The following is a 40,373-nucleotide window of genomic DNA, read 5'->3' on the forward strand; positions in this document are numbered from 1 at the left end:
GCCGACGGGTACCTCCTCGACAACCGGCGGAGCGAGGCGGGGGAACGCTTCGACGCTTTCGCCGACCTCTTCGACCCCACGACGTTCCGCCATCTCGAAGGACTCGGGGTCGGACCCGGCTGGCGCTGCTGGGAGGTCGGCGCGGGCGGCACCTCAGTGGTGTCCTGGCTGGCGAAGAAGGTCGGACCGACCGGCAGGATCGTCGCGACCGACATCGACATCTCGCGGCTGACCCCGGCCGCCCGCCAGCCGGTGCAGGTTCGCGTGCACGACGTGGGTGTCGACGAGCCGCCGGGGGAGGGCTTCGACCTGGTGCACGCCCGGCTCGTGCTGGTTCACGTGCCGGACCGGGACCGGGCCCTGCAATCGATGGTCAGGGCCCTGCGCCCCGGCGGACGGCTCCTGGTCGAGGACGCGGACCCCGCCCTGCAGCCCCTGCTCTGCCCCGACGAACACGGTCCCGAACAGCAACTGGCGAACCGGCTGCGGCGGACGGCTTCCGCAAGCTCCTCGCCGAGCGGGGCGCCGACCTCTCCTACGGCCGCAGACTCCCGCGCCTGCTGCGCGAGGCCGGACTGCGCCGGGTCGAGGCCGACGCCTACTTCCCGGTCACCTCACCTGCCTGCGCCGCCCTGGAGTCCGCGACGGTCCGTCAGGTCCGCGCCGACCTCGTCGCCGCCGGCCTCGCGACCGACGAGGAGATCGACCGGCACCTGGCCGACGTCGCCGCCGGGACCATGGATCTGGCGACCGCGCCGATGATCTCGGCATGGGGGAGGAAGGGGTAGGCGGCCGGCATCGCCACAGGCCTCACGGCCGATGCCCTCAGCCGGCGGGAGTGGTTTCCGCCCGCGCTCCCGCGTCATCGATCACGCCACCACCCGTGGCCCCCTGTGTCGTCGTCGCGCCGCCCGCCTTGCGCGGTGCGGAAAGTTCTGCCGGAAGCCCTGCCGGGAGACTTGTCGGAGGGACTGGCGAAAGCTCTGTCGGAAGCCCTGTCGGAGGGCCTGTCGGATGACCTGTGGCCGAGCCGGGTTCGCCGCCGCGCGCCGGCGGTCTGCCGCCCACCCGCTCCACCGCACGCGCGCCCGCCCGGCACCCCTCGGCCGCCGCGGCACCCGGCTCGGCGCCCACGAGCAGGGCGGCGAGAAACGCGCCGGTGAAGGCATCACCGGCTCCCGTGGTGTCCCGGGCTGTCGCGGGGACGGCGGGGACGCGGGCGGTGACGGCGCCGTCGCGGGCGACCAGTGCGCCGTCAGCCCCTTGCTTGGCCACCACCAGGGGCACGTGACGGCTCAGTTCGGCCGCGGCGTCCGCCCCGTCGGGCCACCCGGTGAGCAGACACGCCTCGTCACGGCTGGGCAGCAGCACGTCCACCCCCCGGACGAGTCCGAGGAAGCGTTCCGCACCCAGCTCCGTCAGGAACCCCGCCGACGCCGGGTCGAGACTCACCGGCACCCCACGCGCGCGTGCCGAGGCCGTCGCCGTCCGCACCAGCGCGCGCCCGGACGCGGAGAACAGCAGGTAACCCGACAGATGCAGTCGGCCCACCCCGTCGAGCAGGGAGTCCGACCAGTCGTCGGGACCGAGCCGCAGGGACGCGCCGCTGTCGGTGAGGAACGTCCGTTCGGCCGCGGCCCCCGTGTCGACCAGGCAGATCACCGTGCCGGTCGACGCCTCGGGGTCGACGACGAGCCGGGGCCGCACCCCGCAGCCGACCAGCTCCCGTTCGTGCCAGTCCACCGCGTCGGCACCCACCCGCCCGAGCAGTCGTACGTCCGCGCATCCCCAATGCGCGGCCCAGCAGGCCACATTGGCCCCCGCCCCGCCGGGCAGCCTCCGGATCACCGCCGCCGTGTCCGTCCCCGACGCCAGCGGCCCCCGGTGCCGCGCCACGACGTCCGTCACCACGTCCCCGACGACCAGCAACGCCCCTCTCCGCACCCCCGGGCCCACCGCGCGGGCAGCCTCGGTCACGCCCCGGCCCACGCGGTGGCGATCCGCCCCGCCAGCCGTACGTTGCCGCGTACCGCTGCCAGATTGGCACTCAGGGACGCGCCGTCGGTGTGCCGGACCAGGTAGTCGAGCAGGAACGGCGTCACGGCCTGACCGGTCACGCCCTCCTCCTCGCACGCCTGCAGCGCGGCGGCGAGCACACGCGCGTGCAGATCGGGATCCAACTGCTCCTCCTGCGGGACCGGGTTGGCGACGATCAGTGCCGCATCCGGTGCCGCCAGCGCATCCTGAGCACGCATCACCTGTGCCACCTGCTGCGGGCTGTGCAGCGTCCAGTCCACGGGGTGGCCCGAGTCGCGGAGGTAGAAGCCGGGGAAGCGGTCCGTGCCGTACCCGGCGACGGCGACGCCCAGTGTCTCCAGCCGCTGCAGGGTCGCCGGAACGTCGAGGATCGACTTCACGCCGGCACACACCACGGTGATCCGCGTGCGCGCCAGCAACCCCAGGTCGGCCGACTCGTCCTGGGTCGTCGTCCACTCCCGGTGCACCCCGCCGAGCCCGCCCGTGGCGAACACCCGTACACCCGCCGACGCCGCCAGCAGCGCGGTAGCCGACACCGTGGTCGCTCCGCTCGCCCCCGAGGCGACCGCGAGCGGCAGATCGCGGTGGCCCAGCTTGCGGATCCCGTCCTCGTTGGCGACCCGTTCCAGCTGCTGCTTGTCCAGGCCGACATGGGGCCGCCCGTCCAGTACGGCGATCGTCGCCGGTACGGCGCCCTCCGCGCGTACGACCGCCTCCAGCTCCAGCGCCACTTGCAGATTGCGCGGACGGGGCAGCCCATGGGCGATGATCGTGGACTCCAGGGCCACCACGGGTCGACGCGCGTCGACCGCCTCCCGTACCTCTTCCGACACCACCAGCACCACGTGCCCGCCTCCTGTCCGTCGGTCTTCCCTCATTCCTGGCGGGCGGCGCACCCGGCCAAACCCTTGCGCCCGGTGGGGGACGACACGAGCCTGAAGGCATGACGGAGAACACGACACGCCTCGACCACGTCGTCCTGTGGGTGCGCGACCCGCTCGCGTCAGCCGACTTCTACGACAGGACCGTCGGCCTGGAACCCGTGCGCGTCGCCGAGTTCTCGAAGGGCGAGGTGCCGTTCCCGTCCGTCCGTGTCAACGACGAGGCGCTCCTCGATCTCATGCCCCTGACGTCGGCGGAACGCATGACCATGCTCCCCGGGTCCGCGGACAGTGCCGGACACCCCGTGAACCACATCTGCCTCGCCCTGCCCCGGGCGGCCTTCGACGCGCTCGGCACCCGCCTGGCCGACCACGCCGTGCCGGTGTCGGAGGTCTCGCACGGCTCCTTCGGCGCCCGGGGCGACGCCACCCGCAGCTTCTACTTCCGTGATCCGGACGGCAATGTCATCGAGGCACGGCACTACGACTGACACCCCCGGTGCCCTGCCCGCCACCTGTACTGCCCCACCACCTGCACTGCCGTGCGGCCGGTCCGCCGGGCGCAGCACGCCAGCTCCCCGCACGACCGGGCCGTCCGCCGGAGCGCGGGCCGACCGTCGGAGACCGGGCCGGCCGTCGGGGCCGTCACCCGGCCGTCAGCGGCCGCCGGAGCGCCTGCTGGACCGGACCGCCGGCTCCGCCCGGATCAGAAGAGGGGCTCCGGCAGTACGCCTTCCAGGGCGAGCAGCTTCCGCTTCGCCTCCAGACCGCCCCCGAAGCCCCCGATCCCGCCGTCGCTCTCCACGACCCGATGGCAGGGCACGACCACCGGCAGGGGGTTGGCGCCCATCGCCGTCCCCACCGCCTGCGCGGCCCCAGGCCGGCCCACCCGCTTCGCCAGCTCGCCGTAGCCGACGACCGCCCCGTACGGGACGCCGGAGGCGAGCTCGTGCAGGATCTGCCGGTTGAAGCCGGAGATCAGCGACCAGTCCAGGGGCAGCTGGAAGGCGCGCCGGGAACCCGCGAAGTAGTCCTCGACCTGACGTATCGCCTCGGCCAGCAAGGGGGAGCCGGGCGCCTCGGCCGGCTCGGTGCCCAGCCGGGCCGCGAGGCGGCCGAGTGCCTTGTCGCGCACCGCCTCGGTGGCGTGGAACACGACGTTGACCAGGCCCTCGCGGGTCGCGGCCAGCAGCAGCGGACCGATGTCGGTACCGACGACGGCCCACACGACCCGCGGCTCGTACTGCCCATGGCTGTCCATGCCCCCACCGTACGACCCGCCACTGACAACGCCCCCCGGACGGCCGCACCGGACCGGAGGGCGGCAGGGGACGGCCCGGCGGGCGAGGGGGACGTCAGGGGCGCGGCAGTGCCTGCCGCACCACGTCGGGCCGGTTCGTGATGATGCCGTCGACGCCGTACCCGGCCACGACCCGGGCGGCGGAGGCGTCGTCGACGGTCCATACGAAGATCCGCAGCGGCTTGCCGTGCGGACCCGTGACCGCGTGCACGGCGGACACATAGTCCTGGGAGAGAGACGTGTACGAGGGGTTGATCAGGTCGGCGAATCGTGCGTGGCCGGGCAGGTCCGCCACCGGGGGGCGGCCCAGCAGCGCGGTGATGACCGCCGGCTTCAGATCATGGAGGGTCTGCAGGCTCCCGGTGCTGAAGCTCTGCACGACCAGCCGGCCGTCCAGGTGCCGCTGGTCGAGCCACCCCTCGTTGCCCAGCACCTTGAGGGTGTCCCGCTCGATCCCCGGATACAGCTGGGGGTTCTTGATCTCCAGAAGCAGGCTCTGACGGTGATGCTCGACGCGGCGGACGAACTCCCTCAGTGTCGGCACGCGCGCGCCCGCGTACGCGGAACCGAACCAGCTGCCCGCGTCGAGCCGCGCGATCTCGGCCGCGGTGAAATCCCTCACCTGCCAGGGAGCGCGCTCCGGGAAGACCTCCTCGACATCGGTCGTCCTGCGGAGGCTGTCGTCGTGGACCACCACGAGTTCGCCGTCCTTTGTGCGCTGGACGTCGTTCTCCACCCAGCGGACGCCCAGACCGGCCGCCGCGTCGACGGCGGCCAGGGTGTTCTCGGGAGCCGCGGCGGACGCCCCCCGGTGGGCGATCACCTCCGGCCGGCCGCCGGCGCCCCGCGCGTCGTGGACGGACAGCAGCAGGACCACGACGCCCACCAACACGGTCGTCGTGGCGGCAACTACGCGCGCGTACATGCGCACTCCTCGCGTTCGGGCGATCACGTACAGCTCCACTCTCGCAGCAGACGCTCCACGGCGGAGCAGTGCACGACGGCCCCGCGAACGACAGGAGAAGTCCGGGCCCCTCACTTCTGCCGCACATGTGGGGCAGGGGCGTGTTTCTTTGCCGGAAAATCGTTCGACCATTCCGGTGGCAGTCATACTCTCTGCGTCACCTCTGGCCACTCGCGCCGTCCGGGGAGGGGTGCGCGTCACAGGGACATCCAGCAACAGGGCGGAAGGGCAACCGCGCATGTACGGCACGGTCGACGGATTCAGCTACGGAATCGTCACACCGTTGGTGGCCTACGTCATGGCCTGCCTCGGTGGCGCACTCGGCCTGCGGTGCACCACCAGAGCCCTGCTCGTCGCCGACTCCTGGCGCCCGGGATGGCTCGCCCTGGCCTCCGCGGCGATCGGTTCCGGCATCTGGACCATGCACTTCATCGCGATGATGGGCTTCACGGTCGCGGACGCACCGATCCACTACGACAAGCCGATCACCTACGCCAGCCTGGCCGTGGCCATCGTCATGGTCGGAGTCGGGATCTTCATCGTCGGTTACCGGGGAGCCACCGGGACCGCCCTGTTCACCGGGGGCACGATCACCGGTCTGGGCATCGCCTCGATGCACTACCTGGGCATGGCCGGCCTTCAGCTCGACGGCAACCTGGAGTACGACACGCTCACCGTCGCCGCCTCCGTCGCCATAGCCATGGCCGCCGCCACGGCCGCCCTGTGGGCCGCGGGCCAGGTCAGGGGCCTCCTGTGGAGCGTGGGTGCCGGCCTCGTCATGGGGCTGGCAGTCTCCGGCATGCACTACACGGGCATGGCCGCCGTCAGCGTCCATCTGCACACCACCGGTGCGCCGATCCAGGGCGACGCACCCGCCGGCCTGCTCGCACCGATGCTGATCGGCCCCCTCTCCTTCCTCTGCCTCGCGGGCGCCGTCGTCCTGTTCGACCCGCTGATGGTCATGGGCAAGCCCGACTGGGCCCCCGTCGAGCACAAGCCCGGCGTCCCCGCCCACGGCCAGATCCCTCACCCCGTCCGCCGGACCCCGCTGCGCACCCGCCGCAAGGTGTCCTCGCACGAGCCCCGGACCCCGCAGAACCGCTGACCGGACCCCGTTGTCAGTGGGGGGTCGTACGGTGGATGGCATGCGGCCCGTTTCCCAGATCGAACGCACGGTGGCGCCCTTCGAGGTCGTCAGCCCCTACCAGCCCAGCGGCGACCAGCCGGCGGCCATCGCCGAGCTGGCCAAGCGCGTGGAGGCCGGCGAGAAGGACGTCGTCCTCCTGGGCGCGACCGGCACCGGCAAGTCCGCCACCACCGCGTGGATGATCGAGAAGCTCCAGCGCCCCACGCTCGTGATGGCGCCGAACAAGACGCTGGCCGCCCAGCTGGCGAACGAGTTCCGCGAGCTGCTGCCGAACAACGCCGTCGAATACTTCGTCTCGTACTACGACTACTACCAGCCCGAGGCGTACGTTCCGCAGTCGGACACCTACATCGAGAAGGACTCCTCGATCAACGAGGAGGTCGAGCGCCTGCGTCACTCCGCGACCAACTCGCTGCTCACCCGGCGGGACGTCATCGTGGTCGCCTCGGTCTCCTGCATCTACGGCCTCGGTACTCCGCAGGAGTACGTGGACCGCATGGTCCCCCTCAAGGTCGGCGAGGAGATCGACCGGGACGAGCTGCTGCGCCGCTTCGTGGACATCCAGTACACGCGCAACGACATGGCCTTCACCCGCGGCACCTTCCGGGTGCGCGGCGACACCATCGAGATCTTCCCGGTCTACGAGGAGCTCGCCGTCCGCATCGAGATGTTCGGCGACGAGATCGAGGCCCTGTCCACGCTCCACCCGGTCACCGGCGAGATCATCAGCGACGACGAGCAGCTCTATGTCTTCCCGGCCTCCCACTACGTCGCCGGGCCCGAGCGCCTGGAGCGGGCCGTCAACGACATCGAGAAGGAGCTGGGCGAGCGCCTGGCGGAGCTGGAGAAGCAGGGCAAGCTCCTGGAGGCCCAGCGGCTGCGCATGCGCACCACCTACGACATCGAGATGCTCCGCCAGATCGGCTCCTGCTCCGGCGTGGAGAACTACTCGATGCACTTCGACGGCCGCTCGCCCGGCTCCCCGCCGAACACCCTGCTCGACTACTTCCCGGACGACTTCCTGCTCGTCATCGACGAGTCCCACGTCACCGTCCCGCAGATCGGCGCCATGTACGAAGGCGACGCCTCCCGCAAGCGCACCCTCGTCGACCACGGTTTCCGCCTGCCCTCCGCCCTCGACAACCGACCCTTGAAGTGGGAAGAGTTCCAGGAGCGCATCGGACAGACCGTCTACCTGTCGGCGACGCCCGGAAAGTACGAGCTGTCGCGCGGTGACGGCGTCGTCGAGCAGATCATCCGCCCCACCGGGCTCGTCGACCCCGAGGTCGTCGTCAAGCCCACCGAGGGGCAGATCGACGACCTGGTGCACGAGATCCGGACACGTGTCGACCAGGACGAGCGCGTCCTGGTCACCACCCTCACCAAGAAGATGGCCGAGGACCTCACCGACTACTTCCTGGAACTCGGCATCCAGGTGCGCTACCTCCACAGCGATGTCGACACCCTGCGCCGCATCGAGCTGCTGCGCGAGCTGCGCGCCGGTGAGTTCGACGTCCTGGTCGGCATCAACCTCCTGCGGGAGGGTCTCGACCTCCCCGAGGTGTCCCTGGTGGCGATCCTCGATGCCGACAAGGAGGGCTTCCTGCGGTCCGGCACCTCGCTGATCCAGACGATCGGCCGCGCGGCGCGCAACGTCTCCGGCCAGGTCCACATGTACGCCGACAAGATCACCCCCGGCATGGAGCGGGCGATCGAGGAGACCAACCGCCGCCGGGAGAAGCAGATCGCCTACAACAAGGCGAACGGCATCGACCCGCAGCCCCTCCGCAAGAAGATCAACGACATCGTGGCCCAGATCGCCCGCGAGGAGGTCGACACCGAGCAGCTGCTCGGCTCGGGCTACCGGGCGCAGAAGGACGGCCGCGCCACCAAGGCGCCCGTGCCCGCCCTCGGCGACAAGGCGGCCAAGGGAGCGAAGTCCGCCAAGCCCGCCAAGGGTTCGGCCGCGCGGAGCGTCCCGACCGACCGCCCCGCGGCCGAGCTCGCCGAGCAGATCGAGCAGATGACGGAGCGCATGCGGGCTGCCGCGGCCGACCTCCAGTTCGAGGTCGCCGCCCGGCTCCGCGACGAGGTCTCCGAGATGAAGAAGGAACTGCGCCAGATGAAGGAGGCCGGCCTGGCCTGACGGACCAGGAGCGCTCGGGCGCCGTACGCACTGTGTTGCAAGAACGACACAAAGTGCGGTCTCGGGTACGGCGCTGTCAGTGCCCTTGCGTAGGGTTTCGTCAACCGCGGGTCCGCGGCAACAGGGGACAGTTCGAGAGGGGAATCAGCGCGTGACCGTCAACATGACCAAGGGTCAGGCCATCAGTCTGCAGAAGAACGACGGGGGCAGCCTGACCGCGGTGCGCATGGGTCTCGGCTGGCAGGCGGCCCCCCGGCGTGGCCTGTTCGGCTCCCGCACCCGGGAGATCGACCTCGACGCCTCCGCCGTCCTGTTCGCGGACAAGCAGCCGGTCGACGTCGTCTTCTTCCGCCACCTGGTGAGCGACGACGGCTCCGTCCGCCACACCGGTGACAACCTCGTCGGCGGTGTCGGCCAGGGCGGCGACGACGAGGCGATCCTCGTCGACCTGGCCCGCGTCCCGGTCCACATCGACCAGATCGTCTTCACCGTCAACTCCTTCACGGGCCAGACGTTCCAGGAGGTGCAGAACGCGTTCTGCCGTCTGGTCGACGAGACCAACGGCCAGGAGCTGGCCCGCTACACGCTCGCAGGTGGCGGCGCGTACACGGCCCAGGTCATGGCCAAGGTGCACCGCGTCGGCAGCGGCTGGAGCATGACCGCTCTCGGCACCCCGGCCAACGGCCGCACCTTCCAGGACCTGCTGCCCGCCATCCTGCCCGTCCTGTAAGACCCGGCCGGGACGAGCGGGACACCACGACACCACACGCGACGCAGGGGGGGGCGACAGGCGATGACGGCCGAGCTGGTGCGGGGGCAGAACCACCCGCTCTCCCAGGTCCGCCTCGAGGTCAGGATCGCGGCCGGAACGCCGATCGTCGCCGGGGCCACCCTCGGTGACGACAGCGGGAGGATCCACGGCGCGGAGTGGGTGGCGCACCCGGGCGCGCCCGTCCTGCCCGGCGTCGAGGTCCCCCGGCAGGCGGCCGCCGATCACCGCCTCGCGGTGGACCTGGACGCCGTCGCCGCGGACGTGCACCGCGTCAGTATCCTGCTCGCCCTGCCCTCGGGCGTCGGCGGACCGATCGGTTTCGGCTCCGTCGCGGCCCCCTTCGTCGCGGTCACCGGTCTCGACGGCGCAGAGGTCGCCAGCTACACCATCACCGGCCTGGACACCGAGTCGGCCGTGGTCGCCCTGGAGCTGTACCGGCGCCAGGGCGCGTGGAAAGTGCGCGCGGTCGGCCAGGGCTACGCCGGGGGCCTCGCCGAGCTCCTCGCCGACCAGGGCCTGCCGCAGGCACACGAGGTCGCGGCCGGGATCCAGGAAGCCGTGGCACTGGGCCTGGCCCGTTCGGTGCCCGCTCCACCGCCGCGCACGACGGACGGCGACCGCTCCCGGCAGGCGGCCGCGTCCACCCTCGGCCAGGACCAGAGCGGCTCTCCGTACGGCGCACAGGCCGCCCAGGGCGCCACCGGCCCCTTTGGGGGAACCCCCGTCCAGGGCCCCGGCGCGCCCGGCTCCTCCGACCCCGGGGCGGGCTACCCGACGGGCTCCGTACCGGCCGACCCGTCGGCCGGTACCCAGCCGTCGGCGCCGTCAGAGCCCCCCACGGGTGGCCCGGTCGACTACCGCCACCCGCGTCGGCGCAGCACCGCCCCACCGCCCCCGCCCACCGCGCCCCCGGTCCAGCCCGGGCAGCCTGCGCAGCCCGTCGCGGGGGACGCGACCGGCTGGTCCCTGGAGGAGCGGCTCTACAACCAGGTCTGGGGCATGTTCGAGGACCTGGCGCGCACCACGGCCGCCTACCGCAGTGCGGTCGAGTTCGCCGACACCCGCAGGGAGAACGAGCTCGACCAGATCCTGTCCGATCCGCGCAGCCGCGTCGGAGGCCGGGCGGACGCCGCCCGCGAGGCGGCCCGCGCCAAATACGCGCAGCTCGTCGAGCAGGCCCAGCAGGCCCTGGACCGGGATCTGGCCCAGCTCACCGCCGAGGCCGACGTCGTGGAGCCGGCGCTGCCGCCCGCGTTCGCGCGCTGGGACAACCCGGTCTGGCAGGCCTACCGCGTGCCCATGGAGATGCCCATGGCCCTGCGCCTGGGCGATCTCCACCTGCCCGAGAGCGAGCGGCTGCGCATCCCCATGCTGATCCGGCTGCCGCTGGAGCGCGGGCTGTGGATCGACAGCGGCAGAACGGGATCGTCGGACGGCTCCTTCGCCGACTCCCACGAGCTGAGGCGCCTCGCCATGGAATCGGCCGTGGCGCACACGGCACGCCTGCTGGCGGTCCATCCCGCAGGCGAGTTCACCGTCCACGTCATCGACCCGGCGGGGTCGGGCGCGCAGGCCCTCGCTCCCCTGGTGCGGACCGGTGTGCTCGCGGGCCCGCCCGCCGTCGGCGCGGCCGGTGTGGCGGATGCCCTGGGCCGGCTCACCCAGCGCGTGGACCTGGTGCAGATGGCCGTCCGCGGAGGCGCGGCCGACTCGCTGCCTCCCGGCTTCGACGCGTCCCAGCAGCTCCTGGTCGTCAACGACTTCCCGCACGGTTTCGACGACCGTGCGGTCAACCAGCTCCGCTACCTCGCGGACGAGGGTCCCGCCGTCGGTGTCCATCTGATGATGGTCGCCGACCGGGAGGACGCCGGTGGTTACGGTCCGTTGCTCGATCCGCTGTGGCGCGGGCTGATGCGTCTGACGCCGGTCCCCGACGACCACCTCGCCGACCCCTGGGTCGGGCATGCCTGGACCTACGAACCCGCGCTCGTGCCGTCGGGCAGCCAGGTCCTCGAAGACGTCCTCACCCAGGTCGCCACGGCTCGCCGGACCTGGTTGCGGTAACCACTCCCACGGCTTCCCCAAGCACCCGTAAAGGCGCCACGAGCAGGGGCTTTTGGTTTTCCTTTACCAAGTGCTTTACCAATCCTTGGTGATTCGGGTACTGTTTTCCGTACGGAGGGGAGTACTCCCTACCTGCTGCGGCGTACCCGTCAATACGGATCGAGTCAGATCCCGGGGCGTCGGCCCGTGCGGTCCCACGCGTGTGATGTGAACCGGGACCCGGGGTGGAAGAGACCTCCGGCAGCGCGACGACGCTGACTACCTGCCGTTACGTACTGCCGGAGGCGCAGTGGATGTTTCCGTGACCCTGTGGGTCCTGACCATCGTGGGCCTGGCCGCCCTCATCGCGGTCGACTTCTTCATCGGCCGCAAACCGCACGACGTGTCGATCAAGGAAGCCGGCATCTGGACCGGCGTCTGGATCGCCCTCGCCGGACTCTTCGGGCTCGGCCTGCTGTTCTTCGGCGGCGGCCAGCCCGCCGGAGAGTTCTTCGCGGGCTTCATCACCGAGAAGTCCCTCAGCGTCGACAACCTCTTCGTTTTCGTCCTGATCATGGCGAAGTTCGCGGTCCCGTCGCAGTACCAACAGCGGGTCCTGCTCGTCGGCGTCCTCATAGCCCTGATCCTGCGAGCCGTCTTCATCGCCGCGGGCGCCGCGATCCTCGCCAGCTTCGCGTGGGTGTTCTACCTCTTCGGCGCCTTCCTGATCTGGACCGCCTGGAAGCTCATCCAGGAGGCCCGGGCCGACGAGGCGGACGAGGAGTACGAGGAGAACAAGCTCCTCAAGGCGGTTGAGCGCAAGTTCGGCGTAGCCGACCGCTACCACGGCACCAAGCTGTGGATCGAGCAGAACGGCAAGCGGGTCATGACCCCGATGCTCGTGGTCATGCTCGCGATCGGCACCACCGACGTGCTCTTCGCTCTCGACTCGATCCCCGCGATCTTCGGTCTCACGCAGGACCCGTACATCGTCTTCACGGCGAACGCGTTCGCCCTCATGGGGCTGCGGCAGCTGTACTTCCTCATCGGCGGCCTGCTGAAGAAGCTGGTGCACCTGAGCTACGGCCTGTCCGTCATCCTCGGCTTCATCGGAGTGAAGCTGGTGCTTCACGCGCTGCACGAGTCCGGGGTCCACGTCCCGGAGATCAGCATCCCCGTCTCGCTCGGCGTCATCTGCTCCGTGCTGATCGTCACGACGATCACCAGCCTGCGGGCCTCCCGGAAGCAGGCGGCGGCCGAGAAGGCACCGAACGAGAGCGAAGGCGTTCCGAAGGACAGCCTCGACGTCTGACCTCGCACGACCAGGCGGCGACGGGAGCGGTGACCGGGTGCACTGCCGGCCATCGCTCCCGGCCGTTCGCCGCCGGCCTCGTCGCTCGACGACCGAACCAGCGCGACCAGGGAGCGGCCGCATGAGCCAAGAACCAGACGCACGGGCCGGACATGCGGAGCCCGTCCCGCTCTGCGACGATCGCAGCATGATCGCTTGGCTCAGGCCGCTCACGAACCGGTGGACGTCCCTCGTGCCCGTACTGGCGGTCGTCCTGCTGGTCTTGACCTGGGGGCGCGGCCTGCCCGGCCCGGTCGTCTCCCTGGTGACCGTGGTCCTCGCCGGAGCCGTCCTGGCCGCCGTCCATCATGCGGAGGTCGTCGCCCACCGGGTGGGCGAACCGTTCGGGTCCCTGGTGCTCGCGGTGGCCGTGACGATCATCGAGGTCGCCCTGATCGTGACCCTGATGGCGGACGGCGGCGACAAGAGCGCGACGCTCGCCAGGGACACGGTCTTCGCCGCCGTGATGATCACCTGCAACGGCGTCGTCGGGCTGTGTCTGCTCGTCGGTTCGCTGCGCCACGGCACGGCCATCTTCAATCCCGAGGGCACCGGAGCGGCCCTCGCGACCGTCGCGACCCTGGCCACGCTCAGCCTGGTCCTGCCGACCTTCACCACCAGCAAGCCGGGACCGGAGTTCTCCGCCGTCCAGCTCACCTTCGCCGCGCTCTCCTCGCTGATCCTCTACGGCCTGTTCGTGGCGACCCAGACCGTACGGCACCGCGACTACTTCCTGCCGATCGCCCGGCAGGGCGGCGTCATCACCGCGGACGACCACGCCGACGCACCGTCCTCCCGGACCGCCCTGATCAGCCTCGGACTCCTCGGCCTGGCCCTGATCGGCGTGGTCGGGCTCGCCAAGGGCGTGTCCCCCACCATCGAGTCCGGCGTGGAGGCGGCCGGTCTGCACCACGCGGTAGTCGGTGTGATCATCGCCCTGCTCGTGCTGCTCCCCGAGACCATCGCCGCGCTGCGCTCCGCCCGGCGCGACCGGGTGCAGACCAGCCTCAACCTCGCGCTCGGCTCCGCGATGGCCAGCATCGGCCTGACCATCCCTGCCGTCGCCCTCGCGTCCATATGGCTCTCCGGCCCGCTCGTCCTCGGCCTCAGCGCCACCCACATGGTGCTGCTCGCCCTGACGGTCGTGGTGGCTTCCCTGACGGTGGTGCCGGGGAGGGCCACACCGCTCCAGGGCGGTGTGCATCTGGTCGTCTTCGCCGCCTATCTGGAACTCGCGATCAATCCGTGAGGCCGGTCGGCACGCTCGGACGCGCACGCCCGGACGCGTCCCACGATGACGGACGCCGGCCGCCCCGCCTCACCCCGCGGCAGCCTCCGGCTCCGCCTTCGAAGCGGCACCCGTCGCCGCCACCGGCGTCGGCCGGGTCTCCGGCAGCAGGGCGAAACAGCCCAGACTGAGCAGCGCGACGCCCGTCAGATAGGCGCCCACACCCCACGGCACCCGCCCCGACTGCTCCGCGAGGGCCGTGGCCACGAGGGGCGTGAGCGCGCCGCCGAGCACGCCGCCGAGGTTGTAGCCGACGGCCGCGCCCGTGCAGCGCACGCGCGGCTCGTACAACTCCGGCAGATAGGCGGCGATCACGGCGAACATCGTGATGAACGCGATCAGCGCCCCCAGGAGACCCACGAACATCGGCAGTGGCCGGCCGGTCGACAGGAGCGCGACCATCGGGAACATCCACACGGCGGCCGCCGCGCACCCGGTCAGGCACAGCGGCCGTCGGCCCAGGCGGTCACCGGCCAGGGCCGCCAGGGGCGTCAGTGCGCCCTTGACCACCACCGCGGCCAGGACGCAGGCCAGCATGACGTTGCGGCTCACCCCGAGCCGCTCCGTGGCATAGGCAGGCGACCACGTCGTCACGGCGTAGAAGATCGCGTACCCGACGGCCATAGCTCCCGCGGTCAGCAGGACGAGCCGCCAGTGGGAGCGCACGACCTCGACGAGCGGCACGCGCGCGTGATCGCCGATCTCCAGGAACCGCGGGCTCTCGGGAAGCGACGACCTGAGCCACAGCCCGAGCACCGCCGGCACCCCGGCCGCCCAGAAGGGCACCCGCCAGCCCCACTGAGCGAACTGCGCCTCGGTGAGCGTCGCCGACAGGGCCAGCACCACCCCGTTGGCCAGCACGAAACCCACCGCGGGCCCCACCTGCGGGAAGCTCGACCACAGTCCGCGCCGCTCGGCGGGCGCGTGCTCCGCGGTCAGCAGCACCGCGCCGCCCCACTCGCCGCCCAGCCCGAGCCCCTGGAGGAACCGCAGCAGGATCAGCAGCAGGGGAGCGGTCGCCCCGATCGACCCGTACGTCGGCACGCACCCGACGGCGACCGTCGAGGCGCCGGTCAGCAGGAGGGAGACGACCAGCACCGGCCGCCGCCCGTGCCGGTCCCCGAGGTGCCCGAAGAGCACCGACCCCAGCGGCCGTGCCACGAAGCCCACGCCGAACGTCCCGAAGGCGGCCAGCGTCCCGGCGAACGGCGAGAACGTCGGGAAGAACAGCGGACCCAGGATCAGCGCGGCCGCCGTTCCGTAGACGAAGAAGTCGTAGAACTCGATGGCCGTTCCCGCGAGCGAGGCGGACGCGAGCCGGGTCATGGAGGGCGCGGTCACGCGCGCTTCGTGCATGCCGCGTCAACTACCCGCCGTCACGAGGGGTTACGGGGCGCGCGGCAGCGCACACCGTGGGCGGTCGGCTCAGTAGGTGACGGTGATGCGCTGGGCGGGCCCGTCGACGCGGACCGTCCCGCCGTAGGGGATGACGAGCTGCGGGTCGGTGTGGCCGAAGTCCACGTCGAAGACGGCCAGGGTGTCAGGGGCGTACGCCCGCAGCGCACGCAGCACCGCTTCGCGCTGTTCGGCGGCGTACCGCGCGCCCTCCTCCGGGCTGTTGGGACGCTCGAACGACCACGTCTTGGCACGGCCCATCATCAGCGCCGGAAAGCGCCGCAGCAGGCCGCGCTCGCCCATGTTGCGGAGGATCCGGAAGACCTCCGTGGCGCTGGGCAGTTCCTCCGAGGTCTCCAGGAACAGCACGCCACCGTCGTACTCGGACAGGTCGTGCGCGATCTCCCGGTCGGCCATCAGCAGCCAGGAGAGGATCTCCACGCTGCCGCCCCAACTGCGGCCCTCCACCACGCGGTCGGCGTTGTGCCAGGTCCATCCGGTACCGGGCCGGGTCTCCGGCTCCGTCTCGAACGTCGCGGGGTCGGCCCAGTCGCGGTTGACGTCCGTCCAGTGTTCGGCGGGCCGCAGGTCGTACGCGCCGGAGGTGAACAGCGCCGCCCGGAGGGAGTCCGCGGTCAGCTTGTCCATGGCCACGGGCCGGCCGAGCTGCACCATCACGCTCGCGCCGTGATAGCCGACGATGCCCGTGTTGTACAGGTAGGCGAGCAGGTTCGTGTTGTCGCTCGTCCCGAAGAACGGCTTCGGGTTCGCGCGGAGGAGCTCACGGTCCAGCAGCGGCAGGACGGTGATCTGGTCGTCGCCGCCGATCGACGCGATGACCGCCTTCACCCCGGGGTCGGCGAACGCCGCGTGGATGTCGTCGGCCCGCTGTTGCGCGGTCGCACCCATCGTCCGGGTCGTCGGGAACTCGACCGGCTCGAGCCCGAACTCCTCGCGCAGCCGTCGCAGGCCCAGTTCGTGGGGGCGCGGGAAGAGTCCGGGCAGCCCGGCGGAGGGCGAGAGGACGGCTATGCGGTCGCCGGGCGAGGGCTTGGGCGGGTACGAAGGGGGCGTCATGCAGGGAGGGTACGGCCTGCTGCCCCGCGCTCTCACCGTGATAAACCGGGTTCGAGCAGCGGTCCCCGACGGACCGCCCCACGTCGAACGGACCGGAGGAACCGTGCCCCGCACCCTGGCAGACGCCCCGATCATGATTCTCAACGGCCCCAACCTGAACCTCCTGGGGCAGCGCCAGCCCGAGATCTACGGGGCCGACACCCTCGCCGACGTCGAGGAGCTGTGCGTCAAGGCGGCGGCCGCGCACGGGGGCACGGTGGACTTCCGGCAGTCCAACCACGAGGGGCAGCTGATCGACTGGATCCACGAGGCGCGTGCGCACCACTGCGGCATCGTGATCAACCCGGGCGCCTACTCGCACACCTCGGTCGCCATCCTGGACGCGCTCAACACCTGCGACGGTCTGCCCGTGCTGGAGGTCCACATCTCCAACATCCACCGGCGCGAGTCGTTCCGGCACCACTCGTACGTCTCCCTGCGCGCCGACGGCGTCATCGCGGGCTGCGGCGTGCAGGGGTACGTGTTCGGCGTGGAGCGGGTCGCCGCGCTGGCGGGACCGGCACAGGCGGACGCGTGACCCGCCTGCCGGTGTAAGCCGCACCCTCCAGGTGCCCGGTCCTTACAGGCGGCCCGCCTCCACGATCCGCCGCAGGAAGCGCCGGGTGCGTTCCCGCTGGGGATCGCCGAAGACCTCGGCGGCGGTGCCGTGTTCCAGCACCACACCCGCGTCCAGGAAACACACCTGGTCGGCGACCTCCCGGGCGAAGCCCATCTCGTGCGTGGCCAGCACCATGGTCATGCCGTCGTCCTTGAGGTCGCGGACGACGTTCAGGACCTCGCCCACCAGCTCCGGATCGAGAGCCGCGGTGATCTCGTCGAGCAGCAGCAGCCGTGGGCGTACGGCGAGGGCGCGCACGATGGCGACACGCTGCTGCTGTCCGCCGCTGAGCCGGTCGGGGTACTCGCCCGCCCTCCCGCCGAGACCGAGCCGCTCCAGGAGCTCCCGCGCGCGTTCCTCGGCCTCGGCGCGGTCGACGCCGTGCACGCGGCGCGGGGCGAGCGTGATGTTCTCCAGTACGGTCATGTGCGGGAAGAGGTTGTACGCCTGGAAGACCACGCCGATACGGCGCCGTACCGCGTCCTGGTCGGCGCGCGGGTCGGTGATCTCCTCACCGTCCAGCCAGATCGCCCCGTCGTCGATGTCCTCCAGCAGGTTGGCGCAGCGCAGCAGGGTGGACTTGCCGGAGCCGGAGGCGCCGATCAGCGCGGTCACCGTGTGCGGGGCGACCTCCAGATCGACGTCCCGAAGGACGACGGAACCGCCGAAGGTCTTGCGGACGGACTCCATCCGCAGCACGGGCGAGCCGTCGGGGGAAGCGGACCGGCCGCCGGGCGGTGCGGACGTGTCGCTCATGTCGTTCCTCCCTGGGCCCGCTGACGGTCCATCCGGGCGGTCACCCAGTCCGTGAAGCGCGTCATCGGAATGGTCAGCGCCACGAACACCAGACCCGCGACGACGTACGGCGTGTAGTTGAGGCTGCGCCCCACGATGATGTCCGCGGCGCGCACGGCGTCGATGGCGCCCCCGATCGACACGAGACCGGTGTCCTTCTGCAGGGACACCAGGTCGTTCAGCAGCGGGGGCACCTGACGGCGCACGGCCTGGGGGAGCACCACGTACCGCAGGGCCTGCCGGTTGGTGAGGCCCAGCGAGCGGGCCGCCGCGCGCTGCGAGGGGTGGACCGACTCGATGCCCGCGCGGAACACCTCGGCGACGTACGCCGAGTACGTCAGGGTCAGGGCCGTGCCGCCGAGCAGAACGGGGTCGACGGTGACCCCCTGCAGACGCAGTGCCGGGACACCCAGCACTACGATCATCAGGTTGATGATCAGCGGCAGTCCACGGAAGAAGTCGGTGTACGCCGCCGCCAGTACGCGCAGGGGAAAGAAGAGAGGGCCGCGCAGGGTCCGGGCCACGGCGATGATCATGCCGAGGACGAGCACGGCGGCGCCGCAGACGAACAGCAGGCGGACGTTCAGCCAGAGCCCTTCCAGGACCTTCGGGAAGGCCTCGCGCGCGTACCGCCCGTCGAAGAACGTCTCCTTGGTGCGGGGCCAGCCGGGCGCGCTGACGACGACCAGATAGAGCGCGACGGCGGTGACCAGGGTCGAGAGCGCGGCGATCGCCGTGGCGCGGCGCGCGCGGGTGCGCCGGTGGCGTTCACGCTCCAGCCGCCGCCGCGAGGGGACGTACCCGTGACCGGCCCCCTCCTCGCCGTTCCCGGGGCCGCTCGCGGGCACGTTCCGGCTGTCGTCCGCGCCCTCCGCCTCGGGCTCCTCCTCGGTGACCGTCACTTGAGCACCGGGGCGTCGACGGCGTCGGAGAGCCACTGCTGCTCGATCTTCGCCAGGGTGCCGTTCTGACGGAGGGCGTCTACGGCGGCCGTCACGCACGAGGTGAGCGCGCTGCCCTTGTCGAGCACCAGCCCGAACTGCTCCGGCGTACCGCCCTGGTTCTCGAACTGGCCGACGACGGTGCCGTCGGTCACCTCGGCGGCGGTGATGTAGAAGGCGGTCGGCAGGTCGGTGACGATGGCGTCGACCTGGCCGTTCTTCAGCGCGGACTTGGCCTGGTCGTTCTTGGCGTAGACGGCGGCTGCCCGCGTCGGCTGCACGACGTCGTCGACGTAGTCCAGGCTGGTGGTGCCGACCTGGGCGCCCAGCTTGAGGCCCTTGAGGTCCGCGATGCTCGTCGCGCTCGCGGCCTTCGTGCCCTTCAGCGCGATGACGGCCTGGCGCACGTCGTAGTAGCCGGACGAGAAGTCCACGGCCTTCTTGCGCTCGTCGCTGATGGACACCTGGTTGATGTCGAAGTCGAAGGTCTTCTCACCGGGTGCGAAGGCCTTGTTGAACGGCACGCTCTGCCACACCACGGCGTTCTCGTCGTAGCCGAGCTGCTCCGCCACGGCGTAGGCCACCGCCGATTCGAAGCCCTGGCCGTTGGCGGGCTTGTCGTCGTTGAACCACGGTTCGTACGCGGGGGAGTCGGTGGCGATCGTCAGCTTGCCGGAGGTCTTGGTGGCCAGCGTGCTCTTGGCGCAGGCGCTCCCGGCCGAACCGGACGGCGCGGCGGCCGCCTCGTCCTCCGGCTGCGGTGCGCAGCCGACTGCGGCGGCGAGGAGGACCGAGGTGACGCCGACGGCGGCGCGGCGCAGGACACGAGGGTCAGAAGGCATGGCGGGAGAGTGGCAGTGCATGCCGTGTTCTGTCGAGATCACATCAGCGACTGTCCACCCTGTGGGAACGGGTGTTGCAGCCGTGTGAAAAGGGCTTTCGAGAGCGCCTGGGCCGCCGGCCGAGGGGCGGGAGAAGACCGGCGGCCCATGGCGTGCGGGGGAGGCGTCCTCCCGCGCGGAGCTGCCACCGGTCGACCGCGCGGGTGGGTGCGGGAGAAGGGAAATGCGCGTGGGGCGCCAGAGCGTGCACGTCGTTCACGGGGAGCGCATGAGACGGCGCACGCCCCCTGGGTGCGCACTGCGCAGGTACCGCAGGTACACAGGGGGGCGTGCGCCGTCGCGGGAGCGCGGGCGTGCGGGGTGGCTCACCAGCCGCGCGCGTGCCACTCCGGCAGGTGCGGGCGCTCGGCGCCCAGGGTGGTGTCGTTGCCGTGTCCCGGATAGACCCAGGTCTCGTCCGGGAGCACATCGAAGAGCTTCGTCTCGACGTCGTGGATCAGGCTGGCGAACGCCCGGGGGTCCTTGCGGGTGTTGCCCACGCCTCCCGGGAAGAGGCAGTCGCCCGTGAAGACGTGCGGGTGGCCGTGCGGGTCGTCGTAGACGAGGGCGATCGAGCCCGGGGTGTGTCCGACCAGGTGGCGCGCGGTGAGCTCCACGTTCCCCACCCGCACGACGTCGCCGTCGTCGACGGGGACGTCGGTCGGCACGGGGATGCCCTCGACGTCGTCCCGGCCGGCGTACGTACGCGCGCGCGTGGCCGCCACGACGTCGGCGAGCGCCTGCCAGTGGTCACCGTGACGGTGGGTGGTGACGACGGAGGCGATGCCGTCGTCACCGATCATGCCGAGGAGCGTGTGCGCGTCGTTGGCCGCGTCGATCAGCAGCTGCTCGTCCGTGGCCCGGCAGCGCAGCAGATAGGCGTTGTTGTCCATCGGACCGACCGCGATCTTGGTGATCATCAGGTCCTTGAGTTCGTGCACGTCGGCCGGGCCGCCGACCCTCACCTCTCCGGTGTACGTCATGACGGCAGCCTATAGCGGCGGGAGGGCCGGGAGGGGACCTCCGTCGACGTCCAGGGCCGAGCCGTCGCGGCGCCCGGCGAGCCAGCCCAGGAGGTCCGCGCGGGGCCCTGCGACGGTCACCTCGGGAGCGCCGGTCTCCCGGCCGGTGCGCCACGCGCGCGTGCCGTCCGTCAGCCGGGTCGGCGGCACGTCGGGATGTCCGGCGAACCGCTGGGCCAGGAAGTCGATCTCCCGCTCGGTGAACTCCGCCGACAGGTCCTCCAGCTCGTGACCGATCCCGAGGTCCACATGGTGCAGCTCGACCTCGGCCCACCGCCGGAACGGCACCCGGGCCGCCGCGTCGGTGACCCCGCCTCGCAGCTCGACCGTGCGTGACCAGTCGGCGGGCGCGGCGCCCGCCTCCAGGAAGCGGGCCGTGCTGTCCCGGACGTCCGCCAGCTGGACATCGAGCGGGCGGCGGGCGTCCCGCTCGATGTCGGTCTCCCGGGTCTCGCCCGATGCGTACATGGGCCGGCCCTGGAGGACGTTGACCAAAGCGTCGGCGTTGCGTGCCAGGTGGGCGAGGACATGTCCCCGGCTCCAGCCCGGAAGACGTGACGACTCGGTCACTGCCGCGTTGTCCAGCCCGGCGACCGCAGCGAGCAGCCGCTCGGTCGCTTCACGTACACACCCCAGGTCATGAGCGTGATCAGTCATGGCGCTGACACTAGCCCTGCCACCCCTTCGGGTGAAGATGACGGACCGCGGCCATAAATCGAATGCACGTGCTATATGGTCGGTGGCGGCATCGGGCATGCTGGAAGGCCGGGGATTGTTGTCATCCGGTGAATCCCGACCGGCGCTGTCAGTGGCTCCCCCTAGTCTGAGGAAGACGGGGGCCCCGCCCCTGTCACTTCTCTCAAGAAAGGTGCGGACCGGCGTGGCCGACCGTCTCATCGTCCGTGGCGCGCGCGAGCACAACCTCAAGAATGTCTCGCTCGACCTGCCGCGCGACTCGCTCATCGTCTTCACGGGCCTGTCGGGGTCGGGCAAGTCCTCGCTCGCCTTCGACACGATCTTCGCCGAGGGCCAGCGGCGCTACGTGGAGTCGCTCTCCTCGTACGCCCGCCAGTTCCTCGGCCAGATGGACAAGCCGGACGTCGACTTCATCGAAGGCCTCTCCCCGGCCGTCTCCATCGACCAGAAGTCGACCTCGCGCAATCCGCGCTCCACGGTCGGCACCATCACCGAGGTCTACGACTACCTGCGTCTGCTCTTCGCGCGCATCGGCAAGCCGCACTGCCCCGAGTGCGGCCGTCCGATCTCGCGCCAGTCGCCGCAGGCCATCGTCGACAGGGTCCTGGAACTGCCGGAGGGCAGCCGCTTCCAGGTGCTGTCGCCGCTCGTGCGCGAGCGCAAGGGCGAGTTCGTCGACCTCTTCGCCGACCTCCAGACCAAGGGCTACTCCCGCGCGCGGGTGGACGGCGAGACGGTCCAGCTCGCCCACCCGCCCACGCTGAAGAAGCAGGAGAAGCACACCATCGAGGTGGTCGTCGACCGCCTCACGGTGAAGGAGTCCGCCAAGCGCCGGCTCACCGACTCCGTGGAGACCGCCCTCGGACTGTCCGGCGGCATGGTCGTGCTCGACTTCGTCGACCTCCCCGAGGACGACGCCGAGCGCGAGCGCATGTACTCGGAACACCTCTACTGCCCGTACGACGACCTGTCCTTCGAAGAACTGGAGCCCCGCTCCTTCTCCTTCAACTCGCCCTTCGGCGCCTGCCCGGAGTGCACCGGCATCGGGACGCGCATGGAGGTCGACCCCGAGCTGATCGTCCCCGACGAGGACAAGTCGCTGGACGAGGGGGCCATCCACCCCTGGTCGCACGGCCACACCAAGGACTACTTCGGCCGCCTCATCGGCGCCCTCGCGGACGCGCTGGGCTTCCGGACGGACATCCCCTTCGCGGGCCTGCCGCAGCGCGCCAGGAAGGCGCTCCTGTACGGCCACAAGACCCAGATCGAGGTCCGCTACCGCAACCGGTACGGCCGCGAGCGCGTGTACACGACGCCCTTCGAGGGCGCCGTCCCCTTCGTCAAGCGCCGGCACGGCGAGGCCGAGAGCGACGCCAGCCGCGAGCGCTTCGAGGGCTACATGCGCGAGGTGCCCTGCCCCACCTGTGAGGGCACCCGCCTGAAGCCGATCGTCCTCGCGGTCACGATCATGGAGAAGTCCATCGCCGAGGTCTCCGCCATGTCCATCAGCGACTGCGCCGAGTTCCTGGGCGAGCTGAAGCTCAACGCCCGCGACAAGAAGATCGCCGAGCGCGTGCTCAAGGAGGTCAACGAGCGGCTGCGGTTCCTGGTCGACGTCGGCCTCGACTACCTCTCGCTCAACCGCGCGGCCGGCACGCTCTCCGGCGGCGAGGCCCAGCGCATCCGCCTGGCCACGCAGATCGGCTCCGGCCTCGTCGGCGTCCTGTACGTCCTCGACGAGCCGTCCATCGGCCTGCACCAGCGCGACAACCACCGGCTGATCGAGACCCTCGTGCGGCTGCGCGACATGGGCAACACGCTCATCGTCGTCGAACACGACGAGGACACCATCAAGATCGCCGACTGGGTCGTCGACATCGGCCCCGGTGCCGGCGAGCACGGCGGCAAGGTCGTCCACAGCGGGTCCTTCAAGGAACTGCTCGCGAACGCCGAGTCGCAGACCGGTCAGTACCTGTCCGGCAAGAAGGCCATCCCGGTGCCCGACGTACGGCGCCCGCGCGACCCGTCCCGGCACCTCACGGTCCACGGCGCCCGCGAGAACAACCTCCAGGACATCGACGTCTCCTTCCCCCTGGGCGTGTTCACCGCGGTCACCGGTGTGTCCGGCTCCGGCAAGTCGACGCTGGTCAACGACATCCTGTACACCCACCTGGCCCGCGAACTGAACGGCGCGAGGAACGTGCCGGGACGGCACACGCGCGTGGACGGCGACGACCTCGTCGACAAGGTCGTCCATGTCGACCAGTCGCCCATCGGCCGCACCCCCCGGTCGAACCCCGCCACGTACACCGGCGTCTTCGACCACATCCGCAAGCTGTTCGCCGAGACGACCGAGGCGAAGGTCCGCGGCTACCTGCCCGGCCGCTTCTCCTTCAACGTCAAGGGCGGCCGCTGCGAGAACTGCTCGGGCGATGGCACGATCAAGATCGAGATGAACTTCCTGCCGGACGTCTACGTCCCGTGCGAGGTCTGCCACGGCGCCCGCTACAACCGGGAGACCCTGGAGGTCCACTACAAGGGCAAGTCCATCGCCGACGTGCTCAACATGCCGATCGAGGAGGCCACGGAGTTCTTCGAGGCCGTTCCCGCGATCGCCCGGCACCTCAACACCCTCAAGGACGTCGGCCTCGGCTACGTCCGGCTCGGTCAGTCCGCGACCACCCTGTCCGGCGGTGAGGCGCAGCGCGTGAAGCTCGCCAGCGAGCTCCAGCGGCGTTCCACCGGCCGTACGGTCTACGTCCTGGACGAGCCGACCACGGGTCTGCACTTCGAGGACATCAGCAAGCTCCTCAAGGTCCTCGCCGGCCTGGTCGACAAGGGCAACACGGTCATCGTCATCGAGCACAACCTCGACGTGATCAAGACCGCCGACTGGGTCGTGGACATGGGCCCCGAGGGCGGCGCAGGTGGTGGCCTGGTCGTCGCCGAGGGCACACCGGAGGAGGTCGCCGGCGTCCCGGCCAGTCACACCGGCAAGTTCCTGCGGGAGATCCTCGGAGCCGACCGCATCAGCGACGCGGCGCCGGTGAAGCCGGCGCGCGGGACCGCGGCCAAGAAGACGGTCGCGGCGAGGTCGACGGCGCGGAAGACGGCGTCCGCCACGACGTCCGTCAACAACGCGGCGACGAAGAAGGCGGCCTCCACCGCCAAGAAGGCGACGCCGGCGAAGAAGACGGTGCGGGCCCGCAAGGCCTGAGACGAGCCGAGTCGCGCCCGGCCTCCGGCCGAACACAAGCAGCCGACCGTATCCGACAGAACATGACCACTTCCGAACAGTCCTGAAAACACAGGATGTTCCGGAAAAGCGCGGCGCCCCGCGGGAACTCCCCGCGGGGCGCCGTCCGTTCCACCAGCAGCCACCCTGGCCCTGCGTCCGAGGACCCGCGGGGCCGGTCGCACCTTGACAACAGCACCGAGAGAAGCAGAAGCAGAAGTCCGGTCAGGGGTGCTCGCGCCCGGAGAGCGGCTGATGCACACCGGCCGTCCGGGACCCCGGCCGGTGGATGCAGGCCGCTCCATCACCCGCCGCGACCCGTTACGGCTCGCCGACTTCGGCGGCGTACGGCGGCTCGGCGCCCGCCCGGGAGCAGGTGACCGCCGCGGCGCGGGCCGCGAACCGCAGCAGTCGTTCCCAGCCCTCGCGGCCCAGACTCGCGACCGCCGCCGGAGACAGCGCGTCGCGCGCCGACAGACCGTGCAGAAGAGCCGCGTTCACGGTGTCGCCGGCGCCGATGGTGTCCACCACCTCGACCTCCTCGCCCGGCACCGGGTACACCGCGCCGTCCTGGGTGAAGGCGGTCAGTCCGTCGCCGCCGTGAGTGATCACGACGGCCGCCGGTCCGGCGGACAGCCACTCGCGCGGGGTGCCGCCCAGCCATCGGGCGTCCTCCTCCGAGAGCTTCAGCAGGGACACCGACGGAAGCCAGCTCTTGAACCGTGCCCGGTAGGCGTCGGCGTCCGGGATCAGCCCGGGCCGGATGTTCGGGTCGAGCGCGGTGAACAGGCCCTGCGCCGCGGCCGTCCGCATCAGCTCCTCGTAGGCGCTCGCACCCGGCTCCAGGACGAGCGAGCAGGTGCCGAAGGACACCGCCCGCGTCCCGGCGGGCAGTGCGGCAGGGACGGTGAACAGCCGGTCGGCGGTGCCCTCGACGTAGAAGGAGTAGGCGGCCGAGCCGCTCCCGTCGACCGTGGCGACGGCGAGGGTGGTCGGTTCCGGACCGCGCGTCACCGCCGACCCGTCCACGCCCACCTCCCGGAGTCCGGCCAGCAGCGCCTCGCCGAAGGCGTCGGAGGAGACACGGGAGCAGAAGGCCGTGGGAGAACCGAGCCGGCCGAGGGCCACGGCCGTGTTGTAGGGGCCGCCGCCGAGGGCGGGCCGCAGCGGGGCGAGGGCGCCCGTTTCCTGCGGTACCAGGTCGATCAGGGCCTCACCTGCGACGACGATCACGGGGCGGTTCCTTTCTCGGACGGCGCGGACGGCCGGTCCGGGTCACAGCCGCACGACGTGCGGTGCACGAAGGTGCAGGGGAGCCGCACGGTCCGGGCGGGCCCGTCGGGTGCGGCGATACGTTCGAGGAGGACGCGGACGGCCTCGACGCCCATGCCCTTGCTGGGCTGGGCGATCGCGGTCAGCCGGGGCGAGAACAGGTCCGCCCAGGCGAAGTCGTCGAAGCAGCACAGCGCGAGGTCGTCGGGCACGGTCAGACCCCGGGCGCGCAGTTCGCGCAGGACGCCGAGCGTCATCGCGTTGTTGCCGGAGACCAGGGCGGTCGGCGGGGTGTCCAGGGACAGCAGGGCGGCGGTGGCCCGTTCGGCACCGGCCGACGCGGAGTCACCGTGCACCAGAAGACGCTCGTCGCAGGGCAGACCGGCGGCCGCCAGACCGCGCCGGTAGCCGGTGATCCGTTCGGCGGTGGTGCTGAGGCCGGGCAGGCCGGCGACGAACGCGATGTGCCGGTGGCCGAGTCCCGCCAGATGGGTGACCAGCCGCGCCGTGGGCTCGGTGTTCTCGGCACAGACCTGGTCGAAGCGGGGTGCGCCGTCGGCCGGTGTGCCGCTGGTCCGGTCGAGGAGGACCGTGGGCACCCTGTGGCGGGTGAGGTAGGCCAGGAGTCCGTCCGGTTCCGCCGACGGTGCGACGATCACGCCGTCCACCCGCCGCTCGTGCAGGAGCTGGACGGCCTTCCGCTCGTGCACCGGATCGTCGTGCGGATCGGCGATCAGCAGGCTGTATCCCTGTGCCAGGGCCGCGGCCTCGACCCCCTGGAGGAGTTCGGTGAAGTACGGGTTGCTGATCGCCGACACGGCGAGCCCGATGGAGCGGGTGCGGGAGGTCACCAGGGAACGGGCGAGGGAGTTGGGTGTGTAGCCGAGCTCGTCCACGGCGTCGAGGACCGCCTGGCGGGTGTGGGGGAGGACCGGGCGGGTTTCGTTCAGCACATGGGAGACGGTCGCCACGGAGACCCCCGCTTGCCGTGCCACGTCGGCCATGGTGGCCAAGGAGTCCCCCTCTGTCGCCTGCGGCGGTGCCGTTCCTGGCGGGAAGCTATCCCATCCCGAGATGTGCGTAAACGCTTGCGCAAGCGTTTACGCCCCACACAACCCCTCACAAGTCCATGCAACCTCCTGCAAGCCCACGCAACCCGCCGTCTGCACGCACCCGCTCCGGCGATATCGTGCGCGTGTTCCGAGGCGCACACGCTCCCGCGCCCGGCCTCCGTGTGTGCCACGTCCGGGCCGGGATCGGGGCGCCGCCGCACGGAGCCCGCCGTCCTGCCGCCCGCCGACCCCCGTGGAGCCCCCCATGCCCGGCCGACCCTCCGCACGCCGCCGTACCGTCCTGCGAGGAGCGGCTCTCGCGCCCGCCGCCAGGCTCGCTGCGGCATCGGCTCTCGCGCCCGCGGCGGGACTCGGTCTGGCCGCCTGCGCGCCGGCCGGCGAAGCGGCGGCACCGCCCACGCCCACCGCTCCGGTGGAACTCGGTGCGGACAGCGACGTGGCGCCGGGCACCGCGAAGCTCTACCGCGACCACAACGTGGTGGTCAGCCGGTCCGGGAACGGAGAGCTGAAGGCGTACAGCTCGGTCTGCACCCACGCGGGGTGCCCCGTCAACAGTCTCGACGGGATGACTTTGATCTGCCCCTGCCACGGCAGCGAGTTCGACGCGACGACCGGCGAGGTGCTGCGGGAACCGGCGACCGTGCCGCTGAACGCGCTGTCCGTCACGGCCGAGAACGGCAGGATCGTCGCCGGTCCGGGCGCCTGACGCCCACGGGCGTCCCCTCCCGGACGGCTCGCCCGTTCACTCCCAGTCCCACCCGATGCCGATCACGCCCGACCGCACGCGAGGCTCGACGAAGTGCACGGAGCGGTGCCGTCGGCTGAGCGCCAGTTCCTGACGGCCGCCGCGCGGTGCCGCCGCCGAGGGACGGGTGAGGCGGTGGCAGCGTGCGGGCAGCGCGTTCTCGTCGAACCGGATCTGCAGCGCGTACTGGCCGCCCGGCGTGCCGAAGCAGCGGACGTACTCCCGGGAGGCACCGGCGGTGCCGTCCTCGACGCCGTAGCGGAAGAGGAAGGTGTCGCCGGCCCGCAGGCGGGTGTCGAAGAGGAGCTCGGCGACGAGGATGCCGGTGTCGAGGTGTCGCCGGACGCGGCCGGGGCGGCAGTTCTCCAGGGCGTGCAGCGCCATGCGCTCCGGGTCGCACCCGGGGTCGCCGCGGTGGACGGCCACGAAGCGGTCGACGCCGTCGCGGTGGGCGCGGACGATGTGCTGGGACTCCTGTTCCCGCAGTTCCCGGGCCGAGCCGATGCGGACGCGCTCGTGGTGGCCGAGGGCGACGAGCCCGCCGTCCGGAGGGCACTCCAGTTCGACGAGCAGTTCGGTGAGGGTGTCAGGGGCTTCCGGGAACGAACGGTACGAGCGCCCCGGCGGCTGCCCGGCGGCCGTGTCCCCGCGGGCCTCCGTGAGCAGCCGGATCAGGGACTCCCGAGGCAGACGCAGGATCTCCTCCAGGGCCCGGACCGCCCTCATCGACTCGGGACGCTGCGGACGCCGGGCGCCCTGCTGCCAGTAACTCAGACTGGTGATCCCGACTCTCACGCCGTGCCGTGACAGGTGGTGCTGGACGCGTTGCAGGGGAAGCCCTCGAGCGGCGATCGCGGCGCGCAGGGCGACGTGGAAGGGGCCGTCGCGCAGCGCCGCGTCCAGGTCCGCGGCGGCGTCGGTGCCGGAGTCCGCGTGGGGTGGGGCGTACGGCATGCACAGGCCTCTCTGTGAATGCTCACGACGGCTGGACGGACCGTTCGGGTCGGTGGCCGGCCCCCGCGACACGGGGGCGCCTTCACATCCGTAGGGCGCGGTTCACCGACCCGAGTTCCCCCGCATTGAAGCGTGTTGCCCAGGCCCCGACAACACCTGACGCCCGAACGCGGTCCGCCGGTGGCCGAGTCGGTGCCCCCTTGCCCACGCCCCGGATACCGCCGGGTCCTCACCGGAACCGCGGGCCGGCGTGCGCATTCCTTCGCCGTGGGGGAGCTCCGGGGCTCCGGCACCGGCCGGGGACCGTGACGGCCGGTGGCGGATGTCACGGTCCCCCGGTGTCGCCCCACGCGCCGCTCGGCCTCGCTCAGCCCCGCCCTCCGCATCAGCCCCCGCCGGGCCGCCACCCGCGCGGTCCGTGGCCACCAGCCTCCCCCTCCTGGCCACTCCCGCTCCCGCACCCGCCCCCCCCGCGCTCCCGCGCCCACCACCCGTGCTCCCCCTCCCGAACCGGCATCGTCACACCCATGGACCGTCCACGGCTCCGCCGACCGAGCGCACCCCCGCCCCCGACGCTCCACGGTTGTCCACAGCCACGCCGGGCTGTCACTCCGCGCCAGTAGGGTGTGAGACATGGCCGACCCCTCCAGCTACCGCCCCAAGCCGGGACAGATCCCGGACTCTCCCGGGGTCTACAGGTTCCGCGACGAGCACCGCCGGGTGATCTACGTCGGGAAGGCGAAGAGCCTGCGCCAGCGCCTGGCGAACTACTTCCAGGACCTGGCGGGTCTCCACCCGCGCACCCGCACGATGGTCACCACGGCCGCGTCCGTGGAGTGGACCGTGGTGTCCACGGAGGTCGAGGCGCTCCAGCTGGAGTACTCCTGGATCAAGGAGTACGACCCCCGGTTCAACGTCAAGTACCGCGACGACAAGAGCTACCCGTACCTCGCGGTGACGATGAACGAGGAGTTCCCCCGCGTGCAGGTGATGCGCGGCCACAAGAAGAAGGGCGTCAGGTACTTCGGGCCGTACGCGCACGCGTGGGCGATCCGTGACACCGTCGATCTCCTCCTGCGGGTCTTCCCGGTGCGCACCTGCTCCGCCGGCGTCTTCAAGAACGCGGCCCGCACCGGCCGCCCCTGCCTGCTCGGCTACATCGGCAAGTGCTCCGCGCCCTGCGTCGGCCGGATTCCCGCGGAGGAGCACCGCGATCTCGCCGAGGACTTCTGCGACTTCATGGCCGGCCGCACCGGCACCTACCTCCGCCGTCTGGAGAAGCAGATGAGGGAAGCGGCCGAGGAGATGGAGTACGAGCGGGCCGCCCGCCTGCGCGACGACATCGAGGCTCTGAAGAAGGCCATGGAGAAGAACGCGGTGGTGCTCGCCGACGCCACCGACGCCGACCTCGTCGCGGTCGCCGAGGACGAGCTGGAGGCCGCCGTCCAGATCTTCCACGTCCGCGGCGGACGCGTGCGCGGCCAGCGCGGCTGGGTGACCGACAAGGTCGAGGAGATCACCACCGGCGCCCTCGTCGAACACGCCCTCCAGCAGCTCTACGGCGAGGAGACCGGCGACGCCGTCCCCAAGGAGGTTCTGGTCCCGGCCCTGCCCGAGCCCGTGGGGCCCGTCCAGGAATGGCTCACCGCGCGGCGCGGCTCCCACGTCTCCCTGCGCATCCCGCAGCGGGGCGACAAGCGGGCCCTGATGGAGACCGTCGAGCGCAACGCCCAGCAGGCGCTCGTCCTGCACAAGACCAAGCGCGCCTCCGACCTGACCACGCGCTCGCGCGCCCTGGAGGAGATCGCCGACGCCCTCGACCTCGACAGCGCCCCCCTGCGCATCGAGTGCTACGACGTCTCGCACCTCCAGGGTGACGACGTGGTGGCGTCCATGGTGGTCTTCGAGGACGGTCTGGCCCGCAAGAGCGAGTACCGCCGCTTCCAGATCAGGGGGTTCGAGGGGCAGGACGACGTCCGTTCCCTGCACGAGGTGATCACCCGCCGCTTCCGGCGCTACCTCGTGGAGAAGGAGAGGACGGGGGAGTGGACCGACGGCGAGCCCGGTGCCGACGGCGCCCTGCCCGACGCCGCCGTCCACACCCTCACCGAGGACGACGGCCGGCCCAAGCGCTTCGCCTACCCCCCGCAGCTCGTCGTCGTCGACGGCGGACGCCCGCAGGTCGCGGCGGCCCGGCGGGCCCTGGACGACCTCGGGATCGACGACATCGCCGTCTGCGGCCTCGCCAAGCGACTGGAGGAGGTCTGGCTGCCGGGCGACGACGACCCCGTAGTGCTGCCCCGCACCAGTGAGGGCCTCTACCTCCTCCAGCGCGTCCGCGACGAGGCCCACCGCTTCGCGATCACCTACCAGCGCACCAAGCGCGCCAAGCGGTTCCGCTCCAGCCCCCTGGACGACGTCCCCGGGCTCGGCGAGACCCGCAGACAGGCATTGATCAAACACTTCGGCTCGGTGAAGAAACTGCGTTCCGCGACGCTCGACCAGATCTGCGAGGTACCGGGCATAGGTCGCAGGACGGCCGAGACGATCGTCGCGGCCCTCACCCGCGCGGTTCCGGCCGCACCCGCCGTGAACACGGCGACCGGAGAAATCATGGACGAGGAGGAGCCCGGCACGACGGCGGGCTCCCCCGGGGAACCCGCCACCACGGGCGCCCCGCACGAACGACGGGGGCAGGAGACATGAGCGAGCACGACGCGCAGCACACAGCCGACCCAGGTCGCACGCCCGCGGTGAACCAGGACCAGCCGCCCGCGGCGAACCAAGATCAGAAGCTCACAGCGTCCTCGCAGTCACCGCCCAGGCGGACAGGCGAGGATGCCACCCGGCACGACGCCGCCGCGCCCGACACGGGCCACGGCAGCGCCGAGCACACCGCAGGCCACGAAGACGGAGCGCAGGTGAGTACGGACGTGACACCACCCGGTATCCCGGAGGCGGCCATCCCCGAGCTGGTGATCATCTCCGGTATGTCCGGGGCCGGCCGCTCGACGGCCGCCAAGTGTCTGGAGGACCTTGGCTGGTTCGTCGTCGACAACCTCCCGCCCGCGCTGATCCCCACCATGGTGGAGCTCGGCGCCCGCTCCCAGGGCAACGTGGCGCGCATCGCGGTCGTCGTCGACGTCCGCGGCCGGCGCTTCTTCGACAACCTCCGTGAGTCCCTCGCCGACCTGGAGGCGCGGAACGTCACCCGGCGGATCGTCTTCCTGGAGTCCTCCGACGAAGCCCTGGTGCGCCGCTTCGAGTCCGTGCGCCGTCCGCACCCCCTCCAGGGCGACGGCCGCATCGTCGACGGCATCGTCGCCGAGCGCGAGCTGCTGCGCGAGCTGCGCGGCGACGCCGACCTGGTGATCGACACCTCCAGCCTCAACGTGCACGAACTGCGCGCCAAGATGGATGCCCGGTTCGCCGGCGAGGAGGAGCCCGAGCTGCGGGCCACGGTCATGTCCTTCGGCTTCAAGTACGGCCTCCCCGTCGACGCCGACCTCGTCGTGGACATGCGGTTCCTGCCCAACCCGCACTGGGTCCCGGAGCTGCGGCCCTACACCGGCCTGAACGAGGAGGTGGCGACGTACGTCCTCAACCAGCCCGGCGCCAAGGAGTTCCTCGACCGGTACGCGGAACTCCTCCAGCTGATCGCCGCGGGCTACCGCCGGGAGGGCAAGCGGTACGTGACCATCGCGGTCGGCTGTACGGGCGGCAAGCACCGCTCGGTCGCGATGTCGGAGAAGCTCGCCGCGCGGCTCGCGGCCGAGGGCGTGGAGACGGTGGTCGTACACCGGGACATGGGACGGGAATGACAGGACGTACACCGCGGCTGGGCCGGCTGCGCAGGGCGATGCCCGAAGGGCGCGTGAGCCGGCCGGCCGTGGCCCGGGGCGGCAAACCGCGCCGCCGCGGCACCCAGCCGAAGGTCGTCGCCCTCGGGGGCGGCATGGGCCTGTCGGCCTCGCTCGCCGCACTGCGCCGGATCACCGGTGACCTCACCGGCGTCGTCACGGTCGCCGACGACGGCGGCTCCAGCGGGCGTCTGCGCGACGAGCTGGGCGTGCTGCCGCCCGGCGACCTGCGCAAGGCACTGGCGGCACTGTGCGGCGACGACGACTGGGGCCAGACCTGGGCCCGGGTCATCCAGCACCGCTTCCAGTCGCAGGGCGAGATCAACGGCCACGCGGTCGGCAACCTGCTGATCGTCGCCCTGTGGGAGCAGCTCGGCGACCATGTCCAGGCCCTGGACCTGGTCGGCAAGCTGCTCGGCGCGCAGGGGCGCGTGCTGCCCATGTCCGCCGTACCGCTGGAGTTGCAGGCCCTGGTCAAGGGGCACGATCCCGCGCGTCCCGAGGACATCGACACCGTGCGGGGGCAGGCGACCGTCGCGCTGACGACCGGCGAGGTGCAGTCGGTGCACCTCGTGCCGTCCGATCCGCCGGCCGTCCCGGAGGCGGTGGCGGCCGTCCTGGACGCGGACTGGGTGGTCCTGGGGCCCGGCTCGTGGTTCTCCTCGGTGATGCCGCACCTGCTGGTGCCCGAACTGCTGGACGCCCTCACGGAGACGAAGGCACGCCGGGTACTCTCCCTGAATCTGGCGCCGCAGCCCGGAGAAACCGAGGGCTTCTCCCCGCAGCGTCATTTGGAGGTTTTGGGACGACACGCCCCTAAACTCGCCCTGGACGTGGTGCTGGCCGACGAGGCCGCCGTGCCCGACCGCGACTCCCTGACCGACGCCGCCGAGCGGTTCGGGGCCGCGGTCGAGCTGGCGCCGGTGGCCCGGCCCGACGGGACTCCGCGGCATGATCCGGAGCTGCTGGCCGCCGCGTACGACCGTATTTTTCGGATGCATGGAAGGATCGGCCCATGGCGATGACGGCAGCGGTGAAGGACGAGATCTCCCGGCTCCCCGTCACCCGGACCTGCTGCAGAAAGGCGGAGGTCTCCGCCGTCCTGCGGTTCGCCGGCGGCCTTCACCTGGTGAGCGGGCGCATCGTGATCGAGGCGGAGCTGGACACCGCGATGGCGGCCCGCCGGCTCAAGCGGGACATCCTGGAGATCTTCGGGCACAGCTCCGAGCTGATCGTGATGGCGCCCGGCGGGCTGCGCCGCGGCTCCCGCTACGTCGTGCGCGTGGTCGCGGGCGGTGACCAGCTGGCCCGCCAGACCGGTCTGGTGGACGGCAGGGGCCGGCCGATCCGGGGTCTGCCCCCGCAGGTGGTCTCGGGCGCGACCTGTGACGCGGAGGCTGCCTGGCGCGGCGCCTTCCTGGCCCACGGCTCGCTCACCGAGCCGGGCCGTTCCTCCTCCCTGGAGGTGACCTGCCCCGGCCCGGAGGCGGCGCTGGCCCTCGTGGGCGCCGCCCGCCGGCTGTCCATCGCCGCCAAGGCCCGCGAGGTACGCGGCGTCGACCGGGTCGTGGTCCGCGACGGCGACGCCATCGGCGCCCTGCTCACCCGCCTGGGAGCGCACGAGTCGGTACTGGCCTGGGAGGAGCGCCGGATGCGCCGCGAGGTGCGCGCCACGGCGAACCGTCTCGCCAACTTCGACGACGCCAATCTGCGCCGCTCCGCCCGGGCCGCCGTCGCCGCCGGAGCCCGTGTGCAGCGGGCCCTGGAGATCCTCGGGGACGAGGTGCCCGAGCACCTCGCGGCGGCCGGCCGGCTGCGCATGGAGCACAAGCAGGCCTCCCTGGAGGAACTGGGTGCGCTCGCCGACCCCCCGCTGACCAAGGACGCGGTCGCCGGCCGGATCCGCCGGCTGCTCGCGATGGCCGACAAGCGGGCCTCCGACCTCGGCATCCCGGGCACCGAGGCCAACCTCAGCGAGGAACTCGCCGACAACCTGGTGGGCTGAACGGGCGGAACCGGCGCCCCGCCCGCCCCGGTCGCCGGACCTCCCGGGCACGGCACGCCAACGGGCCGACCGCACGCCGCGCCGGGACACCGGCCTCCCGGCTCACCGGCCGGGGCCGGCCACCACCCGCCCCAGCCCGCCGACACGCCGGTACCGAAGCCCGCTGAGGCCGTCGACCGTCGGGCCGGCGCCCTTCCGCAGACCCGGTCCAGGCCCGCCACGCCGGGACTTTCCCGCGCCACCTCGAGGTGACGCTCTTCGCCATCACCGGCCGTGGCTCCGGCGGCCGCGGAGCCCCGCCCGGCCCCGCCCCCGCTCGTCCCGGACGACACCCCGCCCCCGCTAGTCCCGGACGACACCATGCCCCCCGGCTCCGTCCCGGACGACACCATGCCCCCGGCTCCGTCCCGGAGCACTCAGCCGCAGCCTCCGGGCGCCCGGCGGCGCTCATGGGAAGGCGCTCGCCTCAGACGAGGAGATGGCACGCTGCGGTCAACACCGCCCGACCCATCGTGACCGAATCGGGCGACAAACGAGCGGGCACGGGCTCAGACTCGGGCGGTCCGTACCTCTACTGGTGGGTACGGGCCGTCCTGCCGTGTATGGGACAAGTCGATGTCACCCCGGAGGCCGTGGAGAGGTAGGGTCGGGGGTGGTCGGGGACATCCCAAATACAGCTCGCCGGCACCGCATGGCCGGCGTACCAACGAGGAGATCGGTTCGTGACGATCCGCGTAGGCATCAACGGCTTTGGCCGCATCGGTCGTAACTACTTCCGCGCGCTGCTGGAGCAGGGTGCTGACATCGAGATCGTGGCTGTCAACGACCTGGGTGACACCGCGACCACCGCTCACCTGCTCAAGTACGACACCATCCTGGGCCGCCTGAAGGCCGAGGTGTCGCACACCGCCGACACGATCACCGTCGACGGCCACACCATCAAGGTCCTCTCCGAGCGCAACCCCGCCGACATCCCGTGGGGTGAGCTGGGCGTCGACATCGTCATCGAGTCGACCGGCATCTTCACCAAGAAGGCCGACGCCGAGAAGCACCTCGCCGGCGGCGCCAAGAAGGTCCTCATCTCGGCTCCGGCCAAGGACGAGGACATCACCATCGTGATGGGCGTCAACGAGAACAAGTACGACGCGGCCAACCACCACGTCATCTCGAACGCCTCCTGCACCACCAACTGTGTGGCGCCGATGGCCAAGGTCCTCGACGAGAACTTCGGCATCGTCAAGGGCCTGATGACCACGGTCCACGCGTACACGAACGACCAGCGCATCCTGGACTTCCCGCACTCCGACCTGCGTCGCGCCCGCGCCGCCGCGGAGAACATCATCCCGACCACGACGGGTGCCGCCAAGGCCACCGCCCTGGTCCTGCCGCAGCTCAAGGGCAAGCTCGACGGCATCGCGATGCGCGTCCCGGTCCCCACCGGTTCGGCCACCGACCTGGTGGTGGAGCTGGAGCGCGAGGTCACCAAGGACGAGGTCAACGCCGCGTTCAAGAAGGCCTCCGAGGGCGAGCTGCAGGGCTACCTGTCCTACACGGAGGACCCGATCGTCTCCTCCGACATCGTCAGCGACCCGGCCTCCTGCACCTTCGACTCCTCCCTGACCATGGTCCAGGAGGGCAAGTCGGTGAAGATCCTCGGCTGGTACGACAACGAGTGGGGCTACTCCAACCGCCTCGTCGACCTCACGGTCTTCGTCGGCGGCCAGCTCTGACCCTCGGAGCAGGCACCCCCATGTGATGGCAGGGCTCGGGCGGCGCACGGACGCGCCGCCCGGGCCCTGACGCACGTGCGGAAGAGCCCTCTCTACGATCACGGAGTACCACCAGCCCTCCCGGGAGCAGCTTTCATGAAGACGATCGACGAACTCCTCTCCGAAGGTGTGGCCGGCCGGCGGGTCTTCGTCCGCGCCGACCTGAACGTGCCGCTCGACGGCACCACCATCACCGACGACGGCCGCATCCGCGCCGTACTGCCGACCGTCAAGGCCCTCGCGGACGCGGGCGCCAAGGTGGTCGTCGCCTCACACCTGGGCCGCCCCGAGGGCGCCCCGGACCCGGCCTTCTCCCTCGCCCCCGCGGCCACGCGCCTCGGTGAACTCCTCGGCTCCGCCGTGGCGTTCGCGACCGACACGGTCGGCGAGTCCGCCCGTTCCACCGTCGCGGACCTCGCCGACGGCCAGGTCGCCGTGATCGAGAACCTGCGCTTCAACGCGGGCGAGACGGCCAAGGACGACGCCGAGCGCGGCGCGTTCGCCGACCAGCTCGCCGCACTCGCCGATGTCTACGTCGGCGACGGCTTCGGCGCGGTGCACCGCAAGCACGCCTCGGTCTACGACCTGCCCGCCCGCCTGCCGCACGCCGCCGGCTTCCTCATCGCCACCGAGGTCGGCGTGCTGAAGAAGCTCACCGCGGACGTGCAGCGCCCCTACGTCGTCGCCCTGGGCGGCGCCAAGGTCTCCGACAAGCTCGCCGTCATCGACCAGCTGCTCGGCAAGGCCGACCGGATCCTCATCGGCGGCGGCATGGCCTACACCTTCCTCAAGGCCAAGGGCCACGAGGTCGGCATCTCCCTCCTCCAGGAGGACCAGGTCCCGGTCGTCACCGAGTACATCGAGCGCGCGGAGAAGACCGGCGTCGAGCTGGTCCTGCCCGTGGACGTCCTGGTCTCCACGGAGTTCCCGGACCTGAAGACGAAGGCCCCGGCCAACCCCACCGCCGTCGCCGCGGACGCGATCCCCGCCGACCAGGAGGGCCTGGACATCGGCCCCGAGACCCGCAAGCTGTACGCCTCGAAGCTCGCCGACGCGGCCACCGTGTTCTGGAACGGTCCGATGGGCGTCTTCGAGCACCCCGACTACGCCGAGGGCACCAAGGCGGTCGCCCAGGCCCTCATCGACTCCCCGGCCTTCACGGTCGTCGGCGGCGGCGACTCCGCCGCGGCCGTCCGCCTCCTGGGCTTCGACGAGACCGCATTCGGCCACATCTCGACCGGCGGCGGCGCCTCCCTCGAATACCTCGAGGGCAAGACGCTCCCCGGCCTCGCCGCACTGGAGGACTGACCCCGATGAGCACGCGCACGCCGCTGATGGCGGGCAACTGGAAGATGAACCTCAACCACCTGGAGGCCATCGCCCACACCCAGAAGCTCGCCTTCGCCCTCGCCGACAAGGACTACGAGGCCGTCGAGGTCGCCGTCCTGCCGCCCTTCACCGATCTGCGCTCCGTGCAGACCCTGGTCGACGGCGACAAGCTGAAGATCAAGTACGGCGCCCAGGACATCTCCGCGCACGACTCCGGTGCCTACACCGGAGAGGTATCCGGCTCGATGCTGGCCAAGCTGAAGTGCACGTACGTGGCGATCGGCCACTCCGAGCGCCGCCAGTACCACGCCGAGACCGACGAACTGGTCAACGCCAAGGTCAAGGCCGCCTACAAGCACGACCTCACCCCGATCCTGTGCGTCGGCGAGGAGCTCGAGGTCCGCGAGGCGGGCGACCACGTCTCCCACACCCTCGCCCAGGTCGAGGGCGGTCTGAAGGACATCCCGGCCGAGCAGGCCGAGACGATCGTGGTCGCCTACGAGCCCGTGTGGGCCATCGGCACCGGCAAGGTCTGCGGCGCCCAGGACGCCCAGGAGGTCTGCGCCGCCATCCGCGGCAAGATCGCCGAGCTGTACTCCCAGGACGTGGCCGACAAGGTCCGCATCCAGTACGGCGGCTCCGTGAAGGCCGGCAACGTCGCCGAGATCATGGCCCAGGCCGACATCGACGGCGCCCTGGTCGGAGGTGCCTCGCTGGACGCCGACGAGTTCGTCAAGATCGTGCGCTTCCGCGACCAGTGACACCGGCCGTGAGTATGCGGTAGACCCGATCCGTCGTACCCTTGCGGGGGCGCGGCCCCGTCGCTGCGCCCCCGTCGTCATCCGAATCCGAGGAAGTTGGTCCAGCCGTGGTTTTGGGGTTCTCGATCGCCCTGATCGTCTTCAGCCTGCTGCTGATGCTGCTGGTGCTGATGCACAAGGGGAAGGGCGGCGGCCTCTCCGACATGTTCGGTGGCGGCATGCAGTCCTCCGTCGGCGGCTCCTCGGTCGCCGAGCGCAACCTCGACCGCATCACTCTCGTGATCGGTCTGCTCTGGTTCGCGTGCATCGTCGTCCTCGGCATCCTGATGAAGACGAACAGCTGATCGACGAAGCGTACAGACGCACATTCCGTACGTAACGCCCCATGTTCGGTACGCGCAGCTGAGCGCGGCCTATCATGGGGCTTGCGTCTGTGTGTGGGGGCTGTAACTCCAATCACTGGACGCGCGTTGGGCCTTACGTAGACTGAGGCGCTCGCGGCGAAGTGAAACGCCGACTCGCTTCGCGGCACCATCACGCAGGGAGTTACGACCGTGGCAAGTGGCAACGCGATCCGAGGAAGCCGGGTCGGGGCGGGGCCGATGGGCGAGGCCGAGCGCGGCGAGTCCGCGCCGCGTCTGCGCATCTCCTTCTGGTGCTCCAACGGGCACGAGACGCAGCCCAGCTTCGCCAGCGACGCGCAGGTGCCCGATACCTGGGACTGCCCGCGCTGCGGCTTCCCGGCCGGCCAGGACCGGGACAACCCGCCGGACCCGCCGCGCACCGAGCCCTACAAGACGCACCTCGCCTATGTGCGGGAGCGGCGCAGCGACGCGGACGGCGAGGCGATCCTCGCCGAGGCGCTCGCCAAACTGCGGGGCGAGATCTAGGAGTTGACGACCGGCCAGGTGCCCACGGGGGCGCCTGGCCGGAGTCGTGTCACCACCGTCACCGCCGTCACCCCGACGGCCCGTCATGGCCTGCCATGCCCGGCCGTCGCCCGCCACGGCGGCCTGCCGCGGACCGCCCGCTCGCACGGGAGCCGAGAGCAGCGGCCGGCTCGTGCTCCGTGTCGGCCCCGTCCGCGCCGTGTTCCTGGCCGTCGCCGCGCTGATACCCGCGCGCCGCCCGCACGTACCTGTTGTTGCACCGCAGGACGACACCTTGTTGCGCCGCAGGACGACACCGCGACAGGTCACCCAGTGTGCTGATCAACTAGGTTGGGACCGGCAGCGGGGCAGGTACGCAGCAGGACAGGTGTAGGAAAGAAGGCTGAAGTCCGACATGAACGCAGACGTCCGTTCCAGGCTCCACCAGACGCCCGAGTGGACCGCACTGGCCGAGCACCGCGACGCACTCGGCGAGGTGCGGCTGCGCGAGCTGTTCGCCGCCGACCCCGGGCGCGGCAGCGGGTACACCTTGCAGGTCGGTGACCTGTACATCGACTACTCCAAGCACCTCGTCACCGACGAGACGCTGCGGTTGCTGCGGGAACTCGCCGCCGCGACCGGTGTGTTCGACCTGCGGGACGCCATGTTCCGCGGTGAGCGGATCAACACCACCGAGCGGCGGGCGGTGCTGCACACCGCGCTGCGGGCCCCGCGGGACGCGGTGATCGAGGTCGACGGGGAGAACGTGGTCCCCGCGGTGCACGCCGTGCTGGACAGGATGGCGGACTTCGCCGGCCGGGTCCGCTCGGGTGCCTGGACCGGGCACACCGGCCGGCGCATCCGCAACGTGGTCAACATCGGCATCGGCGGCTCCGACCTCGGCCCGGCGATGGCCTACGAGGCGCTGCGCGCCTACACCGACCGCTCGCTCACCTTCCGGTTCGTCTCCAACGTCGACGGCGCCGACCTGCACGAGGCCGTCCACGGCCTGGACCCGGCCGAGACGCTGTTCATCGTCGCGTCGAAGACGTTCACCACCATCGAGACCATCACCAACGCCACCTCGGCCCGCACCTGGCTCCTCGA

The 40,373-nt window shown here is 71.3% G+C and carries 33 protein-coding genes and 2 pseudogenes (1 of these 35 cut by a window edge); 21 read left to right on the top strand and 14 right to left on the bottom strand.

Going from position 1 to position 40,373, the window contains the following annotated elements; all coding sequences use genetic code 11:
- A pseudogene (locus tag ACZ3KJ_RS05145) lies at nucleotides 1-788 on the top strand (methyltransferase); it begins 9 nt to the left of the window's first position.
- A gap of 253 nt (nucleotides 789-1,041) precedes the next feature.
- Here the strand turns inward: ACZ3KJ_RS05145 and ACZ3KJ_RS05150 are convergent.
- Together ACZ3KJ_RS05150 and ACZ3KJ_RS05155 are read right to left on the bottom strand one after the other, a co-directional pair.
- A pseudogene (locus ACZ3KJ_RS05150) lies at nucleotides 1,042-1,956 on the bottom strand (carbohydrate kinase family protein); the annotation flags it as partial.
- A 17-nt stretch (nucleotides 1,957-1,973) separates the two neighbouring features.
- Nucleotides 1,974-2,882 (bottom strand): pseudouridine-5'-phosphate glycosidase, encoded by a 909-nt coding sequence (locus tag ACZ3KJ_RS05155; RefSeq protein ID WP_467524696.1) that lies wholly within the window; start codon nucleotides 2,880-2,882, stop codon nucleotides 1,974-1,976.
- Nucleotides 2,883-2,980: 98 nt separating this feature from the next.
- Between ACZ3KJ_RS05155 and ACZ3KJ_RS05160 the strand changes: the two genes are divergently transcribed.
- Nucleotides 2,981-3,409: a VOC family protein gene (locus ACZ3KJ_RS05160; RefSeq protein ID WP_467524698.1), complete on the top strand. Its 429-nt coding sequence runs from the start codon at nucleotides 2,981-2,983 to the stop codon at nucleotides 3,407-3,409.
- A 215-nt stretch (nucleotides 3,410-3,624) separates the two neighbouring features.
- On the opposite strand, the gene ACZ3KJ_RS05165 is transcribed toward ACZ3KJ_RS05160, so the two are convergent.
- Together ACZ3KJ_RS05165 and ACZ3KJ_RS05170 are read right to left on the bottom strand one after the other, a co-directional pair.
- The gene (locus ACZ3KJ_RS05165; RefSeq protein WP_467524700.1) at nucleotides 3,625-4,179 is read right to left on the bottom strand and encodes a methylated-DNA--[protein]-cysteine S-methyltransferase; all 555 of its coding nucleotides are present in this window, start codon (nucleotides 4,177-4,179) and stop codon (nucleotides 3,625-3,627) included.
- Between the two features lie 94 nt (nucleotides 4,180-4,273).
- Complete coding sequence (locus ACZ3KJ_RS05170) at nucleotides 4,274-5,143, bottom strand: glycerophosphodiester phosphodiesterase (protein ID WP_467524702.1); 870 nt, start codon at nucleotides 5,141-5,143, stop codon at nucleotides 4,274-4,276.
- 277 nt (nucleotides 5,144-5,420) lie between these two features.
- On the opposite strand from ACZ3KJ_RS05170, the gene ACZ3KJ_RS05175 reads away from it, so the two are divergent.
- The 6 genes from ACZ3KJ_RS05175 (at nucleotide 5,421) to ACZ3KJ_RS05200 (ending at nucleotide 13,890) form a co-directional block, all read left to right on the top strand.
- Nucleotides 5,421-6,287 carry an MHYT domain-containing protein gene (locus ACZ3KJ_RS05175; protein ID WP_467524704.1) on the top strand — a complete coding sequence of 289 codons (867 nt, stop codon included), beginning with the start codon at nucleotides 5,421-5,423 and terminating at the stop codon, nucleotides 6,285-6,287.
- A gap of 40 nt (nucleotides 6,288-6,327) precedes the next feature.
- Entirely contained in the window at nucleotides 6,328-8,475 is a 2,148-nt protein-coding gene (gene uvrB, locus ACZ3KJ_RS05180) for an excinuclease ABC subunit UvrB (protein ID WP_467524706.1), read from the top strand.
- Between the two features lie 151 nt (nucleotides 8,476-8,626).
- Nucleotides 8,627-9,205 (top strand): TerD family protein, encoded by a 579-nt coding sequence (locus tag ACZ3KJ_RS05185; protein ID WP_389511481.1) that lies wholly within the window; start codon nucleotides 8,627-8,629, stop codon nucleotides 9,203-9,205.
- A 63-nt stretch (nucleotides 9,206-9,268) separates the two neighbouring features.
- Nucleotides 9,269-11,311: a TerD family protein gene (locus tag ACZ3KJ_RS05190; RefSeq protein ID WP_467524708.1), complete on the top strand. Its 2,043-nt coding sequence runs from the start codon at nucleotides 9,269-9,271 to the stop codon at nucleotides 11,309-11,311.
- 289 nt (nucleotides 11,312-11,600) lie between these two features.
- Nucleotides 11,601-12,602: a TerC family protein gene (locus ACZ3KJ_RS05195; protein ID WP_467524710.1), complete on the top strand. Its 1,002-nt coding sequence runs from the start codon at nucleotides 11,601-11,603 to the stop codon at nucleotides 12,600-12,602.
- 187 nt (nucleotides 12,603-12,789) lie between these two features.
- The gene (locus tag ACZ3KJ_RS05200; RefSeq protein ID WP_467524712.1) at nucleotides 12,790-13,890 is read left to right on the top strand and encodes a calcium:cation antiporter; all 1,101 of its coding nucleotides are present in this window, start codon (nucleotides 12,790-12,792) and stop codon (nucleotides 13,888-13,890) included.
- A gap of 69 nt (nucleotides 13,891-13,959) precedes the next feature.
- Here ACZ3KJ_RS05200 and ACZ3KJ_RS05205 read toward each other — a convergent pair whose 3' ends face one another.
- Both ACZ3KJ_RS05205 and ACZ3KJ_RS05210 read right to left on the bottom strand, forming a co-directional pair.
- Nucleotides 13,960-15,255, bottom strand: a complete 1,296-nt coding sequence (locus ACZ3KJ_RS05205; protein WP_467524816.1) for an MFS transporter — start codon at nucleotides 15,253-15,255, stop codon at nucleotides 13,960-13,962.
- Nucleotides 15,256-15,354: 99 nt separating this feature from the next.
- Nucleotides 15,355-16,401, bottom strand: a complete 1,047-nt coding sequence (locus ACZ3KJ_RS05210; protein WP_467524714.1) for a S66 family peptidase — start codon at nucleotides 16,399-16,401, stop codon at nucleotides 15,355-15,357.
- Between the two features lie 103 nt (nucleotides 16,402-16,504).
- Here ACZ3KJ_RS05210 and aroQ point away from each other — a divergent pair, with 103 nt between their 5' ends.
- On the top strand, nucleotides 16,505-16,978 hold the full coding sequence (gene aroQ / locus ACZ3KJ_RS05215; RefSeq protein WP_467524716.1) for a type II 3-dehydroquinate dehydratase: 474 nt from the start codon (nucleotides 16,505-16,507) through the stop codon (nucleotides 16,976-16,978).
- A gap of 42 nt (nucleotides 16,979-17,020) precedes the next feature.
- On the opposite strand, the gene ACZ3KJ_RS05220 is transcribed toward aroQ, so the two are convergent.
- The 5 genes from ACZ3KJ_RS05220 to ACZ3KJ_RS05240 form a co-directional block, all read right to left on the bottom strand.
- On the bottom strand, nucleotides 17,021-17,749 hold the full coding sequence (locus tag ACZ3KJ_RS05220) for an amino acid ABC transporter ATP-binding protein (protein ID WP_467524818.1): 729 nt from the start codon (nucleotides 17,747-17,749) through the stop codon (nucleotides 17,021-17,023).
- Between the two features lie 62 nt (nucleotides 17,750-17,811).
- On the bottom strand, nucleotides 17,812-18,756 hold the full coding sequence (locus ACZ3KJ_RS05225; RefSeq protein WP_467524718.1) for an amino acid ABC transporter permease: 945 nt from the start codon (nucleotides 18,754-18,756) through the stop codon (nucleotides 17,812-17,814).
- A complete protein-coding gene (locus ACZ3KJ_RS05230) occupies nucleotides 18,753-19,637 on the bottom strand; it encodes an ABC transporter substrate-binding protein (RefSeq protein WP_467524720.1) in 885 nt (294 codons plus the stop codon). The genes ACZ3KJ_RS05225 and ACZ3KJ_RS05230 overlap by 4 nt, the downstream gene beginning before the upstream one ends.
- A gap of 365 nt (nucleotides 19,638-20,002) precedes the next feature.
- The gene (locus tag ACZ3KJ_RS05235; RefSeq protein WP_467524722.1) at nucleotides 20,003-20,659 is read right to left on the bottom strand and encodes an MBL fold metallo-hydrolase; all 657 of its coding nucleotides are present in this window, start codon (nucleotides 20,657-20,659) and stop codon (nucleotides 20,003-20,005) included.
- A gap of 9 nt (nucleotides 20,660-20,668) precedes the next feature.
- Nucleotides 20,669-21,355 carry a maleylpyruvate isomerase family mycothiol-dependent enzyme gene (locus ACZ3KJ_RS05240; protein ID WP_467524724.1) on the bottom strand — a complete coding sequence of 229 codons (687 nt, stop codon included), beginning with the start codon at nucleotides 21,353-21,355 and terminating at the stop codon, nucleotides 20,669-20,671.
- A gap of 223 nt (nucleotides 21,356-21,578) precedes the next feature.
- Between ACZ3KJ_RS05240 and uvrA the strand changes: the two genes are divergently transcribed.
- Nucleotides 21,579-24,611: an excinuclease ABC subunit UvrA gene (gene uvrA, locus ACZ3KJ_RS05245; RefSeq protein ID WP_467524726.1), complete on the top strand. Its 3,033-nt coding sequence runs from the start codon at nucleotides 21,579-21,581 to the stop codon at nucleotides 24,609-24,611.
- A gap of 339 nt (nucleotides 24,612-24,950) precedes the next feature.
- Here the strand turns inward: uvrA and ACZ3KJ_RS05250 are convergent, their stop codons facing one another.
- Nucleotides 24,951-25,862: a carbohydrate kinase family protein gene (locus tag ACZ3KJ_RS05250; RefSeq protein ID WP_467524728.1), complete on the bottom strand. Its 912-nt coding sequence runs from the start codon at nucleotides 25,860-25,862 to the stop codon at nucleotides 24,951-24,953.
- A complete protein-coding gene (locus ACZ3KJ_RS05255; protein ID WP_467524730.1) occupies nucleotides 25,859-26,914 on the bottom strand; it encodes a LacI family DNA-binding transcriptional regulator in 1,056 nt (351 codons plus the stop codon). Before ACZ3KJ_RS05255 ends, ACZ3KJ_RS05250 begins: the two co-directional genes overlap by 4 nt.
- A gap of 304 nt (nucleotides 26,915-27,218) precedes the next feature.
- On the opposite strand from ACZ3KJ_RS05255, the gene ACZ3KJ_RS05260 reads away from it, so the two are divergent.
- A complete protein-coding gene (locus ACZ3KJ_RS05260; protein ID WP_467524732.1) occupies nucleotides 27,219-27,680 on the top strand; it encodes a Rieske (2Fe-2S) protein in 462 nt (153 codons plus the stop codon).
- 36 nt (nucleotides 27,681-27,716) lie between these two features.
- Here ACZ3KJ_RS05260 and ACZ3KJ_RS05265 read toward each other — a convergent pair whose 3' ends face one another.
- Nucleotides 27,717-28,673 carry a hypothetical protein gene (locus ACZ3KJ_RS05265; RefSeq protein ID WP_467524734.1) on the bottom strand — a complete coding sequence of 319 codons (957 nt, stop codon included), beginning with the start codon at nucleotides 28,671-28,673 and terminating at the stop codon, nucleotides 27,717-27,719.
- Nucleotides 28,674-29,306: 633 nt separating this feature from the next.
- On the opposite strand from ACZ3KJ_RS05265, the gene uvrC reads away from it, so the two are divergent.
- The 10 genes from uvrC to ACZ3KJ_RS05315 all read left to right on the top strand — a co-directional run.
- Nucleotides 29,307-31,379 carry an excinuclease ABC subunit UvrC gene (uvrC, locus tag ACZ3KJ_RS05270; protein WP_467524736.1) on the top strand — a complete coding sequence of 691 codons (2,073 nt, stop codon included), beginning with the start codon at nucleotides 29,307-29,309 and terminating at the stop codon, nucleotides 31,377-31,379.
- Nucleotides 31,376-32,494, top strand: a complete 1,119-nt coding sequence (rapZ, locus tag ACZ3KJ_RS05275) for an RNase adapter RapZ (protein ID WP_467524738.1) — start codon at nucleotides 31,376-31,378, stop codon at nucleotides 32,492-32,494. The genes uvrC and rapZ overlap by 4 nt, the downstream gene beginning before the upstream one ends.
- Entirely contained in the window at nucleotides 32,491-33,558 is a 1,068-nt protein-coding gene (locus tag ACZ3KJ_RS05280) for a gluconeogenesis factor YvcK family protein (RefSeq protein WP_467524740.1), read from the top strand. The genes rapZ and ACZ3KJ_RS05280 overlap by 4 nt, the downstream gene beginning before the upstream one ends.
- Complete coding sequence (whiA, locus tag ACZ3KJ_RS05285; RefSeq protein WP_385064485.1) at nucleotides 33,549-34,538, top strand: DNA-binding protein WhiA; 990 nt, start codon at nucleotides 33,549-33,551, stop codon at nucleotides 34,536-34,538. Before ACZ3KJ_RS05280 ends, whiA begins: the two co-directional genes overlap by 10 nt.
- Before the next feature lie 722 nt (nucleotides 34,539-35,260).
- Nucleotides 35,261-36,268: a type I glyceraldehyde-3-phosphate dehydrogenase gene (gene gap / locus ACZ3KJ_RS05290; protein ID WP_389511462.1), complete on the top strand. Its 1,008-nt coding sequence runs from the start codon at nucleotides 35,261-35,263 to the stop codon at nucleotides 36,266-36,268.
- 135 nt (nucleotides 36,269-36,403) lie between these two features.
- Nucleotides 36,404-37,615, top strand: coding sequence for a phosphoglycerate kinase (locus ACZ3KJ_RS05295; RefSeq protein WP_467524742.1), 1,212 nt, complete (start codon nucleotides 36,404-36,406; stop codon nucleotides 37,613-37,615).
- Between the two features lie 5 nt (nucleotides 37,616-37,620).
- Nucleotides 37,621-38,397, top strand: coding sequence for a triose-phosphate isomerase (gene tpiA / locus ACZ3KJ_RS05300; protein ID WP_467524744.1), 777 nt, complete (start codon nucleotides 37,621-37,623; stop codon nucleotides 38,395-38,397).
- Nucleotides 38,398-38,510: 113 nt separating this feature from the next.
- Nucleotides 38,511-38,741 carry a preprotein translocase subunit SecG gene (secG, locus tag ACZ3KJ_RS05305; RefSeq protein ID WP_467524820.1) on the top strand — a complete coding sequence of 77 codons (231 nt, stop codon included), beginning with the start codon at nucleotides 38,511-38,513 and terminating at the stop codon, nucleotides 38,739-38,741.
- Between the two features lie 210 nt (nucleotides 38,742-38,951).
- On the top strand, nucleotides 38,952-39,287 hold the full coding sequence (locus ACZ3KJ_RS05310) for an RNA polymerase-binding protein RbpA (protein WP_003957010.1): 336 nt from the start codon (nucleotides 38,952-38,954) through the stop codon (nucleotides 39,285-39,287).
- Nucleotides 39,288-39,681: 394 nt separating this feature from the next.
- Nucleotides 39,682-40,373, top strand: a 692-nt coding sequence (locus ACZ3KJ_RS05315; protein ID WP_467524746.1) for a glucose-6-phosphate isomerase, incomplete at its 3' end; no start/stop codon positions are given.

The sequence above is a fragment of the Streptomyces sp. NPDC003248 genome (assembly GCF_055563235.1).

What these genes read in the sequence shown, in the direction of transcription:
- ACZ3KJ_RS05230 (WP_467524720.1), bottom strand. Translation starts at nt 19,637, where the DNA reads ATGCCTTCTGACCCTCGTGTCCTGCGCCGCGCCGCCGTCGGCGTCACC.
- ACZ3KJ_RS05280 (WP_467524740.1), top strand. Translation starts at nt 32,491, where the DNA reads ATGACAGGACGTACACCGCGGCTGGGCCGGCTGCGCAGGGCGATGCCC.
- ACZ3KJ_RS05220 (WP_467524818.1), bottom strand. Translation starts at nt 17,749, where the DNA reads ATGGAGTCCGTCCGCAAGACCTTCGGCGGTTCCGTCGTCCTTCGGGAC.
- ACZ3KJ_RS05170 (WP_467524702.1), bottom strand. Translation starts at nt 5,143, where the DNA reads ATGTACGCGCGCGTAGTTGCCGCCACGACGACCGTGTTGGTGGGCGTC.
- ACZ3KJ_RS05295 (WP_467524742.1), top strand. Translation starts at nt 36,404, where the DNA reads ATGAAGACGATCGACGAACTCCTCTCCGAAGGTGTGGCCGGCCGGCGG.
- ACZ3KJ_RS05200 (WP_467524712.1), top strand. Translation starts at nt 12,790, where the DNA reads ATGATCGCTTGGCTCAGGCCGCTCACGAACCGGTGGACGTCCCTCGTG.
- ACZ3KJ_RS05175 (WP_467524704.1), top strand. Translation starts at nt 5,421, where the DNA reads ATGTACGGCACGGTCGACGGATTCAGCTACGGAATCGTCACACCGTTG.
- uvrB (WP_467524706.1), top strand. Translation starts at nt 6,328, where the DNA reads ATGCGGCCCGTTTCCCAGATCGAACGCACGGTGGCGCCCTTCGAGGTC.
- ACZ3KJ_RS05260 (WP_467524732.1), top strand. Translation starts at nt 27,219, where the DNA reads ATGCCCGGCCGACCCTCCGCACGCCGCCGTACCGTCCTGCGAGGAGCG.
- ACZ3KJ_RS05265 (WP_467524734.1), bottom strand. Translation starts at nt 28,673, where the DNA reads ATGCCGTACGCCCCACCCCACGCGGACTCCGGCACCGACGCCGCCGCG.
- ACZ3KJ_RS05210 (WP_467524714.1), bottom strand. Translation starts at nt 16,401, where the DNA reads ATGACGCCCCCTTCGTACCCGCCCAAGCCCTCGCCCGGCGACCGCATA.
- whiA (WP_385064485.1), top strand. Translation starts at nt 33,549, where the DNA reads ATGGCGATGACGGCAGCGGTGAAGGACGAGATCTCCCGGCTCCCCGTC.
- uvrC (WP_467524736.1), top strand. Translation starts at nt 29,307, where the DNA reads ATGGCCGACCCCTCCAGCTACCGCCCCAAGCCGGGACAGATCCCGGAC.
- ACZ3KJ_RS05235 (WP_467524722.1), bottom strand. Translation starts at nt 20,659, where the DNA reads ATGACGTACACCGGAGAGGTGAGGGTCGGCGGCCCGGCCGACGTGCAC.
- ACZ3KJ_RS05160 (WP_467524698.1), top strand. Translation starts at nt 2,981, where the DNA reads ATGACGGAGAACACGACACGCCTCGACCACGTCGTCCTGTGGGTGCGC.
- rapZ (WP_467524738.1), top strand. Translation starts at nt 31,376, where the DNA reads ATGAGCGAGCACGACGCGCAGCACACAGCCGACCCAGGTCGCACGCCC.
- ACZ3KJ_RS05190 (WP_467524708.1), top strand. Translation starts at nt 9,269, where the DNA reads ATGACGGCCGAGCTGGTGCGGGGGCAGAACCACCCGCTCTCCCAGGTC.
- tpiA (WP_467524744.1), top strand. Translation starts at nt 37,621, where the DNA reads ATGAGCACGCGCACGCCGCTGATGGCGGGCAACTGGAAGATGAACCTC.
- ACZ3KJ_RS05165 (WP_467524700.1), bottom strand. Translation starts at nt 4,179, where the DNA reads ATGGACAGCCATGGGCAGTACGAGCCGCGGGTCGTGTGGGCCGTCGTC.
- ACZ3KJ_RS05240 (WP_467524724.1), bottom strand. Translation starts at nt 21,355, where the DNA reads ATGACTGATCACGCTCATGACCTGGGGTGTGTACGTGAAGCGACCGAG.
- ACZ3KJ_RS05205 (WP_467524816.1), bottom strand. Translation starts at nt 15,255, where the DNA reads ATGACCCGGCTCGCGTCCGCCTCGCTCGCGGGAACGGCCATCGAGTTC.